Raw genomic sequence first — 57671 nt, 5'->3', positions numbered from 1 at the left:
GGTCCCAGATCATCGTCTTCCAGCGCCAGGGCTTCGCTGACTGCCTCGACAAGGGCCGGGCGCAGGCGCTCGACGAGACGCTGGGCACTCGTCTGCCCCAGGGGCAAGGCCTTGCAGGCCACCGTCAACTGGTTCTCCAGCCACGCCCAGGCGAAGCCCAGCATGGCATCTTCCCGGTTTACCCCACGTACCCGAGCGGCCAGCGCGAAGACCACCACGTAGCCCGGCGTCTCGGGCATGGCCGGCGCCACGGGCACCTGATCGAGGCTTCTCAGCAAGCGCACCAGCGTGCCGCCGAGTCGCTGCTCTTCCTCGAGCAGTTCGCGGGTTTCACGATTGGCCTGCAGCCAGTCATTCCAGTGCGCCAGGGCCTCGGCGTCATCGTGCGCCCAGGCACGATGGGCGCGCGCCAGCACCGGCAATTCGCAGCGGGTCAGCCCGTCGTCAAGCACGCCGGCTAGCCACTCGCCGAGGCTCGCTTCATCATCGACCCAGCCCAGCTCCAGCGCGCTCTCGAGCCCCTGCGACCAGGCGAAGGCACCGATCGGCAGCGCCGGACTGACCAATTGCATGAGCCCGGCCAGGGCCAGCGGATCGTGCTGCGACACCGGCTCAGTGGACATGTGCCGAGGCCTGATGGTGGTGATGATCGTGACCATGACCGTGGCCTTCCGCCTGGCCATAGGCGCCCGGCTCGGGATCGAACGGCGCCGCGTGATGCTCGAGCGTCGCGCCCAGCCGCTCGGCCAGTTCCTCGAGCACGTGATCCGGCGGGAAGCGTACCCAGCCACGCTGCGCGTCGCCCGCGATGGCCAGTTGCACGTGACGGTTGCCCAAGTGATAGCACAGCCGCGCCAGCGCTAGTGCGCCTTCGATCCGTGCCGTCACCACCGGCTCGTCGGCCGCCTGCACGCGTACCACTTCGCCGCTCTCGGCACGCAGCCCGTCGCCGTCGCGCAGCACCGGGCCACGATCGAGGAACAGGCCCAGCTCGCGGCCGGTATCGCTGACCGCCTTGAGCCGCCCGCGCATGCGCGCCTCGAATGGCAACGTCAGAGTCTCGCCGGCCTGCTCCGCCGCAATCGGCCCCAGACGTTCGATCAGTTTCAACATAATGGCTCCTTCAGTATTCATGGCGAGGCGCGAGGCGCCGCCCCAGGATGGCAAGCGAGGTCGGCTGCCCGTCGAGATCCGCAACCTCCGGCAGCAGTCCCCAGCGCTCGAACCCGCAACGCTGGAACAGGGCCAGGCTCGGAGCATTGTGGGCAAAGATGAACCCCAGCAGCGTCTGACGTCCGAGTGCCATGGCGGAGTCGATCAATCGTTCGACAAGCTGCTTGCCATACCCGCGCCCCTGGTGCTCACGCGCGACATAAAGGCTTGCCTCATTGGTTGCAGCATAAGCAGCCCGGCCATAGAAAGGCTGCAGGCTCGCCCATCCAACGATCTTCTCGTCCACCTCGAGGACCCATAGCGGATGGGCTTCATCATGAGCGTCGAACCATGCCTGACGCGCCTCGACCGTGACCGGCACCAGATCGGCCGTCGCCAGCCGCCCGGGTATGGATTGGTTGTAGATTTCCACGATGCGAGCCAGGTCGCGGGATTGCGCATGCCGAAACATAAGGGAGCTCTCTCAAAACAGATGATATCGCTGCGCCAGCGGCAATTCCGTCGCCGGCTCGCAGGTGAGGATGTCGCCATCGCAACGGACTTCGTAGGTCTGCGGATCCACCTCGAGATGGGGGCAAACCTCGTTGAGCTTCATGTCGGCCTTGCGCACGCCACGCACGTCCTTGCAGGCCACCAGATCGCTCTGCAGCCCCAGACGCTCGCGGATGCCGGCATTCAGCGCGGCCTGGCTGACGAAGGTCAGGCGCGTGCGGCTGGCTGCCCGCCCCAGGGCGCCGAACATGGTCCGGTAGTGCACCGGCTGCGGCGTGGGGATCGAGGCGTTGGGGTCGCCCATTGGCGCGGCAGCGATCATGCCGCCCTTGAGCATCATGGCCGGCTTGACGCCGAAGAAGGCCGGGTCCCAGAGCACCAGGTCGGCCAGCTTGCCAACCTCCACCGAGCCCACCTCATGCGCGATGCCGTGCGTGATCGCCGGATTGATGGTGTACTTGGCGATATACCGCTTGGCACGGTGGTTGTCCGCACCGCGTGCGGTGTCCTCCGGCAGCAGGCCACGCTGCACCTTCATCTTGTGGGCGGTCTGCCAGGTCCGGCAGATCACCTCGCCGACCCGTCCCATGGCCTGGGAGTCCGACGCGATCATCGAGATCACGCCCATGTCGTGAAGGATGTCCTCGGCGGCGATGGTCTCGCGGCGGATCCGCGAATCGGCGAAGGCGACGTCCTCGGGGATGTTGGGGTCGAGGTGGTGACACACCATCAGCATGTCGAGATGCTCATCGATGGTGTTCACCGTGTAGGGCCGCGTGGGATTGGTCGATGACGGCAGCACGTACGACTTGGCGCAGGCGGTGATGATGTCCGGGGCATGCCCGCCCCCGGCGCCTTCGGTGTGGTAGGTGTGAATGCAGCGTTCCTTGAAGGCCGCCAGGGTGTCCTCGACGAAGCCCGACTCGTTGAGCGTGTCGGTGTGGATGGCGATCTGCACGTCGTATTTCTCGGCCACGCTCAGGCAGTTGTCGATGGACGCCGGCGTTGTGCCCCAGTCCTCATGCAGCTTGAGGCCCATGGCGCCGGCCTCCAGTTGCGCCTCGAGCGCCTCGGGCAGGCTGGCGTTGCCCTTGCCCAGCAGGCCGATGTTCATCGGCATGTCATCGATGGCCTGCAGCATCTTGCCGAGATGCCACTCGCCCGGGGTGCAGGTCGTGGCGTTGGTGCCGGTAGCCGGGCCGGTGCCGCCACCCAGCATGGTGGTGATCCCGCTCATCAGCGCTTCTTCCACCAGCTGCGGGCATACGAAGTGGATATGCGCGTCCAGGCCACCCGCCGTCAGGATCTTGCCTTCGCCGGCGATCACTTCGGTGCCGGGGCCGATGACGATGTCGACGTCCGGTTGCGTATCCGGATTGCCGGCCTTGCCGATGCTCGCGATATGGCCCTGCTTGAGTCCCACGTCGGCCTTGACGATGCCCCACCAGTCGAGAATCAGGGCATTGGTGATGACGGTATCCATCACCGCCTCGTCGACGCGCTGGCTCTGTCCCATACCATCGCGAATCACCTTGCCGCCGCCGAATTTGACCTCGTCGCCGTAGTGGGTGAAATCCTGCTCGACCTCGATCCACAGCTCGGTATCGCCGAGCCGCACGCGATCGCCCACCGTCGGGCCGTACATGTCCGCATAGGCCTGGCGGTCGATGGTAGTCGGCTTCATGACGTCGCTCCTTTCTCATCCAAGGCACCCATGACCGCCTGGCGGAAGCCGTAGACATGCCGCCGGCCGACGAAGGGAATCAGGGTCACCTCGCGGCGCTGGCCGGGCTCGAAGCGAATCGCCGTGCCCGCCGCCACGTCGAGGCGATAACCGCGCGTCTTGTCGCGGTCGAAGATCAAGGCCGGGTTGGCCTCGGCAAAGTGGTAGTGCGACCCGATCTGGATGGGCCGGTCGCCGGTATTGGCGACCTCGACGGTGATCCGCTCGCGCCCTGCGCAGAGTTCGATCTCGCCGTCCTGCAACTGGTATTCACCGGGAATCATGGCGCCTCCTTACGAGGTTGCTGAAATGCGCGAGCGCAGCCATTGCGGACTCCGTCACACAATCGGGCTATGAACTGTGACCAACTTGGTGCCGTCCGGGAACGTCGCCTCGACCTGCACCTCATCGACCATCTCGGCCACGCCTTCCATGACGTCGTCGCGGGTCAGGATCTCGCGCCCGGCGCTCATCAGTTCGGCGACGCTCTTGCCGTCGCGCGCGCCTTCCAGGATCTCGAAGCTGATCAAGGCCACCGCCTCGGGGTAGTTGAGCTTGAGGCCACGGTCACGGCGTCGTTCGGCAAGTTGCGCGGCGGAAAACAGCAGCAGCTTGTCCTTGTCTCTCGGGGTCAATTCCATATCGGCAACTCTCTCTTGATGAATTCGGGCTTCGGGCCGTCGTCAGGTCATCCAGATCCGCGGCACGCTGGCCTGCCGTGACGACAGCCAGGGCCGCAGCACCTCCCAGGCCTGCTGACAAATCTCCCAAGCGGCATTGCGCTCATCGCCCAGGTAGCGCAGCAGGAGCACGTCGCGGCGCTGGGTGACGGCCCAGTGCCGCGATGCCGGCAAGCATTCCCTCAGGGCCTCCACCGCGGCCTGCGGCGCCGTCAGCCCCACTGCCCAGAGCGTCGCCTGCACCGTACTGCCGCCTTGTCCCCAATAGCCGTGGAACCGTGGATGCATGGGATCGAGCGGCTGACGTTCACGCCATAGCGGGCGTCCGTCGCGCGTCAACGCGAAGCGCTGCTCGACCCGCCCGCTGACGAACGGCAACTGGCTGGCGGGACGCCCTAGCGCCAGGACTTCCCAGCCCACGCAGCATCCATCGCCCTGCACATCCAACGTCGTGCTCTGCATGCCACGCGCGCCGTCGAAACACAGGGTTTCCTGCGGCAGCCATTCGAGCAGCGCGCCGGGCCGCACGGTCAGATGCGTGTGCTGCCCCCAGCACACGCCATGGCTATCGGCACGATACAGCTTGGTCGCCGCCGGCGTGGTCATCAGGGCATGGGCGCCGCGCTCGGCCTCGATGTCGATGCGCAGCTCGTCGCCGCTGACCAGTCCGCCCGGCGGGTGCAACAGATACACATGGCAAGGCTCCGCGTAGCGAGCGTCGGGAACATGGCCCGTTTCGGGATAGAACGGCCGTTGCACGCGCAGAGGACCGTGGTGGCGCGCACGCGTCATCCGCGTGCGCCCACCGCGGTCGCGAAAGCCCAGCGACAGGGAAGCCGCCCAGTGGCGCCGGGTGTCGAAGCGATGCCCCGAACCGCCGGACGGCGTCTGCCCCGCCCCTTCACCGGGCAGCGCCGCCTGGCCAGGAAACGACAAGTCCGTCATACCGTCAGGTGCCGTTTGATCAGGTCATCGTCGAGTTCGCCGATCTCGCCGCCGGCGACCGTCTGCCCCCGGTCCATGATCGTGAAGCGATCGGCGTACTTGCGCGCGAACGGCAGCTTCTGTTCGACCAGCAGTACGGTGAGCCCATCCTCCTGGTTGAGCCGGCGTATCACCTCGCCGATCTGCGCGACGATGTTGGGCTGGATGCCCTCGCCGGGTTCGTCGAGGATCAGTAGGCGCGGCTCGATCACCAGCGCTCGGCCGATGGCCAGTTGCTGCTGCTGGCCGCCGGACAGGTCGCCGCCACGCCGGTGACGCATTTCACGGAGCACCGGAAAGAGTTCGTAGATACGCTCGGGAATGCCCCGCTCCGCCGTACCTTGCACACGCTTGCGCCGTGCCGGCAGACCGATGCGCAGATTCTCCTCCACGCTCAGCGTGGCGAAGATCTGCCGCCCCTGGGGGACATAGCCGATGCCCAGATCGGCACGGCTTTCCGAACGCCGCTTGAGCAGGTTCTCGTCGGCGAAACGCACCTGGCCGTCACGCACCGCCACTTCGCCCATGATGGCCTTGAGCAGCGTGGTCTTGCCCACGCCGTTGCGGCCCATGACGCAGGTGCAGCGCCCCGTCGGCACCTCCAGCGAGAGATCGCGCAGGATATGGCTTTCGCCGTAATACTGATTGAGCTTGTCGACGCTGAGCATCAGGTTCCCTCCCGCACGTCGGACGATTCATCGCCGCCCAGATAGACGTCGATCACCCGCGGGTCGTTGGCGACCTCGTCCATGCTGCCCTCGGCGAGCACGCTGCCCTGGTGCAGCACGGTGACGGTACGGGCGATGGAGCGCACGAAACCCATGTCGTGCTCGACCACCACCACCGACTGCTGGCCGGCCAGGCGCGTCATCAACTCCGCCGTGCGATGCATTTCCGGCTCGGTCATGCCCGCCACGGGCTCGTCGACCAGCAGCAGGCGCGGGCGCTGCATCAGCAACATGCCGATCTCCAGCCATTGCTTCTGGCCATGCGAGAGCACGCCGGCCAGCCGGTCGCGTTCGCCGCTCAGGCCGATGGTCTCCATGACCTCGTCGATACGCTCGCGCCCCTCGTGGTCGAGCCGGGCCAGAAAGGTCTTCCACACGCGACGGTCGCCTGCCATCGCCAGCTCGAGGTTGGCACTCACCGACAGCGCCTCGAACACCGTGGGTTTCTGGAACTTGCGCCCGATCCCCAGGTTGGCGATCTGCGGTTCGTCCATCTGCAGCAGGTTGTGGCGGCTGCCGAACCAGGCCTGTCCGCGGTCGGGACGCGTCTTGCCGGTGATGATGTCCATCATGGTGGTCTTGCCGGCGCCGTTGGGGCCGATGATGCAGCGCAGCTCGCCGTCGTCGATGGTCAGGTTGAGATCGTCGATGGCCTTGAAGCCGTCGAAGCTCACGCTGACATCCTCGAGGTAGAGAATCGGTCCGTGACGCACGTCGACGGGGGAGTCCGCCGGTGCCATGAAGTCGAAGACGCGATCGGGGCGCGCGAACTCGCGCAGGCGTTGCATGCGCTGCGAATCCATCATGCTCATGCGGTCACCTCCCGGCGCCGACGCAGGTGCGCCATCAGGCCCGCCACGCCTTGCGGCAGGAACATGGTGACCACCACGAACAAGCCCCCGAGCAGAAACAGCCAGGCATCCGGCATCACCCCGGTCAGCACCGTCTTGAGATAATTGACGACCAGCGCGCCGAGCAGCGCGCCGTAAAGGGTGGCGCGGCCACCCAATGCGACCCAGACCACGACCTCGATGGAGAACAGCGGCGCGAAGGTGCTCGGGTTGATGATGCCGACCTGCGGCACATAGAGCGCCCCGGCGATGCCCGCGATCATCGCCGACAGCACGAACACCGCCAGCTTGACGTGTTCGACGCGATAGCCGATGAAGCGCACCCGTGCCTCGGCGTCCCGGGTGGCCATGCACACCCGCCCGAGCCGTGACCGGGTGACGGCCTTGCAGCCCCAGAACGCCAGCAGCACGGCCACGCCCGAGGCCACGAACAGCGCCACGGTCATGCCCTCGCCGGCCAGCGCGAAGCCCAGCAACTCATCGAATCGCGTCAGCCCGGTGCTGCCCCCCATGGCCATTTCGTTGCGGTTGAAGGCCAGCATCAGCGCGAAGGTCAGCGCCTGGGTGATGATCGAGAAGTACACGCCGGTAACCCGCGAGCGAAACGCCAGCCAGCCAAAGATCAGCGCCAGCAGCCCCGGCGCCAGGATCACGGCGAGCGCCGCCACGGGAAAGTGGGCCATGACAGCCTGCCAGGGCGCCAGCGGTGCCTGCTGGGCGGTCAGGTAGAGCCCCATGGCGTAGCCGCCCAGGGCGAAGAAGGCCCCGTGGCCCAGGCTCAGGATGCCCAGGTAACCCCAGATCAAGTCCACCGCCAGCGCCAGCAGCATGTAGGTCAGGTACTTGCCCAGCAGCGAGACGACGGAGCCGTTCAGGTGCCAGGCGTGATCCGGCGGCAAGGCATGGAGCACGACCACCGCCAGCATGCCGACGATCAGGACGACGCTGGTGATCCAGGTCGAGCGTTCATCGAGCAGGGAATTGCGTTTGAACATCGTGGCGAGACTCATGAGGTCCGCCCCTTGGGCGCGAAGAGGCCCTGCGGACGTTTCTGAATGAACAGGATGACGCCGACCAGCACGATCACCTTGGCCAGCACGGCCCCGACCCAGGGCTGCAGGACCTGATTGATCACGCCCAGCGACATGCCGGCGACCAGGGTGCCCCACAGGTTGCCGACGCCGCCGAAGACCACCACCAGGAAGGAGTCGACGATATAGCTCTGCCCCAGATTGGGCCCCACGTTAGTGATCTGGGACAGGGCGACGCCCGCCAGCCCGGCGACCCCGGCGCCCAGGCCGAAGGTGAGCATGTCCACCCGCGCGGCACGCACGCCCATCGAGCGTGCCATGGCACGATTCTGGGTCACCGCGCGCACCTCCAGCCCCAGCCGGGTGTAGCGCATCAGCGCCCACAACGCGGCGAACACCACCAGGCAGAAGAGCAGCACGCCCAGGCGGTTGAGGGTCAGCGACAAGGCCTCGTTGATCTGCCAGGCGCCCTGCAGCCAGTCCGGCGAATTCACGCGCCGGTTGAGCGGCGAAAATACCGTGCGCACCAGTTGCTGCAGGATCAGGCTGATGCCGAAGGTCGCCAGCAGCGTCTCGAGCGGACGCCCCTTGAGAAAGCGGATCACGCTGCGCTCGATGAGAATCCCGAACGCCGCCGCGACCAGGAAACCGCCGGGGATCGCCAGCAACAAGGCCAGCCCCGGCTGCCCGGGCAGCAACTGCTGAATCATCCAGGTGGTATAGGCGCCCAGCATGATCAGCTCGCCGTGCGCCATGTTGATTACCCCCATCACGCCGAAGGTAATCGCCAGGCCGATCGCCGCCAGCACCAGCACGGACCCGGCGCTCAAGCCGAAGAACAGCGTCTGCCCGCGCTCGTACCAGGCGCGCTTGCTCTCGATGCCGGCCAGCGTCTCGCCGGCCTCGGCAGCAATGGGAGCATCGCTGGCAGCGATGGTAGAGAGCGAATTGCGCACGCGGGTGTCGAGATTGCCGCGCAGGGTCGCCAGAGCCGAGGCATCGCCCTGCTCCACGCGATACAGCGCCAGCGCGGTGTCGATCTCGGCGCGTACCGCGGGACTCTCCTCGTCGTCGAGTTTCGCGGCGACCGCGTCGACGCTTTGCGCATCGACCTCACCGATCAGGCGCTTCGCGGCCTCGAGACGGGTCGCCTCGTCGCCTTCGTCAAGCGACAGCGAGGCGATCAGGCCCTGCAACTGGGTGCGCAGCGCGTTGTTGATGCGAAACGCATCGACGCTACGCCGGGAGCCGGTGCCGGCATCCTCGAAGGTGATGGCATCGATGATCGACCATTCGCGGCCGCTGTCATCGGTGATGATGTAAAAACGTTCGCCGCGACGCTCGCGCCCCAGACGGCCGTCGAGCAAGGCCTCGAGCCAGCGCGTTTTCTGGGCGGCGTCACTAGCGGCGATGGCCTGGGCGGCCTCGGCCTTGGCATCGAAGTCATCGGTATCCAGCGCCTGCAGCAAAGCTTGGGCGCGCTGCGGCGTTACCTCGGCCTGCACCGGCGAGACGATGGCGAGCCATGCCAGCAGGACGGCCACGACCGTCAGGCAATGCCGGAAACCGAAGCCGGCCTGCGATCCGGTCATGCCTTCTGGCCGAACATTCGTCGCGTGAGTTGGCGTCATCGAAGGGTTCCTTCTCGCGCCGCGACGGTCGCGGCGCACGATTCGGGAGCGCCCCGTCCTACAGGGCGTCATGACGTGAAGGAAACGGCGAGCGCCGGACGCTCGCCGTGGGCGTGTTACTCGGCGCCGGCGCCGTCCTCACAGGTCATGGTGTCGACGTTGAGCTTTCCGCAGCGCAGCGGCGCGCGCCAGTCGCTGATCAGGTTCTGCGATTCGGGGAGATAGTCGGACCAGGCGTCGCCAGCGACATTGCCCGAGGTTTCCCAGACCACGCTGAACTGACCGTCGTCCTGGATCTCGCCGATCATCACCGGCTTGGTGATGTGGTGGTTGGGCATCATCGCCGAGGAGCCGCCGGAAAGGTTGGGCACCGTGACCCCGATGATCGAATCCTTCACCGCGTCGACATCGGTGGTGCCGGCCTCGCGCACCGCCTCCAGCCACATGTTGAAGCCGATGTAGTGCGCTTCCATGGGATCGTTGGTCACGGCCATGTCGTCGCCGGTGTATTCGACCCAGTTGTCGATGAAGTCATAGTTGGCGTCGCTGTCGACGCTCATGAAGTAGTTCCACGCCGCCATGTGCCCCACCAGCGGTCCGGTATCGATGCCGGACAGCTCCTGCTCGCCCACCGAGAAGGCGACCACCGGAATGTCGGAGGCACTGATGCCCTGATTGGAAAGTTCGGTATAGAACGGCACGTTGGCATCGCCGTTGATGGTCGAGACCACGGCGGTCTTCTTGCCCTGGCTGCCGAAGTCCTTGACCTCGGAGACGATCGACTGCCAATTGCTGAACCCGAACGGCGTGTAATTGACCATGATGTCGTCGTCGGCGACGCCGTGATCCTTGAGATACGCCTCGAGAATCTTGTTGGTGGTGCGTGGGTAGACGTAGTCGGTACCCAGCAGCGCCCAGCGCTCCACGCCCTGGCTCATCAGGTAGTCGACCGCGGGAATCGCCTGCTGGTTGGGGGCCGCGCCGGTATAGAAGATGTTCTCGGACGACTCCTCGCCCTCATACTGCACCGGATAGAACAGCAGCCCGTTCTCTTCCTCGACCACCGGCAGAACCGCCTTGCGCGACGCCGACGTCCAGTTGCCGAAGATCACGTCGACCTTATCGTCCCCGGTGAGCATGTCACGCGCCTGCTCGGCGTAAAGCGACCAGTCCGAGGCCGGGTCCATCACCACGGGTTCGAGCTGCTTACCCAGCAACCCGCCTTTTTCGTTCTGCTCTTCGATGAGCATCAGCATTTCGTCTTTCAGCGTCGACTCGCTAATGGCCATGGTCCCGGAAAGAGAGTGCAGGATCCCGACCTTGATGGTGTCTTCCTGGGCCGCGGCCGGAAGCGCGATGCCCATCGAGAGTAAGAGTGCGGCGGTGGAGGTGATCTTGTTCACGAACGACTCCTTGCGGATCTGATTGTTGTTGCAGCGCCAATGCACGCTGTTGTCGTGATATCCAGCGACGACGCCCGATGACGTCTACACGACACCTCGCAAGTCATGTGCCAACTTCGTGCACCGCCCTTCAAACCGCATTAGGAACAAGAACTTATAGCGTATACAAAAAGCGCGAAGGCGAGCCGCCCGCACCTAAATGGCGCACGCCGGATCGGTGGGCGCACCAAAGGGGAAGAGGAATGGCGCCATGAGCACCAAAAAAGTGCACACACGCAAGACAAAGAGAGAGGACGCAAGTGACAAGGCGCCCGAGTCTCGAGAGCGGGCGCAAGCAGAAGGGAAAAGAGAGCGCCTGCTAAGCGCTCGAGGCATTGTCCAGTGGCGTGGGATGCTTGCCGTCGCGCCACCCCTGGGTGGACGAGGACGCCGGCTCGAACCACTCCAGCCGACCGTGCAGCGACACCACATCGCCGACCACGATCAGCGTCGGCGGTCGCACGTCTCCCGTGTCGATGGCGGCCAGCAGCCCTTCGGGAAGCGACGCCAGGGTGCCTACATGCACCCGCTGGCGCGCGGTGGTGCCCTGTTCGATCAAGGCCAGGGGCGTGTCGCCGGACATGCCATGCGCCTGCAGCTCATGGCGGATGGTGGCCAGCGAGCCCAGCCCCATGTAGAACACCAGCGTCTGCCCGGGACGCGCCAGCGTCGGCCATTCGAGGTCGCAGCCGCCGTTCTTGAGATGCCCGGTGACGAACCGCACCGACTGGGCATGATCGCGATGGGTCAAGGGAATGCCCGCGTAGGCGGCGCAGCCGCTGGCCGCAGTGATGCCCGGCACCACTTCGAACGCGACGCCCGCCTGGGCCAGGGTTTCCAGTTCTTCGCCGCCACGCCCGAAAATGAACGGATCGCCGCCCTTGAGCCGCACCACGCGATGCCCGGCACGCGCCCAGTCGACCAGTGCCTGGTTGATGCCTTCCTGAGGCACGCTGTGCGACGACCGCGCCTTGCCGACGTACAATCGCCGGGCCTCGGGGTTGGCCAACGCCACGATCTCCTCGCTGACCAGGCGATCGTGCAGCACCATGTCGGCTTCCTGCAGCAGGCGTAGCGCCTTGAGCGTCAGTAGCTCCGGATCACCGGGCCCCGCGCCGACCAGCGCCACATGGCCGTGGAGACGTCGGGGACGCGACGAGCGCGATGTCACATCATGCGAAGAAACAGGCATCGTTATTCCCGGTTCGACTTAAAAAACGAGGTCTTATAGCCAAAACGATAAGGTTCCTCGGCATTGCAGGGAAGGAACGTCTGGTTGGAAGGTTATAACCAAGTAGAGATCCATGCCATTGCCCGTGGCGAGCAATGGCATGGCGGACGCGGCGTCAGGCGTTGATCCGCTCGACGCCATCCATGTAGCCGCGCAGGACCTCGGGAATCACGATGCTGCCATCGGCTTGCTGACAATTCTCGAGCACCGCCAGCAGGCAGCGTCCCACCGCCAGGCCGGAGCCGTTGAGCGTATGCACCAGCTGCGGCTTCTTCTGATCGGGATGCCGCATGCGTGCCTGCATCCGCCGTGCCTGAAAGTCCTCGCAGTTGGAAATCGAGGAAATTTCGCGGTACGTCTCCTGGCTCGGCAGCCAGACTTCGAGATCGTAGGTCTTGGCGGCGCCGAAGCCCATGTCGCCGGCACACAGCGTGACGACGCGATAAGGCAGCTCGAGCGCCTGCAGGATCGCCTCAGCGTGGCCGCGCATGGACTCCAGGGCGTCATAGCTGGTTGCCGGATCGACGATCTGCACCATCTCGACCTTGTCGAACTGATGCTGGCGAATCATGCCGCGGGTGTCTCGCCCGTAGGCGCCCGCCTCGCTGCGGAAACACGGCGTATGAGCGGTCAGCTTCAGGGGCAGCTCGGCAGGCGTGAAGATCTGCTCCCGCGCGATGTTGGTCAACGGCACTTCGGCGGTGGGAATCAAGTAGAAGTCATGATCCCCCTCCAGCTTGAACAGGTCCTCGCCGAACTTGGGCAACTGCCCCGTGCCGGTGAGCGAGGCGTCGTTGACGATATAGGGAACGTAGCATTCCTCGTAGCCGTGCTCGCGCGTCTGCTTATCGAGCATGAACTGCGCCAGCGCGCGGTGCAGCCGCGCGATGGGACCACGCATCACGGCGAACCGCGACCCGGTCAGCTTGGCCGCCATCTCGAAATCGAGATAGCCGAACTTGGCGCCCAGATCGACATGATCGCGCACCTCGAAGTCGAAGGTGCCCGGTGTGCCCCAGCGATGCAGCTCCACGTTATCGGCCTCGTCGAGGCCCTGGGGCACGCTGTCATGCGGCAGGTTGGGCAGCGCCGCGACGCTCTCGTCCCACTCGGTCTGCACCTCGGCGAGACGCACCTTGGCGGCGTCGAGGCGCTCGCCCAGATCGCTGACTTCATCGAGCAGCGGCTGAATGTCCTCGCCCGATGCCTTGGCCTGGCCGATCGCCTTGGAGCGCGTGTTGCGCTCGTTCTGCAGGCGTTCGGTCTCGGTCTGCAGCTCACGGCGGCGCGATTCCAGCGCCTCGAGACGCGCCGTATCCAGGGTAAAGCCGCGACGGGCCAGTCGTTCGGCGACCAGAGGCAGGTCGCTGCGCAACAATTTAGGATCGAGCATGGATCTTATCCGTCGGAAAAAAAGATGAAGCAACGTGAATGGAGTCCCATTGTAGGGAAAAGCCGCGGCGTTAACCACGCTCGCCCGCTCCCATTCGGGATGCGCCACGCGGCGCGCTGAAGTAAAGTGGTCCCAGACACTGGCGTCCCGACGACGCCCTGGCACAGGCGGCCATAGAAACCGCCGCCCGACGCTGACCGATGGCTTGAGACTCCATGATCGCACCCCTGGACACCCCGGAACGCACCACCACGCCCTATCTGCGCTTTATCGAGGCGCTCGACGCCGCCGGCTTTCGCGGCGACATCGCCCCGGACTACGCCAACCGCACGGTGCTGGCCACCGACAACTCCATCTACCAGCGCCTGCCCCAGGCCGTGCTCTATCCCCGCGACGCCGAGGACCTCGCCCGCCTGGCCCGCCTCGCCGCGCGCGAGGAATTCCAGGCCATCGTGCTCACCCCGCGCGGCGGGGGCACCGGCACCAACGGGCAGTCGCTGACCGACGGCCTGGTGGTCGACGTCTCCCGGTACATGAACCGCATCCTCGAGATCGACGCCGAGAACCGCCGTGTGCGCGTCCAGGCCGGCGTGGTCAAGGATCAGCTCAACGCCGCCCTCAAGCCGTACGGCCTGTTCTTCGCGCCGGATCTGTCGACCTCCAACCGCGCGACCATCGGCGGCATGATCTCCACCGACGCCAGCGGCCAGGGCAGCTGCGAGTACGGCAAGACCCGCGATCACGTGCTGGCACTGGACATGCTGCTGCTCGGCGGCGAGCGTCTGCACTGCCAGCCCCTCGACGCCGACGCCCTCGACCAGGCCTGCGCACGCGATGACCGCATCGGCGACGCACACCGCACCGCGCGCGAGATCGCCGACACCCAGGGCGCCTTGATCGAGGCCACGTTCCCGCCTCTCAACCGCTGCCTGACGGGCTACGATCTGGCTCACCTGCGCCGCGCGGATGGTACCTTCGATCTCAACAGCGTGCTTTGCGGTTCGGAAGGAACGCTGGGCTTTCTCGCCGAGGCCACGCTCAACGTCCTGCCCATCCCCAAGCATTCGACCCTGGTCAACATTCGCTATCGCGGCTTCATGGATGCCCTGCGCGACGCCAAGGCGCTGATGAGCGGTGACAGTCGCCCGACCTCCATCGAGACGGTCGACGACAAGGTACTCACCCTGGCCATGGAGGATTTCGTCTGGGACAGCGTCGCCGAGTATTTCCCCGCCGAGGAGGCGGACATACACGGCATCAACCTGGTCGAATTCAACGACGACGATCCCGAGCGTCTGGCGGCGCGCGTCGAGGCCTTCTGCACGCATCTCGGTACCGACACGCAGGTCGAGCGTCTCGGCCATACCCTGGCCGAGGGCCGCGAGGCGATCACCCGCGTCTATGCCATGCGCAAGCGCGCGGTGGGCCTGCTCGGCAACGCCAAGGGCGAAAAGCGCCCGATTCCCTTCGTCGAGGATACCGCCGTACCGCCCGAACATCTGGCCGACTACATCGCCGAGTTTCGCGCCCTGCTCGATGCCCATGGACTGGCGTACGGCATGTTCGGCCACGTCGATGCGGGCGTACTGCACGTGCGACCGGCCATCGACATGAAGGACCCCGAGCAGGCCACGCTGATCCGCACCCTGTCCGACGAGGTCGCCGCGCTGACCCAGCGCTACCACGGGCTGCTGTGGGGCGAGCATGGCAAGGGCGTGCGCTCGGAATACGCGCCGCAGTTCTTCGGCGAGCTCTACCCCAGCCTGCAGCGCCTCAAGGCGGCGTTCGACCCGCACAATCAGCTCAACCCCGGCAAGATCGCCACGCCCGCCGCCCCTTTCTCCACGACTGATGAACCCGGCGCCTCCGAAAGCGCCGAGGCGGAACCGGTCAAATGGGTTGATCCGGGGCTCTTGACCATCGACGGCGTGCCGACCCGTGGGCAAAGCGACCGCCAGATCGACGAGCGCGTCTGGCAGCACCATGCCAGCGCCGTCTATTGCAACGGCAACGGCGCCTGCTACAACTACGACCCCAATGACGCCATGTGCCCGTCGTGGAAGGCCACCCGCGAGCGCGTCCACTCGCCCAAGGGACGCGCCAGCCTGATGCGGGAATGGCTGCGCCTGCAGGACCAGGCCGGCATCGACGTCATCGAGGAATCACGCCAGAAGCAAGCCGAAGGCCTCTGGGGCGCCACCAAGGCGTTCCCACGTCGCCTACGTAACACGCTGCGCAAGCGCCGCGGCCAGGCAGATGTCTCCCATGAGGTGTATGACGCCATGGCCGGCTGCCTGGCGTGCAAGTCCTGCGCCGGACAGTGCCCGATCAAGGTCAACGTCCCCGAGTTTCGCTCGCAGTTCCTGGAGCTCTATCACAACCGCTACCTGCGTCCGCCGCGCGACTACCTGATCGGCTCGCTGGAATTCTTCGTGCCCTATCTCAAGCCGGTGGCGCCTGCGTATAACGCGCTGCTGAACACACGCTTGGCAGAGCGCTTGCTCGCCGGGCCGCTAGGCATGGTCGATACCCCGCGCCTGTCTCGCGCGAGTCTCGCCAAGCAACTCAGGGCGTGGGGCATCGCCGAAGCCACGCCCACTGCGCTGGGCCTGTTGACCGAACGCCAGAAGACGCGCAGCGTGGTCATCGTTCAAGATGCGTTCACCAGCCACTTCGAAGCCAAGCTGGTGATGGATATCGTCGAGCTTCTCTCGCGGTTGGATATTCGCGTCTTCGTCGCGCCCTTCCACGCCAACGGCAAACCGCTGCACGTGCAGGGCTTTATGGGCGCGTTCGAAAAGACCGCTACCGCCCAGGCGAAGCGCCTCAAGACGCTCGCCGACTTCGGCGTGCCCTTGGTGGGCATCGACCCAGCCATGACGCTTGCCTACCGTCAGGAGTACGTCAAGGCGCTGGGGCCCGAGGCCGTGCCTGAGGTGCTACTGCTCCAGGAGTGGTTGCTATCTTTGGGTCGCGCCCTGCCACCCGCCGGCCTGCCGGCGATCGAGGACCCTGGCTACAAGCTGCTGACGCACTGCACCGAGAAGACCAATGCGCCGGGCGCGACCAAAGCGTGGCAGCAGGTGTTCGCAGCTTTTGGACTGGAGCTGGAAAGTGTCGCCACCGGATGTTGCGGCATGTCCGGCACCTACGGACACGAAGCCCGTAATCGCGAGACCTCCGAGAAAATATACGATCTCTCGTGGCGAACGCCGGTCGAAGACGACGCCAATGCCGGACGTCTGCTGGCCACCGGCTACTCATGCCGCAGCCAGGCCAAGCGCCTCTCCGATGCTGTACTGCCGCATCCGTTACAGGGCTTGCTGACGGCACTCAAACGCACCCGACCTTGAGGCGTCGACGATGTCTCGAACGCTTATTTTCATTGGCCTGGCCATCGTGGTCATCGGCTTGTTGTGGCCCTGGCTTTCCAAGCTACCGCTCGGGCATCTGCCCGGTGATATCGCGATCAAGCGCGAGGGCTTCGCCTTCTATTTTCCGATCACCAGCATGATCCTGGTAAGCGTGGTCATATCGGCCCTGTTGTGGCTGTTCAATCGCTGAGTCGATGTACACCAAGTCGGTGCAGCGAGACACGCCATAAGGGAGCATTCCAGTAGCGGTATAGACACATTCATCATTAACGCTTGCCGTGCATTGCAACTGGCGTGAGGCGACGCTAGGCTTCGCGCTTTCGTTCACCCCAAGGAGCGCGACCATGGAGCACGCTGCCGTCGACCTGACCTTGATCGGCCTGCTCGCGCTGATCTGCCAATGGCTGGCCTGGCGTCTCAAGTTGCCGGCGATCCTGCCGCTTTTGATCGTGGGTATCGTCATGGGCCCCGTGACCGGTCTGCTCCAGCCCGATGCGCTGCTCGGCGACCTGCTGTTCCCGCTCGTTTCGCTGGCGGTGGCGGTGATCTTGTTCGAGGGCAGCCTGACGCTCGACTTCGGCGATCTGCGCGGCCATGGCCACATCGTACGTCGGCTCGTCACCTGGGGAGCACTGGTCACCGGCATCATCGGCATCGTCGCGGCACGTTATACCCTGGGACTGTCGTGGGAAATGGCCAGCGTCCTGGGCGCCGTGCTGGTGGTGACGGGGCCGACAGTGGTGCTGCCCATGTTGCAGACGCTGCGTGCCCGCGAACACCTTTCGCAGATCCTGCGCTGGGAAGGCATCCTGATCGATCCGGTGGGCGCCATCGGCGCGGTGCTGGTGTACGAATTCGTCGCCCTGGGCGCATCCAACGGGGCTGCCACCTACACCCTGGTATTGTTCGCCAAGACGGCACTGATCGGTTTCGGGCTCGGCGGCCTGGGGGGCTATCTGTGGGGCTGTGTCCTGCGCCACCACTGGTTGCCGCAGCGCCTGCACAGCTTCGGCACGCTGATGGCCATGCTGTCGCTGTTCACGCTCTCCAACATGCTCTTTCACGAATCCGGGCTGTTGACCGTGACGGTGATGGGCGTGTGGCTGGCCAATATGCGCGGCGTCCCCACGCAGCAAATCATCGAGTTCAAGGAAACGCTCTCTTTGCTGTTGATCTCGGGGCTTTTCATCCTGCTCGCCGCACGCTTGACCGTCGATCAGTTGGCGCAGCTTTCTTGGCCTGCCTGGGCGTTCCTGCTCATCTTGGTGGGCGTGGCCCGTCCTCTGGCGGTATGGGTCTGCACCCTGGGCACTCGGCTCAACTGGCGAGAGAAAGCGTTGCTGGCATGGCTCTCGCCGCGCGGCATCGTCGCCGCCGCCGTGGCCTCGCTGTTCGCCCTCAAGCTCGAGAACCTGAACATGCCGGGCGCGGAAATGCTGGTGCCGGTCACCTTCCTGGTCATCATCAGCACCGTCGTAGTGCAAAGCTTGCTGTCGCGCCCCATTGCGCTGGCATTGAAGGTCAGCGAACCGCCGCCCGCCGGCTTTCTGATCATCGGCGCCAACCCGGTGGCCCGTACCATCGCCAAGGCGTTGGAAGAATCCGGCTTCACCGTGCGCCTGACCGACAACAGTTGGGACGCGGTGCAGGAAGCGCGCATGGCCGGTTTGCCTGTCTACTACGGCAACCCGCTCTCCGAGCATGCCACCCAGCATCTCGAACTGACCGGTATCGGCCACCTGCTACCGTTGTCGCCCTACCGCGAACTGAACAACCTGGCGATCCTGCATTTCGAGCATGTGCTAGGGCACGGCAAAGTCTTTCGTCTTGCGGCGGGCACCAGCAAGCACGCACAACGCCATCAAGAGCAGGCGTTGGATCATCTGCCCATGGTCTTCGGTGAAGACGTGACGTATGCCCAGCTCTCGAGCGTGGTCTACCGTGGCGGCGAGGTTCGCAAGACCAAGCTGAGTGCCAACTTCAACATCGAGAACTATCGCCAGGCGCACCAGAACCGCTTGTTGCCCCTATTCTGTATCGGCCCCAACGGCCGCATTCGGGTCGCCAACGACCGGGCACCGCTTACCCCTCGTGCCGGGGACACCCTGATCAGTTTGATCTACCCCGACTCCCCCGAATTCTGAACGCCCCAAAATTCTGAATACCCCAACGCCATCGGGCCGCACAAGGCGGCCCGATAGGGGACGGCATAAGAAACTGGCGAATGCGCGTCTAGAAAAACAGGCGACGCAAGGCACTGCCCGGGTCCGCCTCGCGCATGAAGGCCTCGCCGACCAGGAAGGCATTCACGTCGTGCTCACGCATGTGCTCGACATCGTCACGCGTGTGGATGCCCGATTCGGTAACGACCGTGACATGCTGTGGAATGCGCGGCAGCAGCTCGAAGGTCGTCGCCAATGAGGTCTCGAAGGTGCGCAAATCGCGATTGTTGATTCCTACCAGCGTCAAATCCAACGCCAGCGCGCGCTCAAGCTCATGGGCATCGTGGACTTCCACCAGCACGTCCATGCCCAGCTCATGCGCTTGTTGGTGAAAGGCTTTCAGGCGGGCGTCGTCGAGTGCCGCGACGATCAGCAGGATGCAGTCCGCGCCGATGGCCCGCGCCTCGCTGACCTGATAAGAGTCGACGATGAAATCCTTGCGGATCACCGGCAGTGCGCAGGCCTCGCGCGCCGCCTGCAGGTCACGCTCGTGGCCCTGGAAGAAGTCGGCATCGGTCAACACCGAGAGGCAACTGGCCCCTGCCTCGGCGTATGACTTGGCGATCTGGGCCGGCTGGAAGTCCTCGCGGATCACGCCCTTGGAGGGCGAAGCCTTCTTGACCTCGGCGATGACCGCCGGGTCACCCACCGCAATGCCGCGCTCGAGCGCGGCGACGAAGCCTCGCGGGGCGGCTTGCTGGCGCGCCTGTTCCAGAAGCTGCACTTCACTGATGCGCGCCCGCCGCTCGCGTATCTCGTCGTCCTTGCGCGCCAGAATCTTGGCCAGAATCGTCGGCAGGCCGGTGTCGTGGTCGTGGCTCATCAGCGGTCGTCCTTATGCGCCAGAATGCGCGTGAAATCCGCGAGTTCTTTCATCTTCTCCAACGGCAGCTTGGACCCTTGAGCATCCTGCGCCAAGATCACGCCCTCTTTCAACGTGTCCGCTACACCAGCAGCGTAAAGCGCGGCCCCTGCATTCAGCGCCACGATATCCGCCGCCGGCCCTTCGCCCACGAGTGCAGCCTTGACCAGCTTGAGACTATCCTCGGCGGTCACAACTTTCAGTGGCTCTAGCGACTGGCGTTCGATGCCGAAGTCCTCCGGCGCGATGGTGTATTCGCGAATCTCGCCGTCCTGCAACTCGGCCACGTGCGTCGGCGCGGCCAGGGAAATCTCGTCAAGACCGTCCTCGGCATTGACGACCAGCACATGGTCGCTGCCGAGTCGCTTCAAGGCTTCCGCCATGACCGTCAGCAACGCGGGATCGTAGACGCCCAGTAGCTGGTTCGGCGTATTGGCGGGATTGGTCAGTGGCCCGAGGATGTTGAACACGGTGCGCACCCCCATCTCACGACGCGGGCCGATGGCATGCCGCATGGCCTGGTGATGCATGGGTGCGAACATGAAGCCCACCCCGACTTCCTGGATGCAGCGCGCCACTTCATTCGGCGGCAGATCCAGCGAAATGCCCGCCACATCGAACAAGTCGGCGCTCCCGGAAGACGACGACACGCTACGATTGCCGTGTTTGGCGACGCGGCCACCGGCGGCGGCGACCACGAAGCTAGAGGCCGTGGAGACGTTGAACAGGTTGGCCCCGTCGCCGCCCGTGCCGACGATATCCACCAGGTGCGTACGGTCGACCTCGACGGGCAGCATCAATTCACGCATCACCTGCGCGGCCGCCGTGATCTCGTCGGCCGTCTCGCCCTTCATCGACAGGCCGATCAGAAAGCCGCCGATCTGGGCGTCGCTGGCCTCACCGGTCATGATCGCTTTCATCACCGAGTGGGTGTCATCGAAGCTCAAGTGGTGACGACGCATCACCGCGCCGATGGCTTCTCGCATCTGCATGTTTCGCTCCTCGTTACGCGCGGCGTTTCAGAAAGTTGGCCAAAAGCTCGTGGCCCTGACGGGTCATGATCGATTCGGGATGGAACTGCACGCCCTCGATATCCAGCGTCTTGTGGCGCATGCCCATGATCAAACCGGGGGTGACGTCATCGGCCACGACGCGCGCCGAGATCTCGAGACATTCCGGCAGTCCCTGCTCGGCCACCACCAGCGAGTGATAACGCGTCACCTCGAGCGGGTTGGCCAGGCCATCGAACACACCGCGACCATCGTGCTCGACCCGCGAGGTCTTGCCATGCATGACCTGTGGCGCCCGCACCACCTCGCCGCCAAAGACCTGCCCAATGGCCTGATGCCCTAGACAAATCCCCAAGATCGGCAGCTTGCCTGCGAAATAACGCACAGCCTCGAGCGAAATGCCCGCCTCATTGGGCGTGCACGGCCCCGGCGAGATCACCAAATGACTCGGCGCAAGGCGCTCGATCTCCTCGAGGGTGATGGCGTCGTTGCGGTAGGTGACGACGTCGGCCCCCAACTCCGCCAGATACTGCACGACGTTATAGGTAAAGCTGTCGTAATTATCGATCATCAGCACGGACATGGCGATAAAGTCCTGTTTCTCATTAAGTTCTTTGGCATGAGCTCTTGATAATGCAGATTGTGATTCACAATCTTACCCGAGTCGGTCTCTCCAGGTATGCCAGCCGTGCAGGGAGCGATAGACACAAAAATGCCGCCCTGACGGCGGCATTTCGTTCAGTCGCAAGCGTGCCGCCCCTCGCTCAGGAGCGCCACCACTTCATGGGACCGAATGTCAGATCTGGTATATTCATGCCTCAATAGTGCTCGCGCGTCACGGGCCATGTCAAGCGCTCGCCGCCGCCCTCGATGTCTGAAAACGCCAGACCGACGCCACACCCTTTTCACGCCCACACGACGCTTTATCTATCGCACCTATCACATGAACCTCTGCCGATCGTATCTACTCGCCCATGGCACGAACATTCCTGTGAGCGCATGACCTTCCAGCAGGAACATCCCTGAAAATAGCTGGTCACAAAGATGCTCCTACGTGCTGCGCAGGTAGGAGATCGCTCTTTACTGACATGGATACGACTGTATGGATACACGTTTTAAAAACTTCGCCCTCGCCGGTTTTCTAGGTCTCATGTCTATTGGGCAAGCGCAGGCTTTTTCTCTCGATAGCATGAAAGACGAGGCAGCAGACATGATGTCCGGCAGCGGAGGAGGAGGCAATGGAAGCGCCAGCCTGTTGAGCACGTTATCCAGCGGTTCCTTCAACCCCGGAAGCCTTACCAATCTCACGGGCGTGATCAGCTATTGCCAAGATAACGGCTATCTCGGTAGTACTGCCGACATCGCGAAGAATCAGGTCATGGAACAGTTGGGGGTCAATTCCGAACCCACCGATGACAGCGACTACCAGCAAGGCTTGAGCGGTATCCTTCAAGGCGAGGATCAGGAATTCAACCTGACGTCCCTCGGCGACAAGGTCGGCGAGAAAGCCTGTGGGATGGTTGCCGATCAGGCCACGTCTTTTGTTGGAGGCTAACTTCTCCAAACGGCCCTACTATTGGTACCACTGCGCGTAAGACGTACCGTGCCGAGTATTGACGGCACGATCACGGCTGGCACTTGATCTCGCCGCGCGACGACGCCATATCTATTTTAAAGACATGGCTTAGAGGCATTCCTCATCCGCAGGAGGCACCAATGAAACGCATGATAGGCGCAGCCATTGCCAACTGGTTCCGTAAGCCCGAGAACCGCGAAAAGGCAAAGCGAACGGCCAAGCAGATGGCCGATAAGTACCAGAATCGTCGCAAGAAATCATCCAACGACTCGTCTTCTCGCTAAGCGTGTCTTGCACGGCGCTACGTCATAACGCAGCGCCGTCCTCCCCGCATACGTGTGACCCTACAGCCACATCAACCGAGATTGTCGAGGCCCCGCTCGGCCATCGCCACCGCGCGAAACAATGCGCGGCCTTTATTGAGCGTTTCCTGCCACTCCTGCTCGGGCACCGAGTCGGCGACGATACCCGCGCCCGCCTGTACATGTAGCTGGCCGTCCTTGATGACCGCCGTGCGAATGGCGATGGCGGTATCCATGTTGCCGTGCCAGGAAAGATAACCGACCGCCCCGCCATATACGCCGCGTTTGACCGGCTCGAGTTCGTCGAGGATCTGCAAGGCGCGGAACTTGGGCGCGCCGGAAAGCGTGCCCGCCGGGAAGGTGGCGCGCAGCACATCGAGTGCCGACATGCCGGGCTTCAGCTTGCCGGTCACATGGGAAACGATATGCATGACGTGCGAGTAGCGCTCGATCGCCATGTTGTCGGTGACTTCTACCGAGCCGGTTTCGCTGATGCGCCCTATGTCGTTGCGGCCCAGATCGATCAGCATCAGGTGCTCGGCGATCTCCTTGGGGTCGGCAAGCAGTTCGGCCTCGAGCGCCTTGTCTTCCGCTTCATTTTGGCCTCGCACTCGCGTGCCGGCGATGGGACGCACGGTGACTTCGCCGTCTTCCAGGCGCGTGAGGATTTCCGGCGACGACCCGACCACATGATGATCGTCGAGGTTGAAGAAGAACATGTAAGGCGATGGATTGAGGCTACGTAGCGCGCGATACAGGTCCAGTGGCGCCGCGCGATAGGGGATCGTCATGCGTTGCGACGGCACGCATTGCATGACATCGCCAGCGAGCACGTATTCCTTGATTTGTTCGACCGCGTCCTTGAAGCCCGCCTCGGTAAACCCGGAAGTAAAGTGCCCCTCCTCCACCGCCGGCCCTCCGGTACCGGGGCTGACGGTATTGAGCGTGGCGCTACGCAGCTTCATTTCCAGCGCCTCGAGACGCTCCAAGGCCTGCGGATAGGCATCCGTCGCGTCGGGATCGGCGTGCGTCCACAGCGTCAGACGCCCGGAAAGGTTATCGAAAACCACCAACTCATCGCAGACCATCAGCAGGATGTCCGGCACCCCGATGGGATCAGGCTTTTCCACGCCCCGCAGGCGCGGTTCGATATAACGGATGGTGTCGTGACCGAAATACCCGACCAAACCGCCATCGAAACGCGGCTGATCGTCGACCTGCGGCACCTTGAAGCGCGCTTGAAACTGCTCGATCCACGCCAACGGGTCTTCGACCTCGGTGGCGCCGAGCACTTCGCCATCGGCGATATGCCGTACTACTTGGCCGCGCACTTCGATGCGCTCGCGACTCGGTAAGCCGATGATCGAGTAACGCCCCCATTTCTCGCCGCCCTGCACGGACTCGAGCAGGAAGGTCCAGGGCGCATCGGCCAACTTGAGATAGGTAGAGAGCGGCGTGTCGAGATCTGCGAGTACTTCGCGGGTCACGGGGATACGGTTATAGCCAGCCTGCGCCAGCTCGGTGAAGCGTTCGGGGGTCATCATGCCCTGCATTCCTTTGGTGAAAGTCTACGTCGTGACGAATTCGCACTTCCGCATGAGGCCGACACACAGACGGGTCGGCGAGCATCACCATCGCCAGCGTTTGACTGCGCGCATCAACGCATGGGCTCTACGGAATGAGGGGGCATCCAGATCCATGAAACGCTATCCGTTATAGCAGATGATTATCAAAGGCTTAGCGTATAGACACCAGCATCGAAAAACACTAAACGAGTTCCCCCAGCGATTCAACCATGACATCCGGCTCGCTCGCGGCCACCGGCTCGCCGTGATTGTACCCGTATGGCACCGCCAATGTGCGAAAACCCGCCCGCTTACCGGCTTCCACATCGTGCCGTGAATCCCCCACCATCAGGCATGCACTCGGCGCGACCTCAAGCCGGTCCGCCAGGTGCAATAGCGGGGCCGGGTCGGGTTTCCTGGTCGACAATGCATCTCCCCCCAGGGACAACGCAAAGTAATGTTCTAGGCCCAGGCATTTTAGAATAGGGGCGATGAACGCGGTCGGCTTGTTGGTAACCAACCCCAGCATCATATCGCGCGCGGCAAGCGCCTCGAGGGCATCGCGAACGCCGGGATAGACGTACGTCAATTGGCATGGCGCTTGCCGATAGTGGCGTAAGAAAGCTTCATGTGCGGCATCGAGCTCCACATCTTGCGCGCCGACGGCATGTAGCGCCCGCTCGACGAGCTTGCGAGACCCGTTGCCGACCCAGTCCCGCACTGCCGCCTCGCCCACCTCGGGCAGCGCCATGTCACGAAGCGCCCCATCGACCGCGGCAGCCAGGTCCGGCACGGAATCGATCAGAGTGCCGTCGAGATCGAAGACCACGAGCCGAATACCCTCAAGGGCGGGGTGTGTCGCGCTGAACGACATGATCGTCTCCTTGAATTAAAAAGCGCCACCATAATGCATGTAATATTACGCAAAAACGCGACGGCGCGCGTGCCTGCCGGTGTTCTTAGTACGTGAACAGCGTTATTCTATACACAGACGTCGCCGACACCAGGCGCCAGCGCTCCCTCGTCACGACGCACGGCCCAACCAGCGCGTGCGCCCGTGCCCTTGCCATTACGCTGCGATGCCCGACCCTGGCGACTTTTTTTCGAACCCTTTCAATGATTTTCTCCAGGAGTCAGTATGTCCACACCCCGCATCGTGGTGGTTGGTGGCGGCGCCGGCGGCCTCGAACTGGTTACCCGCCTGGGACGCAAGCTCGGCAAGCACCAACGTGCCGAGATCGTGCTCGTCGACCGCAACTCGACCCATATCTGGAAACCCTTGCTACACGAAGTAGCCACGGGCGTGCTCGACTCCAGCCTCGACGAAGTCTCCTATCAAGGTCACTCCAAGGCGCATGGTTACCGCTTCCAGCGCGGCACGCTGAGCAATCTCGATCGCGACAACCGCACCATCACCCTGGCGCCGATCATCGACGATGACGGCGTCGTGATCCTCCCCGCCCGCACGATCGACTACGATTATCTGGTCATGGCGCTAGGCAGCGTCTCCAACGACTTCGGCACCCCCGGCGTCGCCAAGCATTGCCACTTCATAGACAGCCCCGGGCAGGCCGAAAACTTCCGTCAGAACATGCTCAACACCTTCCTACGTTACAGCGATCCCGAACGCCGAACCCATCCCAAATTGAGCGTGGGGCTCGTAGGGGCCGGCGCCACCGGGGTCGAACTCGCCGCGGAGTTGATCGGTGCCTCGAAGATGCTGCACAGCTACGGCTTCACCGCCATGGATAGCGGCAAGCTGGAGATTCATCTGATCGAGGCGGCGCCACGCATTCTGCCAGCGCTCCCCGAACGCATCAGCCAGGCCGTGCATAAGGAACTGGAAAAGCTTGGCGTGCAGATCCACGTTGACACCCGCGTGACCTGCGCCGATGAACACGGCTTCATCACCGCCGACGAGACACGCATCGCCACCGACCTGAACGTCTGGGCAGCGGGGATTCGCGCACCGGCATTTCTATCCGAACTGGGCCTTGCTACCGAGCGCAACCATCAGCTCAAGGTAAACCAGACGCTGCAGAGCCTCGACGACGAGCGCATCTTCGCCTTCGGCGATTGCGCCTCTTGCCCGCAACCCGACGACACGCGCGTCCCACCGCGCGCACAAGCAGCCCACCAGCAGGCCACCTTGCTGTATCACAACCTGCGCGCCGCCATGGACGACAACCCCCTCAAGCCCTTCGTGTTTCGCGACCGTGGTTCGTTGATCTCGCTGGCCCACTTCGAAGCCGTGGGTAGTCTGATGCGAGGCGCCTCGGCGCGTAGCCTGTTCATCGAGGGTCGCCTGGCGAAGCTGTTCTACGCCTCGCTCTATCGCATGCATCAGATGGCCATTCATGGCGTGGTCAAAACCGGCATGACCGTCGTCGTCGATGGCTTGAACCGTTACTTGCGTCCACGCATGAAGTTGCACTGATCTAGCCGGGCCACCATGATCGAGACATCGCAACGCTCGATCATGGAGCCCGTTCATGCAACATTTTTTCAATGACACTTCACGCGTCGTCACAGACGTTCTCTACGCGGCCAGCCATCTTGCCCCCTTGCGTATTGCCGATCCCCAAAGCGGCGTACGGATTCTGATTCGTCGCGACTGGGAGCGCGATACGCTCGGCCAGCGACAAGTCGCGGTGCTATCCGGTGGCGGCGCAGGACACGAGCCCGCGCATGCGGGCTTCATCGGCCAGGGCATGCTGACTGGGGTGATTTCCGGCAGCCTATTCGCCTCGCCCAGCATGGACGCCGTACTCGCCGCCATTCGCGAAGTCTGTGGGCCGGCCGGCTGCCTACTGGTCGTCAAGAACTATACCGGGGACCGGCTCAATTTCGGACTGGCGGCCGAACATGCGCGTCGCGAAGGGCTCAAGGTCGCCATGGTCATCGTTGCCGACGATATCTCCCTGCCCGATACACCACAGCCGCGCGGCCTCGCCGGTACGCTGCTGATTCACAAGATCGCCGGCTATCACGCGCAGCAGCAAGACTCGCTGGACGATATTCAAGCCCTTGCTCAACACGCATGCGAGCGCATGGCCTCGATGGGCATGGCGCTCACGCCAGCCACCTTGCCAGGCCAAGCACGTCCCGACCGAAGCCCGGAACTGGGACTTGGCATTCACAACGAGCCGGGCGCCCGGCATATCGTGCCGGATAGCGCACGCGACGCCATGAGCCACGTCGTCACGCCCCTCGCGACCACCCTCGAGGCGCGTGGCCACACCGACAACTGGATCGCCCTGCTCAACAACCTGGGGAGTTGTTCGACACAAGAAATGGGCGTGCTGGCCGCCAGCTTGATCGATGGACTCGACCCAGCACGACTGACTCAGTTCATCGGCCCCGCGCCCTTGATGACCTCGTTGGACATGCACGGTTTCTCGGTGACGCTAATGGCCACCGACGACGCCATGCTGACCGCCTTGCGGGCGCCTACCGATGCCCCCGCCTGGCCAGGCGTCCAGGACGTGCGCCAGCCGGACACCTTCACACCCAACCTCGTCGCCCGCAACGGCGCACTGCAAGACAACGCACCCCAGGCGACGCACATTGCGGCGGCGCTCACTCAGGTGCTCAGTGTGTTACGCGGTGCACGTGACGATCTCGACGGGCTCGATGCCCAGAGCGGCGACGGCGATGCCGGCAGTAGCTTGGTGGAGGGCGCCGATGCCATCGAGCAAGCGTTAACGGCAGGCCGGTTGGATACCGCTCACCCCGAACGGTTATTCGCCGGCCTTGGACAATGCCTGGCCACCGGCATGGGCGGTTCGAGCGGGGTACTGCTATCGATCCTGATGACCGCCACGGCGACCGCCCTCGAGCATCGCAACCTGGTAGACAGCCTCTGGCAAGGAGTCGAACGCATGCAGACCTATGGCGGCGCCCGGCTCGGCGACCGCACCCTGCTTGATGCCTTGATCCCCGCGCTTCAAGCGCTCCAAAAGAATGCCACGCTCACCGAAGCGGCCCAAGCAGCACGTCAGGGTGCCGCGCATACGGCGACGCTCTCCCGCGCCCGGGCGGGACGTGCCGCCTATGTCCCCGACAGTGCGCTGGAAGGTGTCGTCGATCCCGGCGCAGAAGCGGTCGCACGCGTCTTCGAGACACTAGCGCGCTGCCTATGACAGCGGCCTAGGAAGACGGCGCCTCGCTCCCGCGTGCCGCCAACCAGGCACGCTTGGCGGCGGGGCTGAGCTTCTTGAGCGCCGCCTCCCGACGCAGCGCCTCGCCGTGGCTGCCCACGTATTCCGAATGACGCAAGGTCAATGGTCCCTTGCCGCGCAAGGCACGCGCGCCGCGCTTGCCATCGCGATGCTCGCGGAAACGACGCGCCACATCGGTGGTCACGCCGGTATATAGCGCCCCCGCCGCCGTTTCGACCAGGTACAGATACCAGGCCTGAGCGCGTGCAGCGGACTCATCATCGGCCATGCAGCACCCGACTCAACGCTGCGCCAAGGCGTCGCGGAAACCCCGCATGACACTTTCATAACGGTGCGGATCCGCCTCGTCGCGTGCCTTGAATATTGCCGACCCGGCGACGAACGTATCCGCGCCGGCACGTGCGATCTCGGCGATATTCTCGACCTTGACGCCACCGTCGACCTCCAGACGGATATCGCGACCGCTGGCATCGATGCGTTGGCGCACCTCGCGCAGCTTATCGAGCGTGCCAGGGATGAAGGATTGCCCCCCGAAGCCAGGGTTGACGCTCATCAGCAGCACCATGTCGAGCTTGTCCATGACGTAGTCGAGGTAGGAAAGCGGCGTGGCGGGATTGAAGACCAGGCCGGCCTTGCAGCCACCATCGCGGATCAACTGCAGGGATCGGTCGATGTGTTCGCTGGCCTCGGGATGAAAGGTGATGTAGCTCGCGCCCGCCTCGATGAAGTCTCCGATCAGGCGATCCACCGGTTTGACCATCAAATGCGCATCGATGGGCGCGGTAATGCCATGATCACGCAGAGCCTTGCACACCATCGGCCCAATGGTGAGATTGGGGACGTAATGATTGTCCATGACATCGAAGTGCACGATATCCGCGCCGGATGCCAATACGTCCTCCGTCTCCTGACCCAGACGAGCGAAATCGGCGGACAGGATCGAAGGCGCAATCTTGAAGTCGGGCATAAGCAATAAAGGTGCTTTCGGCTGGAAATGAAGGCTTCATTCTAGCGAATGCCGGGCGGAAAAACAGGCTCATGGACGAGCTCGATCACAGTTGCCGTGCATATTCAGGTGCGGTAATCGGTATCCGTTCAAACGACGGTATACGCCTGTTCCGCATGGTTGCGGTGACCACCGCCTGAGGGTAGCGTAGACATATTGGTTCATTCTCCAAACGGCCCGCCATCGCGCGGGATGCGTCTTGGACCGTATCGGTCCCGGAGGTTCCATGGTGTCGAATCCGCCGAGTGGAGATGACCAAGTACCGCTTCTCTCGCGTGCCGTCAATGTCAGTCGCAGCGAGTTGCCCGGCCTGCTAAGCGCTGCGGCTTATTTCTTCTGCCTGTTATGCAGCTACTACATCCTGCGACCAGTGCGCGACGAGATGGGCGTGCGCGGCGGCGTGGAGAACATGCAGTGGCTATTTACCGCCACGTTTTTTGCCATGCTTCTCGCCGTACCGGTGTTCGCCACCCTGGCCACACGCTTTCGTCGTACGCGCCTGATCCCCGCCGTCTATGGCTTTTTTATCGCCTGCATCGCCCTGTTTTGGCTGTGGTTGCGTGTCGACATGCAGATGGTCTGGGCGGCGCGTAGTTTTTTCGTCTGGCTGTCGGTGTTCAACCTGTTCGTCGTATCGGTCTTCTGGAGTTTCCTGACCGATGTGTTTACGAATCGCCAGGCGACGCGCCTGTTCGGTGCCATCGCCGCCGGCGGGAGCGCCGGTGCGATCGCCGGTCCTGCGATCACCGGCGTGCTGGCTCAGCAACTCGAGCCGGCAAGCCTATTGCCCATCGCCGCTGTTATCCTCGCCTGCACCCTGCCGTGCATGTGGGTACTCGAACGCTGGTCCAGCCGCAGTAGCGAGCATGGCACTACGAATCAGCCGCTCGGCGGTACGCTATTCGAGGGGGTGAAAGCAGTTCTACAGTCGCGTTATCTGCTCGGAATCTGCCTGTTCATCTGGCTATACACGACGCTGGCCACGTTCCTGTACTTCATCCAGGCCGATATCATCAGCAATGCCATCGACGACAGCGGCGACCGCACCTCGGTATTCGCGACCATCGACCTGCTTACCAACACGCTCACCGTCGGTATCCAACTATTTCTCACCGCCCGGGTCGTTCAGTACTTTGGCCTCGGCCGTGCGTTGTCATTCGTGCCGCTGCTCGTCGCCGCGGGCTTTGTGGTGCTGGTCGCGGCTCCCGTGCTACTCAGCATCGCTGCCGTCCAGGTGCTCCGGCGCGCCGGTAACTATGCGCTGGCGAAACCGGGCCGGGAGATGCTGTTCACGGTCGTGCCACGATTCGAGAAGTACAAGTCGAAGAACTTCATCGATACCGTGGTCTATCGCGGAAGTGACGCCATCGCGAGTTGGGTCTATACCGGATTGACGGGCCTCGGATTGGGTATCAGCGGCATCTCGGTCGTCGCCATTCCCGTGGCGCTGATTTGGGCGGTTATCGGCTATCGCCTCGGCATATCGCGTCAGGCAAGGGCCACCGACACTGCATCCCCCGTCTCGACGGCGGCAAGGAGAATCCGATGATCGACGACAATAATTTTCCCGGCAGGCGCGGTCCCCTATCGCGCCGCGCGTTCCTCCAGCTGTCCGCAGGCGCGGGCCTATTGGCCGCACTTGGCCCGACGGCACTATGCGCCGCATCGGACACGCTGAACGTCCGTGAAATCCCGGCTTCCGGACAGCGCATTCCGGTCATTGGGCTTGGCACCGCACGCACCTTCAATGTCGATCCCGATAACGCCGCTGCGATGCGGCCGCTGGAACAAGTCCTGCAGAATTTCTATGGCGGTGGCGGTCGGCTCGTCGACAGTTCACCGATGTACGGACAGGCTGAAACCGTTGTCGGCCAGCTCGCGGAGCGGCTCGATATCGCCGACGACCTGTTCATGGCCACCAAGGTATGGACACGTGGCAGGGAGGCCGGGATCGAGGAGTTGGAGGCCTCGCGTAAGCGCATGGGGGGCGGCCACCTCGACCTGGTCCAAGTTCATAACCTGGTCGATCTACAGACCCAGCTCGACACCCTCAAGGCCTGGCGGGACGAAGGCAGGGTCCGCTACATCGGCGTCACCCATTATACGGTGTCGAGTCACGAACGTCTGACCCGGATCGTCGAACGCGAGCCGATCGACTTCGTCCAGTTCAACTACAACATCGCGACCCGTCATGCAGAGAAGCGTCTACTACCGGCCGCGGCCCATAACGGTGTCGCGACCCTGATCAACGAGCCGTTCGAGAGAGGATCACTGTTCGGCCGGGTCAAAGGCGAGTCACTGCCCGAATGGACCAAGGAACTCGGCATCGAGAGCTGGGCGCAACTGTTCCTCAAGTTCATCGTCAGTCATCCGGCGGTGACCTGCGCCATACCGGCGACGAGCGACCCGGAGCACGCAACCGACAATATCGGTGCTGCCCATGGCCCGCTCCCGGATGCTGACCAACGCGAGCGCATGGCGTCACTGGTGCGCTCACTATGACCCGATGCCATACAGCATGGCATCCTGCTCGCCACCTTGAGAGGGGCCGCGCAATCCTTGCATATTCAGGCGACGCCTTCGATAGTAAAAGCAATCCCTCATAAAAATGCGGCGCCGTATCGCCGCCCCACTCTCGAGAGGCCTGGCATGATTCGACTTACCTTGCGCCATGGACGACGTCTGGCACTGTGCGCATTACTTACTACCCTGTCGCTTCCCGCCATCGCTCAACAGGCGATTCTCGAAGGCGAGCGCTTCCATCCCCAGGAAGGTCAACACGGCATGGCGGCCACCAGCCATTACCTGGCCTCGAAGATTGCCCGCGACGTCATGCAAGACGGCGGCAACGCCGTCGACGCGGCGGTCACCGCAGGGTTCGCACTGGCCGTCACACAACCCCGCTCCGGCAACATCGGCGGCGGCGGTTTCATGCTGATCTCCGATGAAGAAAGTGGTGACGTCATCGCCATCGATTATCGTGAAAAGGCGCCAGCGGCGGCCTATGAGACGATGTTCCAGAACGATCAAGGCGAGGCCGTCTCCGAGCTTTCCCGCTACACTCACAACGCCTCCGGCGTTCCGGGAACCGTTGCCGGTCTGGCGCTAGCGCTGGATAAGTACGGCACGCTCAGTCTTGCCGAGGCCCTGGCCCCTGCCATTCGACTCGCCGAAGAAGGCTTCGAGATACCGCCGCGTTTCGCGGAAGGACTCGAGCAGTCTCAAGATCGGCTCAAACAATGGGATTCGACGCGCGAGGTATTCTACAAGCCGGACGGCTCGCTATATAGCGCTGGTGAGCGTTTCCGTCAGCCGGATCTCGCGGCAACGCTCAAGCGCATCGCTGCCCATGGCCCGCGCGAGTTCTATGAGGGCAAGACCGCCGAACTCATCGCCCAGGAAATGGCAAAACACGACGGGCTCATGACCGCCGAGGACTTGGCTGCCTATCAGCCTACGCTTCGCGACCCCGTGCATGGGACCTATCGCGGCTACGACGTCTACGCCATGAGTCCGCCCTCCAGCGGTGGCGCGCATATCGTACAGATGCTCAACATCCTCGAGGGTTACGACATCGGCGAGATGGGCTTCAACTCGGCTCGCACCATCCACGTCATGTCTGAGGCGATGAAGCGCGCTTATGCCGACCGCGCCGAGTATTTGGGCGATACCGATTTCGTCGATGTTCCGCTCGAGGGCATCACCTCCAAGGCCTACGCCGACGAGCTGCGTGAGCAGATCGACATGGGGCGCGCCACGCCCAGCGATGCCATCGCGGCGGGTGACCCGCTGCCTTATGAGTCCAACGAAACTACGCACTTCTCGATCGCCGACGACAACGGGCTGGCCGTTTCCAATACCTATACGATCAACTTCAGCTACGGCTCGGGCATCGTCGTCGATGGCGCGGGTTTCTTGCTCAACAATGAAATGGACGACTTTTCCGCCAAACCGGGCACGCCCAATGCCTACGGGCTGATCGGCGGTGACGCCAACAAGATCGAGCCCAACAAGCGCATGCTGTCATCGATGACGCCGACCATCGTCAAGAAGGATGGCAAGAACTTCCTGATCACGGGCAGCCCCGGGGGCTCCCGGATCATCACTACGACGCTGCAAGTGGTCATGAACGTCATCGATCACGACATGAACGTGCAAAGCGCCGTGAGCGTGCCACGCATTCACCATCAATGGCTGCCCGACGAGATCCGCATCGAGGAAGGCATCAGCCCGGATACCATCGGCCTGCTCGAAGCCATGGGGCACACGGTCTCGCAACAAGACGCCATGGGAGCCGCACAGTCGGTGTTGATCGAGGACGGGCACTATTACGGCGGCGCCGACCCACGTCGCTCGACGTCTTCCGCATTGGGACTCTGAGTGCAGGAAGACGTCAAGCGCCCCGTCATGCCCATCGCCTGGATCGCCCTGGCCGAGCTGTTCGGCACCGCACTGTGGTTCACCCCCAATGCGGTGATCGAAGACCTGGAGCGTGAGTGGGCGCTCGCCGCCCATGATTTGGGTTGGCTGACCGGTGCCGTCCAGGTCGGCTTCCTCCTCGGCACGTTGATGATCGGCCTGAGCGGCATTGCCGACCGACGCGACGCAAGCCGCCTCTTCGCCACCTGCTGCCTGGTCGGCGCCCTCAGCAATGGCCTGCTTCCCTGGGTCGGCGGTCTATGGCCGGCGGTGGCGCTGCGCCTGATCACCGGCATGGCGCTGGCCGGCATCTATCCGGTGGGCATGAAACTCATGGTCGGCTGGGCACCGCAACGAGCCGGGCTGGGGCTGTCATGGCTGGTGGGCATGCTGGTCATTGGGACCGCGACGCCCCATCTTCTGGCTGGGCTATCACTAGGGGGAGATTGGCGCAGCGCCTTGTGGTGCGCGTCGCTGCTGGCCCTACTCGCAGGTGCCGTGATCTGGCGTCTAGGCGAGGCGCCCCACTTGCGCAAGATGGCCGGCAAGACATCGCACTGGTCGGGTCTCGGCGCTTTCCGAATCGAAGAATTTCGACACGCCGCCAGCGCCTACTTCGGACACATGTGGGAGCTTTATACGCTGTGGGCGCTAATCCCTCTTTTATTGGCCACGGCGCTGCCGTCCCTGACGACCACACAACTGGCGCTCGGTAGTTTCGTCCTTATCGCCATCGGCGGACCGGGATGCTGGCTAGGTGGTTGGCTGAGTCTACGCCTGGGCAGTCGTCGCATTGCTCAGTTGGGGTTGAGCGGCTCGGCCATCTGCTGTCTATCGTACCCTTGGCTCGGCAGCATGTCGGGGCTCTGGGCCGCACTGTTCCTGGCGCTGTGGAGCCTACTCGCGGTCATCGACTCGCCGCATTTCTCGGCGCTATCGGCACGCGCCTGTCCGGCGTCGCTGGTTGGCAGCGCCCTGACCCTGCAAAATGCCATCGGCTATGCGATATCGGCCGCCTCTCTGGCATGGCTGCTTCCCATCTGGACGACACTCGGTCCGTGGGTCGCATGGCTGATGTTGCCCGGCCCGATGGTCGGCCTGTGGGTACTGCGGTCACGCCAAAAGGACTTCGCTCACTCTTGAGCGGCCGCTATACTCGCAGCCAAGCTGCAAACTAACTTTTTTCATTTCAGGACACACGATGCGTATGCGCCGGCTAATTCCCGTCAGAACACGTTCCGCGTGCGCTCTCGTCGCGCTACTCATGACGCCACTGCTCATGACCGGCTGCGCCCAGAGCCCTCAGATTCTTCAGGTCAAGCCCGATATCGGGACGGATCTCCCTCACACGGGGAACGGGCAGGAAATTGCCCTCAGCGTGGTCGATGGACGGCGAAGCGATGTGCTGGGTACGCGCTCAGGCTCACCCGCGTCGACATCGACGATCCGTGTCCCCGCGCATGACGTCATCCCCAAGCTACAGACGCAGGCGGAACAGGCATTGCGCCGCATGGGCTTCTCACCCGTCGAGGAGGGTAGCGCCAACGCAACGTTAACGTTGACGCTCGCCGATCTCAGTTACGCCCCCGTCGAGGCCGATGCGCCGCTACTCGACGCCGCGCAGCTACAGGCGGTGCTGCGTGCCCAGGTCGCCAACGATGGCGGTACATATACCGGCACCTACACGGCCAAGCGCAAGCAGAGCTTCGCCATCAAGCCCGATTGGGACTCCAACAACCGCATGGTCAGCGACCTGTTGAGCAACGCCTTGCGACGCGCCTTCAGCGATCCCGAGCTTTCCCGCCAGCTCAAGAACTGATCCACGCCAGCGCCGCGACGGGCGGTCATGCCAGTCGCGGCCCACGCCGTATCAGCGACCACACGCTTTCCTGCTTGCCAGCGTCATCCGGTGGCCGCGTTTCCAGGTGTGTCAGTTCGAAATTCGCCGCGAACAAACGCTCGACTTCGTCATCGGCCACCGAATACGGCGGACCGCTCTCTGGCGAGTGCGTATCTATCAAGCTGATCAACAAGCCTCGCGCACCCGGCAACAATAATTGCGCCAAGTGAAAGGCATAGCGTTGCCGCGTGGCCTCGGGCAAGGCGATCAGCGCCGCGCGATCATAGAACGCCGACAACGCCTCGGCCTGCGCGGTATGGAAATGGAAGAAATCGCCACACCAGAGCTCAATGCTGCCCTGACGGCAGCACGAGAAAGCGTCTTGCGTGTAGCGTGATATCGGCGCCTCGCTTTCGGCCATGAACTGCTCGATGGCCAGCGACGAGAGTTCCAGGCCGAGCACGGGGTGTCCCTGCTCGGCCAGCCAGCGCATATCCAGGCTTTTGCCACACAGAGGCACCAGCACCTTGCCGCCGGGTTGCACTCCAAGTGACGACCAGTGGCGCATCAAAGCGTCATGCGGCGTCGACCGATGGAACCCGATCCTGCCTTCCTCCCAGCGCTCCAACCATTCATCCGTCGGCATAGGTCGTTAACGCCTCTCTTTCCATCTTGCCTCTTTCACACGTCTACGACACGCCATCAAAACCATCCACTACGGCGCTTACGCCGACGCGGTAGGTGCGGCACGATCAGGCCAACCAACAAGCCGGCTCCGGCCACGGCGGCACCGTAGGTGAAATAACGCATCAACAGATCCTGTTCCTGCGTATCGAGCCGCGCCTTGAGCTCGCGCGTGGTTTCCTGAGCGTCGCTGTACGCCGTATTCAACTCGTCATTGCGCGCTTCCAGGTCTTCGATACGTTGCGCCCGCTCGTTGAGCGTGGCTTTCATGTCATGGACACGTTGTTCCCATTCTTCATTGATACCGTCGAGCTTCGAGGTCAATTCATCCACACGCGTTTGCAACTCGGGCAAGCGCGAGCTGGCACTCGGCGAGTCCTGTAGATAACGGCTGGGAATCCAGACGACATCGCCCTCCTCGCTGCGAACACGACTGTAATCGTTCTGCTGCCCCAGCAGCGTCACGGGGTCGCCGCTCTCGAGTGTACCGACGATACGATAGCCCTCGGTGGGACCGCTACGTACATAGGTCGGCAACTTGTCCGAGACCCAGTACTGCCCATCGTCTTGTGCATGAGCGTTAAAAGCGCAGGCCCCGAGGACCAAGCTCAGCATCAGAGGTTTGATTCTAGACATAACGTGGCTTCTTCATGAATGACGAACGGCTCACGAGTACGTACTGCTCCACGCGTTGTATCGCCCAGCCGAGCGGACCTCCTGTCGCGACTCGGCGAGCGACCATCCACACATTCTGTGGATAAGTCTTGGGAAAACCTGACCTTGACGGCGGCGAGACCACCGCAATGTCTGTCATAGCGACAAATCGTGCAATTTTTAACCACTCATCGTCACGCTATAACCGACTCATCGAACACGAAAATTCCGCCATTCTGCGGTCGATGTTGCCTGTCCGCAGCGTACCTTCAAGAGGTACCTCACGCGAGAAACGCTAGCGTATCACAGCCTCGATATCATCGCGGACGATTCGACGCAGGCGCAAGGCTGGCCCACGATGCCGTCAATCCGTATAATGTGCCTTCTTATCCTGGACAAGCGGCTGGGCCACGCTTTACGGCCACGCTTTTACTTACTCCCAATCACGGACATATGTCGGGCGCTCGACGCACCGACCGGATCGGTATGGCGAAGAAACTCTTCATCAAGACCCACGGCTGCCAGATGAACGAGTATGACTCCGCGCGCATGGCGGATCTACTCGGCGAATCGCATGCACTCGAGCTGACCGACGACGAGCGGGAGGCCGATGTCATCCTGCTCAACACCTGCTCGATCCGTGAGAAGGCTCAGGAGAAGGTCTTCCACCAGCTCGGGCGCTGGAAGAAGCTCAAGGCCGCCAACCCCGACCTCGTGATCGGCGTCGGGGGCTGCGTGGCCAGCCAGGAAGGCGACAATATCCAGAAGCGTGCGCCGCATGTGGACATGGTCTTCGGGCCGCAGACCATGCACCGGCTGCCAACCATGCTCGACTCACGCCAAGGAGCGGAAACGGCGGAAACCATCTCCATGGTCGATGTCACGTTCCCCGAGATCGAGAAATTCGACCACCTGCCCAAGCCCACGGCAGATGGCGCCACCGCGTTCGTCTCGATCATGGAAGGCTGCTCGAAATACTGCACTTTCTGCGTGGTGCCCTACACCCGTGGCGAAGAAGTTTCGCGGCCCTTCGAGCCGGTGATGGAGGAAGTCATCCACCTCGCCGATCAGGGCGTGCGCGAGATCAACCTGCTGGGCCAGAACGTCAACGCCTATCGCGGCGAGAACCAGTTGGGCGATGAAATCGATCTCGCCGAGCTGATCGGCTGCGTCGCCGCCGTCGAAGGCATCGATCGCATTCGCTTCACCACCTCTCATCCAGTGGAGTTCTCCGACAGTCTGATCGAGGCCTACGGCGAGATTCCCGAGCTGGTCAGCCACCTGCACCTGCCCGTTCAGGCGGGGTCGGACCGTGTCCTGGCGGCCATGAAGCGCGGCCATACCGTCGAGGAATACGTCGACAAACTGGAACGCATTCGTGCGCTGCGTCCGGACATCAGCTTCTCCTCGGATTTCATCATCGGCTTCCCCGGTGAGACCGAAGAAGACTTCATGAATACCCTGGATCTGATCCAGCGCATCGGTTACGACGCCTCGTTCAGCTTCGTCTATTCCCCGCGCCCGGGCACGCCGGCCGCGAACCTGGAAGACGAAACGCCAGAAGCGACCAAGAAACAGCGCCTGGCGATCCTGCAAGAACGTCTCAATCAGCAGACCATGCAGATTTCACGGCGCATGGTCGGCCAAACCGAGCGCATCCTGGTCACCGGCTTCTCGCCCAAGGACCCCGGCCAGCTCTCCGGTCGCACCGAGAACAACCGGGTCGTCAACTTCCGCGCGCCCAATCCGACCGAGCTCATCGGTTACTTCGTCGACGTCGAGATCACCGAGGCGCTGCCCAATTCCCTGCGTGGCGATCTGGCCTCTCCGGCTCGCTATTGAGGCGCTGCTAGCGGTCTTTGACTGCTATCGCGACGAATCCTTGCGCAAGATCATTGCCCCGGCATTGTCCGGGGCGCTAAGCTGAATTCACACTTCCAACCCATGGATCTCCTCGAGTTGAGCCAGAACACTTCGCAGGCACATCGCATCCTCACGCTGACACTCGAACCCAACGACCCCATGCGCCTGGCCAGTCTATGCGGGCAGCAGGATGAACACCTCAAGCTCGTCGAGACCCGCTTGGGCGTGACGCTGCGCAATCGTGGCAACACCTTTCAGCTCGCAGGCCCCGGCCCTCACGTCAAGGCGGCCGCCAATGTCGTCGAGCATCTCTACCGTGAAACGGAAGCCAGCGAGCTAACGCCCGACACTGTGCATCTTTTCCTGCAGGAATCCGGCCTCGAGTCACTGGAAGAAGACGAGGAGACGCTCGACGAGGGCGGCGTGCTCATCCGCACGCCACGTGCCTTGATCAAGCCACGCGGTCACAACCAGCAGACCTACGTCGCCAGCATTCACGATCATGACATCAATTTCGGGGTCGGCCCGGCGGGCACCGGCAAGACCTATCTGGCGGTCGCCGCGGCGGTCGAGGCGCTCAACCAGCAACAGGTACGGCGGATCCTCCTAGTGCGCCCGGCGGTGGAAGCCGGCGAGCGCCTGGGCTTCCTTCCCGGCGATCTGGCACAGAAGATCGACCCTTACCTGCGCCCGCTCTACGATGCACTCTACGAAATGCTGGGCTTCGAACAGGTCGGCAAGCTGATCGAGCGGCAAGTGATCGAGGTTGCCCCGCTGGCCTACATGCGCGGGCGCACGCTCAACAATGCCTTCATCATTCTCGATGAGAGCCAGAACACCACGCGCGAACAGATGAAGATGTTCTTGACGCGCATCGGCTTCGGCTCCACCGCCGTGATCACCGGCGATATCACCCAGGTCGACCTGCCGCGCGGTAATCAATCGGGGCTAATTCAAGTCCTCGATGTGCTCAAGGGCACCGCAGGTATCGGCGTCACGCATTTCGTCGCCAAGGACGTAGTCCGCCATCCCCTCGTCCAGCGCATCATCGAAGCCTACGATGCCTTCGAGAGCGCAGAGGAAGAGCAGGAACGCGCCCGCCAAGAACGGCGTGCACAGGCCAAGCGCGAGAACAAAGACACGCGCCGCGATAACGACGAGCCGGCAGACGCATGAGCCCCGATATCGACCGTCAGGTCGCCATTGACACGGCCACCGCACTGCCCACCCAGGCCGATCTCGAAGCCTGGGTGGGGGCCGTGTTCGCTCGCCATCCCGATGAAGCGCGCACGGAAATGACCGTGCGTTTCGTGTCCCCTGAAGAGAGCCAGACGCTCAATCGTGACTATCGCGGCAAGGACAAGCCGACCAACGTGCTTTCCTTCCCTTTCGAAACGCCGCCCGGCGTTTCCTTACCACTGCTTGGCGACCTGGCGATCTGCCACGAGGTCGTCGTCACCGAGGCCACCGCACAGGACAAGCACCTGGCCCATCACTACACCCATATGGTAATCCACGGCACCTTGCATTTACTCGGCTACGATCATATAGATGAGCGTGAAGCCGAAGAGATGGAAGCGTTGGAGCGCGAGCTACTGGCAGGTTTCATGATCGGTGATCCCTATGCCGAGTGAACCCCCGCCTGGCACTCATCTCGACGCCCCGCGATGCCCGGCGCATGGCCGAGCACGCTCTTTTATCATCCCCGCGTTATCGTCCATGAGGAACGAGAGACCTATCGCATGAGCGAAGACCGATCGAGCAGCCAGGGTGGCAAATCCTGGCTGGATAAACTGCTGAACGCTTTTTCCAACGACTCCGATGAACCAAGTTCACGAGACGAGTTGCTCACCTTCCTGCGTGAGGCCGGTACACGACTGCGCCTCGACCAGGATGCGCTAACCATCATCGAAGGCGCGTTCCAGATCAGCGATCAGCAAACGCGCGAGGTGATGATCCCGCGCTCCCAGGTAACCGCCCTGCACGTCGATCAGCGCCCCGAGGACTGCCTGCCGATCATCCTCGAGACAGCGCACTCTCGTTACCCGATCATCGATGAAAACCTCGATGAGGTTCTGGGCATCGTTCTGGTCAAGGATCTCCTGCCGCTGCTCAAGCTCAGCGACGCCGAGCGTCAGCGCTTTCAGCTACGTGACATCCTGCGCCCGGCGATGTTCATTCCCGAGTCGAAGCGGCTCAACAGCCTGCTCAAGGAATTCCGCGACACTCATAACCATATGGCGGTGGTGGTCGACGAATACGGCGGTACGGCGGGCATCGTGACCATCGAAGATATCCTCGAGCAGATCGTCGGCGACATCGAGGACGAACACGACATCGATGACGAAGACGACATTCGCGACCTGGGCGACGGCACCTATGCGATTCGCGCCCTAACGCCCATCGAGGACTTCAACGAACGCTTCGAAACGGCCTTTCCCGACGAAGAATTCGATACCGTCGGCGGGCTGGTCATGCAACGCTTCGGGCATCTGCCACGACGCAACGAATACGCCGACCTGGGCACCTGGCGTTTCACGGTGCTCAATGCTGACAACCGCCGTATCCGCCTCTTGCAGGTCGCCCCCTGCCCCCAAGATGATGCCGAAGAACCCGGGGACGTCGACAAGCATTAAAACCGATCAGGCGCATGTACAGCATGGCCCACAGCGCCGCGCTCTGTTATAAGAGGCACCTTCGACAAGGAGTGCCTCATGCTGTCTTCTCGCACCTATCGCCCCTGGATGGGATACCTCGTCGCGCTGCTCGCCGGCGCGCTCACGACACTTACCTTCGCTCCCTTCGAATGGTGGTGGATCGGCCCCTTCGCCGTCGCTCTGACTTTCTACGGCCTCCACGACCTCACGCCCGGCCAGGCAGCGCTGCGCGGCTGGAGCTATGGCGTGGGGCTCTTCGGTGCCGGCACGTCATGGATCTATGTCTCGATCCATGACTACGGCTATACCGGCGTTCCCCTAGCGGTCTTTCTCACCGCGCTATTCGTGGTCACCTTAGCGCTGTTTTACGGTGTGGTGTTCGGTGTTTATCGGCGTTTCACGAGCCCGCGATGGTCCGTGATCACCTTCGCGGGCGTCTGGGTCCTCGGCGAGGCCTTGCGTACCTGGGCGTTCTCGGGCTTTCCGTGGCTGTTGCTCGGCAGTGCCCATGTCGAATCGCCGCTGGCGCCGTGGGCGCCCATCGGCGGCGTCTACCTGCTGTCGTTGATCGTCGCTCTCAGTGGCACCTTGCTGGTCGCGCTACTGAGGCGTCGCCTGTGGGCCCTGGTACCGCTCATCGCAATGTGGGGCCTTCCCCTGGTGCTGCCTACTCAATGGACCTCCCCGCAAGGCGATCCCAAGCAAGTCGCCCTGCTGCAAGGCAATCTCCCCCAGCTCTCGAAGTGGAGCCCCGAGGGACAACGCAAGGCCGCCAACACCTACGCCAAACTGACCCGCGACCAGGACGAGGACACCGACCTGATCGTGTGGCCGGAGACCGCCTTGCCGATGTTCGCGGCGCAAGCGCGCCCCGTGCTCGAGCGCGTACAGGCGACGCTTCCACCGGACACGGCTCTGCTGACCGGTATCGTTCAACGCGACGCTCAAGGTGATTACTACAATGCGATCATCGGGATGGGCAACAGCCAAGGAAGCTATCGCAAGGAACACCTGGTGCCGTTCGGTGAGTATTTACCGTTGGAAGGATTGTTGCGCGGTATCATCGCGTTCTTCGATCTGCCCATGTCGAGCTTCACCGCCGGCGCCTCCGATCAGGCCCCGATCCAGGCTGCGGGCATGCAGCTGGGCAGCGCGATCTGCTACGAGATCATCTATGCGGACCTGGTCGCCCAGCGAGCACGCAGCGCCGACGTGCTGCTGACCGTGTCCAACGACACCTGGTTCGGGGACTCCATCGGCCCGCTTCAGCACTTGCAGATGGCCCAGCTACGCGCCCTGGAGAACGGCCGCTACGTACTGCGCGCGACCAGTAACGGCGTCACCGCCATCATCGATGCTCAAGGGCATATCACGCAGCGCGCGCCACGTTTCGAAACCGCCAGCATCAGCGGCGAGATCCAGCCCATGCAAGGGATGACCCTGTTCACGCGCACCGGCAGTTGGCCGACGTGGGGGCTCGCCCTGTTGCTACTCATCCCCGGGCTGCGTTGGCAGCGCCGCGGATAACTTACGGCGATGGCACGACGCGGCGCGCAGGCGCCTATGCAACTGTGCGCCACGTCGTGCTCGAGGCGGAAACGTCGCTAGTCGACCGGTGACGCTTCCCCGGTAGCCGGCAATGCTGCGTCAGTCTTGCGATGACCGCTGGTGACGATATGGTGCAGGCTGCCGCACTCCACTAGCGGGTCGTTGCAGTTAATGACGATGTCCGAGCGGGCCAGCATATGGGCCTTGCCGGTGATGGTGTTTTCAGCCACCTGATGCGCTCCTTCTTGGCGCGAGCCGGTGAATTCGCCAATGAAGCCCGTACCACGCAGGGACACGGTCTCCAACTTGTCCCCCGGCTGGAGGGAGCCTTCGTAGTGCATCAAGGCCAAACGCGCCGAGGTGCCCGTGCCGGTCGTGCTGCGGCAGATCACGCCCGGGTGCACGTAGGTCGTCGAGCGCGAGCGGAAGAAGCCATCCGCGACATGCTCGACCGGCCCCATGAAATGCAGAAACGGTAGCGGCCCCACATCGCCCAGCGTGTAGTGCGAGAACCCTCGCTCGGCCTGGATCGCCTCGACGATGGCATGGGCGCACTCCGCCAGCCGTGCCTCTTCGTCCCGATTCAGCGAGAAGCCGAGTTCGGCGGCATCCACCATCGCGTAAAAGCCTCCGCTGTAGGCGACGCTGTAGGTCACGTCCCCGATCGAAGGCACATGGATGCTGGCCCGATAGGTGTCGATATAGCTGGGCAGGCCTTCGCAGGTGATGCCCTCCACGACGCCGTTCTCCACCCGCGCCTCGATGTGGACCAGACCCGCCGCGGATTCCAGTATGAAACGCTGGTACCCCTCGCGCTTGGGCACGAGACCGCTTTCCAGCACGGCCGTGGCGGTGCAGATGGTGTTGGATCCGGAATAGATGGGATAGCCCATCACCTCCATGATGATGTAGCCCACCTCGGCTTCCGGATCGCTGGCGGGGACCAGCAGGTCCACCGACATCTCGGGAATGCCATAAGGCTCGCTGAGCAGTAGTTGGCGCAGGCCATCGGCATCCTCGCGCAGATATTCCATCTTTTCGCGCACCGTGTTCCCCGGCAGCGGGTCGATGCCGCCGGTCACGATACGGCTGACATCACCGCCAGCGTGCAAGTCGATCAATTGCAGCGTTAGTTTGTCGCTCATTTGCTTTCCTTCAACGCGTAGGGTGCGCCATGTGCTTGCCACTGCGAGTCCGGGACGATCACGATTTTGCCCAAGTAATTGCTGTTGCGATTGACGAAATAACGTTCAGCGTCATGCAGCTCGGAAAGTTTGAACGCCGCGTGCAAGACCGGCTTCAGTTGCCCCGAGCGAATCCAGGCCACCAGTTGCTCGGCCTCATCGCGCGTGCCATGGGAAACACCGAATATCTGCACCTGATAGAGATAGATACGCGTCCACATGATCTCGCTGAGATTGCCGCCGCTCGCGCCGGCAATGCTCAAGCGTGGATAGGTGCTGCGGCGCTTCATGTCGAAGATCATGGTGTCGATGAAACGATCGGTCATCTCGCCGCCGACCAGGTCCATCACCGCGTCGATGGGCCGGTCCTGAGTCAGCACTCGAACTTTCTCGGTGAAATCCTGCATGTCCGAGCGGTCCAGCACGGCTTCCGCGCCCAGCGCTAGAAGTGCCTCTGCCTTGTCCGGTTGGCTCAGCGCGTAAGGCGTCGCCCCCATGATCCGACAGAGCCGAATCAGTGCCGTGCCCACGCCGCCACTGGCACCAGTCACCAGCACGTTTTCTCCGGCTTTGACGTTGGCCGCATTCAGCATATGCAACGCGGTCTGATAGGAACACATGCCCATCGCCGCGAGCTCGGCATCGGCCAGTTCCGGGTTGTCCACCGTGTGGAACTGCGCTGACGGCACGGCAATGTACTCGGCAAAGCCACCATCGGCGCCGTGCCCATAATAGTCGGGCGTCAGGTTGATATCGGGGCGTGCGTCGGCGTAGATATTGAAGTCCAACAGCCCACGCTGACCGATGCGCTCAGCGCTCACATCCTCGCCAACGGCCACGACGTGCCCGGCCACATCGGCGCCCTGAATGCGCGGAAAGGTCAGCGTCGGAGAACCACCGATCTGAAACGAAGTCGTATCCCCCTTATCCTTGGTCGGATAAAGCCCCTCACGCGCTTTACGGTCGGTATTGTTCTTCGCCGTCGCGGTCACCTGCACCAAGACCTCGCCTCTGGCGGGCCTGGGGACGGAAACGTCCTGTCGATACGCCAGCTTATCGATGTCCCCATGCCCAGTCAGCAGCATCGCCGCCATCGTGTCGGGTAGCGCCTCGCTCCGCATGCCTGCCTCCTTCTCGTGGTCGCTGCTTCGAGGTGTGACGATATCAAACTTTTTCCCATGCCAAAGGGGACCGCACGATCAATCGTACTTGCGTGCCATTGCCAAGGCCTGCTCGACACAGATAGTAACCATCCCGCGTCAAAGAAAAACGCCCGTACCAGCCTGATGGTACGGGCGCTCATTCTGCTCGCCGATTTGGCTCAGACGATGTGTTTTGCCATCGTCTTACTCACCGCGGGGATAGCGCTGAGCTTCTTCGACCTCGTTCAAGTCCATGTGGTTACGCATGTAACGCTCGGAAGCGTCCTGCAGCGGCTGGTAATCCCACGGATAGTAATGGCCATTGCGCAGTGCTTCGTAGACGAGCAAGCGTTGTGCCTGGGAGGCACGCACATCGGCGTCGAACCTGGCCATGTCCCAGCGTTCATGCACCTTGGTCTGGTATTCGGCCAACACGTCGGCATAGTCGGGATCTTCCGCCAGGTTGTGCTTCTCCAGCGGGTCGGCTTCCAGGTCGAACAGCTGCGGCGGATCGATCTCGCAATGATTGAATTTCCACTTGCCCTCGCGGATCGTCACGATCGGCGAATAGCTACCCTCGGCGGCGTATTCCATGTACACCGGGGCATCACGCTTCTCGCCCTTGGCCAGAGGCAGCAACGACTGACCATCGGTATAGGGCGCGATCGAAGACAGGTCGATCCCCACGAGGTCGGCGATGGTGGTGTTGACGTCGATGATCGACACCGGGTCCTCGACATTGCGCGGTTCAATCCCCGGTACGGAAAGCATCAGCGGCACGCGCGACGAGCCTTCATAGGGGCTCATCTTGAACCACAGACCCTTCTCGCCAAGCATGTCACCATGGTCCGCGCACACCACGATAATCGTATTGTCGAGCATACGAGTGCGCTCGAGTACATCCAGGATGCCGCCGATCTTGTCGTCGACATAGGAGATGTTGGCGAAATAGCCTTGACGCGCGTTACGCACATCTTGGGGCTTTATATCGAACTTGGTGTAGTCGTTGGCCTCGAAAACACGCTGGGAGTGCGGATCCAGCTTATCGAAGGGCACTGGGCCTTGCTGCGGCTCCAGATACTCACAGTCGTTATACAGATCCCAATACTGGCGACGCGCCACATAAGGATCGTGCGGATGGGTAAAGCTGACACACAACGCCCAAGGGCGCTCGTCATGACCGCGCGAAAGATCGTAAAGCTTCTGCTCGGCGTGGAAAGCGACCTCGTCATCGTACTCCATCTGATTGGAGATCTCGGCGACGCCGGCCCCGGTCACCGAGCCCAGGTTGTGGTACCACCAGTCGATACGCTCGCCTGGCTTGGTGTAGTCCGGTGTCCAACCGAAATCGGCGGGATAGACGTCGGTGGTCAAGCGCGTCTCGAAACCGTGAAGCTGATCGGGGCCGACGAAATGCATCTTGCCCGACAGACAGGTGGAGTAACCGGCGCGGCGTAGATGGTGCGCCCAGGTCGGCACGCTTGAAGGGAATTCTGCGGCGTTATCATATACCCCGGTGCGACTCGGCAACTGGCTCGACATGAAGGCAGCCCGTCCCGGTGCACACAAATAGCTCGGCGTATAGGCATTATTGAAGTTGACCGAGCGCTTGGCCAATTTCTTGAGGTTGGGTGCATGCAGGAAATCGGCAGGGCCATTCTCGAATAGCGTGCCGTTGAGTTGGTCGGCCATCAGGACCAATACGTTGGGTCGTGTCATGGGAAACCTCCCTGGCGAGTATTGTTAGCGTCGAAAGCAGCGTACGAGACCGCCTTCGACCTCCTTACCATGACGTGCCAAGAGCCGGCAGACCAGAGACTTATTTGCCCCCTAAGCCCCAACTCACATTAGTCTCCAAGAGGGCTGGCCATGAAGACTCATGCCAGCCACTCTGATGAAGCGTCAAAAGGCGTCGCATTGCTCTTACGCCTGTTATCCCCTTTTCCGCCTTACCCCCTAGTCCGCGCGAAATAGCGATGCCCGCACTGATGGCAAGGTTCGAGCCGGGTGATGGACTCGAGCACGACTTCCGTGTCGCAGTGCACGCAGCGCATGCGGCCGGGCACGGCCATCTCGCCTTCGACATAGTCAGCGCGCGCCGCTTCGAGATCGTCCTCGAAACGCGCCTGATCGACGGTGGTGCGGTCGGCGATGGAAAAAAGCGCCTCGGTGACGCGCCGCGAAATGGTGCCTAGATCGATTCCCAGCCAGGTGGCGATGCCTTCGCCACCCCGAGCCAAGAACCCTCGCAAGTCACGCATGTCGCGCTCGACCCAGGCACGCAGCAAGGCCAGCTCGTCCTTGGTGTAGGTCTCGAACTCCGCCTCGAACTCGATGGCGTCATCCATTTCGCGCTGCAACGACTCCCAGGACAGATCGCCAGCACCTTTTTCGAGACGCTCGAGAACCCGCTCATAGGCGTGGCTCAGGCGATGCTCTTGATCGTGACGTTCGCTCATAACGCTTCTCCTGATCTGTCGTCGACGCCATGCCCCCTACCTGTAGGCGCATGACTGGGGTATCCTGACGGCCTGTCGTAACACACGGACAACGTCCCGCCCAGCTCCGTTCTACCACATCGCGAGGCCGGGCGTTATCCGCTTCAAGCCAAGCCTAACGCAAGGTGCCAGATCAAACCGATGGACGCACAGTACACGCCGCACGCAACCGAATCCGCCGCCCAGACCTTCTGGGAAACCAACCAGTGCTTCAAGGCCGTCGAGGACGCGACCCGGGAGAAATTCTACTGCCTGTCGATGTTCCCCTACCCCAGCGGCAAATTGCACATGGGGCACGTGCGCAACTACACCATCGGTGATGTGGTCTCGCGTTTTCAACGTATGCAGGGCAAGAACGTCCTTCAGCCCATGGGCTGGGATGCCTTCGGCATGCCCGCCGAAAACGCCGCGATCAAGAACCGGGTCCCGCCCGGTGCGTGGACGTACGACAACATCGACGCCATGCGCCGTCAGCTCAAGGCGTTGGGCTTTGCCTACGACTGGAACCGTGAATTCGCCACCTGCGATGTCGACTACTACCGCTGGGAACAGTGGTTCTTCACCAAGCTGGTCGAACAAGGTCTGGTGTACAAGAAGATGTCGACCGTCAACTGGGATCCGGTAGATCAGACGGTGCTCGCCAACGAGCAAGTCATCGAAGGCTGCGGCTGGCGTAGCGGTGCGCCGGTCGAGCGCAAGGAAATCCCGCTGTGGTTCCTCAAGATCACCGACTATGCCGAGGAACTACTCGCCGATCTGGATGAGGTCGACTGGCCCGAACAGGTCAAGACCATGCAGCGCAACTGGATCGGCAAGTCCACCGGCGTCGAGCTGACCTTCGATGTCGCCGGCCAGGCCGACCCACTCGTGGTGTATACAACGCGTCCCGATACGCTTTATGGCGCCACTTACATGGCGCTGGCCGCCGGCCATCCGCTGGCCAAACAGGCGGCTGCCGACAATCCAGCGTTGGCCGATTTCCTGGTCGAGTGCCAACACGGCGGCAATTCCGAAGCCGAGCTGGCGACCATGGAAAAGAAAGGCATGGACACCGGCTACAAGGCACTTCACCCGCTGACCGGCCGTGAAGTGCCGATCTTCGTGGCCAACTTCGTGCTCATGGAATACGGTACCGGCGCGGTCATGGCCGTGCCCGCCCATGACCAGCGCGACTGGGAATTCGCCACCAAATACGACATCGCCATCGAACCGGTGATCGCCGATGCCGAGGGTAACGCCCCGGACTTGTCCCAGGGCGCACATGCCGAGCATGGTCCGCTGATCAACTCCGGCGAGTACGACGGGCTCGACTTCGAAGCGGCCTTCGACGCGATTGCCGCCAAGCTCGAAGCCAACGGACAAGGAACGCGGAAGACCAACTTCCGTCTGCGCGACTGGGGCGTGGCACGTCAGCGTTACTGGGGCGCGCCGATCCCTGTCAAATACGGGCCCGAAGGCCAGACCGTACCGCTCACCGATGACGAACTGCCGGTCGCCTTGCCGATGGAAGTCGAGGTCGACGCCTCCGGCTCGCCACTCAAGAAGATGCCAGACTTCTATGACCTCGGCGAAGGTTGGACGCGCGAGACCGACACCTTCGACACCTTCATGGAATCCTCCTGGTACTACGCGCGTTTTGCCAGTGCCGACAACATGGAAGCGATGCTCGACGAGCGCGCCAACTATTGGCTGCCGGTGGATCTCTACATCGGCGGGATCGAGCATGCGATTCTGCACCTGCTCTACGCACGCTTCTTCCACAAGCTGATGCGCGATTTCGGCCTGGTCGAGAGCGACGAGCCCTTCCAGCGCCTGCTTACCCAAGGCATGGTCATCGCCGAGACCTTCTATCGCCACAACGCCGATGGCAGCAAGGACTGGTTCAATCCTGCCGATGTCGACGTCAAGCGCGATGACAAGAGCCGCCCTGTCAGCGCCGTACTGCGCGAGGATGGCCAGCCCGTGGAAATGGGCGGCATCGAGAAGATGTCCAAGTCCAAGAACAACGGCGTCGACCCGCAGTCGATGATCGACCGTTTCGGCGCCGACACCGTGCGCCTATTCATGATGTTCGCCGCGCCGCCCGAGCAATCGCTGGAATGGTCGGACTCCGGCGTCGAGGGCGCGCACCGCTTCCTGAAGCGGCTTTGGAAACTCGTCGCCGATCATCTCGACGCCGGCACGCCCGCGGCCCTGGACGTCGCCGCCCTGGACGACGACCAGAAGACGCTGCGTCGCAAGACCCACGAGACCATCGCCAAGGCCAGCGACGACATCGGCCGCCGGACCACCTTCAACACCGCTATCGCCGCGGTCATGGAACTGGTCAACGCCGTCGGCCGCTTCGAGGACACCTCGCCACAAGGCCTGACGGTCACGCGCGAAGCGCTGGAAGCCTGCGTGCTGATCCTGGCGCCTATCGTGCCGCACGCCTGCCATGCGCTATGGCAAGCCCTGGGGCATGAGACACCGGTCATCGACGCCGACTGGCCAGTCGCCGACGAAGCGGCCATGGTCAAGGACAGCGTCGAACTCGCCGTGCAGGTCAACGGCAAGTTGCGGGCACGCCTCGAAGTCCCGGCGGCGGCCGACAAAGCCGCCGTCGAGGCTCAGGCGCTGGAGGCGGAGAACGTACGTCGCCATACCGAGGGCAAGACCGTGCGCAAGGTCATCGTCGTGCCCGGCAAGCTGGTCAATATCGTCGCCAACTGACTCGGCCCATACGCCCGCTCCTCGAGGAGCGGGCCCAAGCTCGCAAGGAGGCCTGCGTGAAGCGCCGCTCGCTCATCATCCGATCTCTGCTCTTACTGACCCTGACGACACTGCTCGCCGGGTGCGGTTTTCAACTGCGCGGACTCGACGCTGCCGCGCTCGACATTCCCGCGCTGACGCTGTCGTCCCCCGACGGACGCTTCGAAGACGCCGTGGAACAAGCGCTGAAAGGCACCGGCACCACGCTCGAGGATAACGCCCCGCTACGCGTCAATCTGAGCGAGGAGCAAGTCCGCGAGACACGCCTGACCCAAGGGGCCAGCGGAAATCAGGAACGCCGCCTGACCCTCAGCGTGCCGTTCTCGGTGCAACGCAGCGAGGACAACGCCTACCTGCTCGATCAGCAGACCCTCGAGGCCAGCACCACGCTGAGTGTCGACGACAACAACCTGCTGTCGCAGGACGAACTGCGTGACGAAGCGCTCGACTCATTGCGTCAGGAGGCGGCACGTCAACTCGTCGACCGCCTGCGCGCCCTAGAGATACCATGAAGGTCTTTCCCGACAAGCTCGACGAGGCGCTCGGCAAGCGCCTCCAACCGGTCTACATCGTCGCCGGCGACGAGCCGTTGATCCACATGGAAGCATGCGACGCCATCCGCGCCGCGGCCCGCCAGCGCGGCGTCGAGGAACGCGAGGTGCTGCACGTGGAAAACGGCTTTCAGTGGGGACGGCTCACGGAGTCGGCAGCCAGCATGTCGCTGTTCGCTTCGAGCAAGCTCATCGAGCTGCGCCTGGGTAGTCAGTCACCAGGGCAAGAAGGCGCCAAGGCCCTCGATGCCTACGCCCGCCAGGCCAAGGACAGCGACGACATCCTCCTGATCAGCAGCGCGCGCCTCGACCGGCGCGCGCAGTCCAGCGCCTGGTTCAAGGCACTGGATAAGATCGGTGTGTTCGTCCCGGTGTGGCCGGTGGATCACCAGCGCCTGCACTTCTGGGTGCGGGATCGCGCGTCGCGCCATGGGCTATCCCTGGACATGGATGCGGCACGCCTGCTCGGCGAGCGCACCGAAGGCAACCTGCTGGCCGCCGACCAGGAGCTGCAAAAGCTCGCGCTGCTCAATCCGCCCAATGCCCGGCTCGATACCCAAGCCATTGCCGGCGGCGTGGAGGACAACGCACGCTACGATGTTTTCACGCTGATCGACGCCTGCCTGCGTGGCGACCGCGTGCGCGTCTCGCGCATCGTCAGCGGACTGCGCGGCGAAGGCATCGAGGCCCCGGTGGTGCTATGGGCATTGACGCGGGAGTTGCGCATCTTCTTATCGCTGGCGCAGCATCTCGATCAGGGGCAAAGTCTCGATCACGCCTGCAAGGCACAGCGTCCGCCGATTCCCGACAAGCGCCGTCCGCTTTACCAGCAGGCCTTGAAGCGGATGCCGCTCAAGCGACTACACAAGCTATTATTGTTTGCACAACGCCTCGACTTGGCCATCAAGGGCGCCGCGACGTTACCCGTCTGGGAAGGGCTTCACGACCTATCGCTCACCCTGGCCGGCGGGCGCGGCCCTCTGGCCGAGATGGCGTATTCCTATCGTATCGCCTAGATCGATATAGGCTTAGATTGCATCTGGCGAAAGGCACGTATCTGGCCAAGGAGAGCTGGAATGTCGTATACGATCGCACTCAAACGTATCTATCAGGCCGCCGAGGAAAGCGATGGTGCACGCGTTCTCGTCGATCGCCTATGGCCCCGAGGCAAGCGGCGCGAGTCGCTGCAACTGACTGACTGGTACCGCGACGCCTCGCCCTCCAACGCCTTGCGCCGCGCCTGGCACCAGGGAGAGCTCAACGACACCGTGTTCAGCCATCGCTACCGCTGGGAAGTCGAGGATGATCCCGACGTCTTGCTGCCCCTCATGCGCTGGGCGCGCGAAGGCACGCTCACCTTGCTGACCGCTTCCCGGGAACCGCAGCGCTCGCACCTTCCGTATTTGCGCGACATGCTGCTCAAGGCATTGGAAACCGAAGATCGCGAAGCGGACGACCGTACGCCCGTCTCGTCGCCCTGCTACGCCGATCAGGCAACGCCGCCTGATTCCGACGACAACGCCTCCCCGGAGACGCCGACTTCCCGCGACTGACCGTTCTCCGAGGACCCGCGGCGGCGCGACTCCAGGTCGCCCGCAGCGGGCAATACTGGCGCTATGGCATCGAGCATAAGCTGACCAGGCCCTTCCAACCTTGGACTAACATTTACTACCTTATACCCAATAGTGGGGCCACTCCTTGTCACGGCCGACATTGTTAATGAACAAAGCGATTACCACGAGGACTACCGACCCTGCGAGTACCGGCGTGATCAAAAATTCCCAGTTATGTACGCCAGCCATCAGTACCACCAGAGGGTTAGCACCAGCTGGAGGATGTACCACTCTAAGCGTCTGCATGAGCGCGATTGCCGCACCTACGCCCACCGCCATCTGCCACATCCCATTTCCAAATGTCGCCATCATTGCCAGGCCTACTGCAGTTGCCACCACGTGGCCACCGATCACATTCCGCGGCTGTGCAAGTGGCGCTTGGGAGGCGGCGAACAATAGAACACATGTCGCTCCAAAAGGCGCCATCAACAAAGGGACGCCCGCCAGTTGGGCAAGCAGAGACGTGGCCCCGATTCCGGCGATTCCACCGATCAGCCCAGTTAGTATTTGGAACGTGTCAGGACGCGCAGGAGCAATACCTTTGCCTTTCATTTTGTGAAACATTCTAGACCTCTGTGCTAATATGTACAGACAGGTCTGTACACTAAGCGGCTTTGGCCAGAACGGCAACACTCATGAGGCTATGAGGAAATCTAATAAAATAGGTTTTGACTATGAATAAACGTGATGACGTCCTGAATGCCGCGCTTAGACTCTTTAACGAGCATGGCTATCATGCTGTTGGAGTGGATTGGATTCGTGATGAAGCTCAAGTTTCAAAGATGACCCTCTATAAGTACTTTCCAAACAAAGACAATTTGGTCGAAGAGGTTCTTAAACTGAGACACAACCAGTTCAAAGATTCACTTGAAAGCGAGGTTTTTAGGCACTCCGAACCGTTAGAAAGGCTAAACGCGTTTATCAACTGGCATGTCGCCTGGTTTTTCTCACAAGACTTTCATGGATGCATGTTTATAAAGGCTACGGGGGAGTTCCATGGTATTGACGACTTTCTGAAGGTTTCGCAAGCACACAAAGATTGGGTGGCCAGCTTGCTCACCGACCTTCTGAGCGATGCCGGAGTAGACTACCCTAGCTCCCTCTCCCAGCTTTTTGTCATCACAATCGATGGCATGATCGTAAACGCCAGTATTTTCCACTCTCTTGAGCGTATCGAGTCGGCATGGAATCAACTTTGTAAAGCGGCGTCGCTGCCCAGCCTACCACTGAAAACGCCATCAAGATCATTTGTTATGTGACCTTTGCCTCCTCTCCTAATGTCGCTCATGCCACCATCTGTTGGCATTTGAAATCGCAGGCATCACGGATCTTCATCAATCACGGCAGCGGGGTAGGTTACTCTGGAAAACGACGAAAATAGCAACCCGATAACACGCTATAACAACGGAGGTATGTCGCTGTCATGAAACACCCCATTACGGCACTGCTAACTACGCTGGGACTGAGCCTTTCCGCCGTCGCCACGACGGCACATGCGCAAGACGACCCCATCGTGGTCGGTGGGCTCAACTACACCGAGCACCTGATCCTCACCTCGGCCACCTACCAGTTGCTCGAGGCCAACGGCTACAACGTCGACAAGCGCGACGGGCTGGGCACCTCGGTGCTGCGCCAGGCGCAGGAGAACGGCCAGGTCGATCTCTACTGGGAATACACCGGTAACTCGGTGATCCTGTTCAACGACCAGCCGCAGCCGGACAACGCCGCCGAGACCTATGCCACCGCCAAGCGCCTGGACGCCGAGAAAGGCCTGATCTGGCTGGATCCCTCGGACACCAACAACACCTACGCACTCGCCATGCGCGAGGCCGATGCCGAAGAACGTGATATTCACACCCTCTCGGACCTGGCCGAGGCCATGAACGACGGCGCCGATCTGACGCTCGCCTCCAATGCCGAATTCTATGCCCGCGACGACGGCCTGCGGCCGCTGCAGGAAGCCTACGGGTTCGAATTCCCGCGCTCCAACGTCAAGCGCATGGATTCGGGGCTGACCTACAGCGCGTTGCGCGAAGGCGAGGTCGACGTGGCGTTGGTGTTCGCCACCGATGGCCGCAACGGCGCCTTCGACTTCGAGGTGCTCGACGACGACCAGCAGTTCTTCCCGGTCTACCAGTTGGCGCCGGTGGTCCGCGAGGAAACGCTCGACGCGCATCCCGACCTCAAGCCCCTGCTCAACGAGATGTCCGCCGCGTTGAACGACGAGACGCTGATCGACCTCAACCGCCGCGTGGATGTCGACGATCAGAACATCGAACGGGTCGCCAAGGACTTCCTGACCGAAAACGACCTCATGTGATCGTCCGCTTCTGCAGACGTTTCCGGTCTTCAGCTATTTCCCGTCTTTCATCTCAGTCTTTCACCTACGGGGTGATGCATGCATCGCCCCGTTCCGACGACAGGACGCCCCATGTTTCCGAGTGGAAGCCAACCCGATGCCCGGGAAGTGCGTGACTTCCCGTACTCAATCGTCGAGGAACCGGCACTGTTCATTCCGCTGCCCGACGGCAGCCGACTCGCGGCACGAATGTGGCGGCCGGTGGACGCCGAGACCCATCCCGTTCCCGCGATCATCGAGTGCATCCCCTACCGCAAGCGGGATGCCACCAGTGCCGACGACGAGCGCATGCACCCCTACTTCGCCGGCCACGGCTATGCAGCGCTGCGCATCGACCTGCGCGGCAGCGGTGACTCGGACGGCGTGCTCGAGGACGAATACCTGGCCAGCGAACAGGACGACATCGTCGCCGTGATCGCCTGGCTCGCCGAGCAGCCCTGGTGCAGCGGCCGGGTCGGCATGCTGGGCATTTCCTGGGGTGGCTTCAATTCGCTGCAGGTGGCCTCGCGCCAGCCGCCAGCGCTCGGCGCGATCATCGCCGTCGGCGCCACCGTCGATCGCTATCACGACGACGTCCACTACAAGGGCGGCTGCGTGCTCAACGAGAACTTCGGCTGGGCGGCCTCGTCGCTGTCCTTCATGTCGCGACCGCCGGACCCCGCCTTGCGCGACGACTGGCGCGAACTCTGGCAGCACCGGCTCGCCCATCAACCCTTCGTCGCCGAGAACTGGTTCGATCACCAGACGCGCGATGCCTACTGGCGCCACGGCTCGGTATGCGAGGATTATTCGCGCCTGACGACGCCGACCCTGGCCGTCACCGGCTGGGCCGACGCCTACGTCAACTTCGTCGCCGAGATTCTCGAGCACGCGCCCTGCCCCCGGCGCGGCATCGTCGGCCCCTGGCCGCATGCCTACCCGCACCTGGCGATGCCGGGGCCGACCATCGGCTTTCTCCAGGAAGCACTGCGCTGGTGGGATTACTGGCTGAAGGATCGCGACACCGGCATCATGGAAGAGCCGCTGTACCGCGTGTTCTGCCCGTCCTTTTCCGAGGCCGATCCGCAACGGCTCGACGTGCCCGGCGAATGGCTCGCCGAGACTCAGTGGCCGAGCCCGCACATCGCTTCCCGCGAGCTGGCGCTGGGCAACGGCGGACTGCAGGCCGCGGAAAACGGAGCCGCCCGCCCGAGGGTGGTCAGACTGCGCGCGCCGGCCGACAACGGCCTGCAATGCGGCGAGTACATCCCCCACAGCAGCGGCCCCGAGATCGCCGGCGACCAGCGTGGCGACGACGCCCACTCGCTGACCTACGACACCGATCCGCTGGATGCCGACACGGTGATTCTGGGGCGCCCCACGCTCTCGCTGCGGGTCAGCGTCGATCAGCCGCGCGCCAACCTGATCGTGCGCGTGTGCGACGTCTCGCCCGAGGGTGTTTCGCAACGCGTCTCCTACGGCGTGCTCAACCTCTGCCACCGCGACAGTCACGTCACGCCTTCCGAGGTGCCGTGCGATACGCCGCTCGACGTGACCGTGTCACTGAACCAGACCTGCTATCGCTTCATTGCCGGGCATCGGCTGCGCGTCTCGGTGACCACCGCCTACTGGCCGCTGGTCTGGCCGAGTCCTTATCCGGTGACGCTGACCATGCATGAAGCCGAATCGCGGCTCACACTGCCTCAGCGTGCCTCGCACGACACGCCGCCCGTGCAGTTCGAACCGGCGGTGTTTTCCGGGCCCATGCAACATCGGATCGTACGCGCCGGAGAACAGTCCCGGGACGTCACCCACTCGCTGACCGACGGCTGGACCCGGCATGCCATCATCGACGACTTCGGCGAGATCGCCTACGACCACGGCCTGACCAACATCGCCTCGGCGGACGAGCGCTACGCCATCCACCCCGAGGCCCCGGCCACCGCGACCATGAGCAAGAGCTGGCGTCAGGCCTTTCAGCGCGACGACTGGCAGGTACACACCGAGACCTGGGCGGAGTTGAGCTGCGACGCCGAGTGGTTCTACCTGGAAGCGCGCCTGCAAGCCTTCGAGGGCAACGAGCGCTTCATCGACCGGCACTGGAAAACGCGACGCCGTCGCCGCTGGGTGTAATGTCAGGGGATGCCCGGTCCATGAAACGGGATGACGATTAATAGCGTCAGAACGCCCGAGGCGCTGCCTCGGGCGTTTTATGTTCAATAGTGATACCTGCAGGATATGATCGTTATCGCGGCATCATCCACGGCATATACCAGACGGTTGGTCTCATCGATACGGCGTGACCAGAACCCCGTCATGTTTTCCTTGAGAGGTTCTGGTTTACCAATACCCTCAAACGGGGAGCGCTTCACGTCAGAAATTAGCTTGTTAATTCTTTTGAGGGTTTTTTTATCCTGACTTTGCCAGTGGAGGTAGTCTTTCCATGACTCGTCCGTCCAGCAGAGCAAGCGA

The 57671-nt window shown here is 62.7% G+C and carries 53 protein-coding genes (2 of these 53 cut by a window edge); 24 read left to right on the top strand and 29 right to left on the bottom strand.

Going from position 1 to position 57671, the window contains the following annotated elements:
• From KZO83_RS13410 to serS, 14 genes are all read right to left on the bottom strand, one after another.
• On the bottom strand, positions 1-623 hold the 5' portion of the coding sequence (locus tag KZO83_RS13410; RefSeq protein ID WP_247621169.1) for an urease accessory protein UreF. It extends 70 nt beyond the left edge of the window; only the first 623 of its 693 coding nucleotides appear in the window; it begins with the start codon at positions 621-623; its stop codon lies off the left edge, out of view.
• Entirely contained in the window at positions 613-1113 is a 501-nt protein-coding gene (gene ureE / locus KZO83_RS13405; protein ID WP_247621168.1) for an urease accessory protein UreE, read from the bottom strand. Before ureE ends, KZO83_RS13410 begins: the two co-directional genes overlap by 11 nt.
• A 10-nt stretch (positions 1114-1123) precedes the next feature.
• A complete protein-coding gene (locus KZO83_RS13400) occupies positions 1124-1624 on the bottom strand; it encodes a GNAT family N-acetyltransferase (RefSeq protein WP_247621167.1) in 501 nt (166 codons plus the stop codon).
• 12 nt (positions 1625-1636) lie between these two features.
• A complete protein-coding gene (gene ureC, locus KZO83_RS13395; RefSeq protein WP_247621166.1) occupies positions 1637-3349 on the bottom strand; it encodes an urease subunit alpha in 1713 nt (570 codons plus the stop codon).
• Positions 3346-3672 (bottom strand): urease subunit beta, encoded by a 327-nt coding sequence (locus KZO83_RS13390; protein WP_011507602.1) that lies wholly within the window; start codon positions 3670-3672, stop codon positions 3346-3348. Before KZO83_RS13390 ends, ureC begins: the two co-directional genes overlap by 4 nt.
• A gap of 54 nt (positions 3673-3726) precedes the next feature.
• Positions 3727-4029, bottom strand: coding sequence for an urease subunit gamma (locus KZO83_RS13385; protein WP_097023022.1), 303 nt, complete (start codon positions 4027-4029; stop codon positions 3727-3729).
• Positions 4030-4071: 42 nt separating this feature from the next.
• Positions 4072-5013 (bottom strand): urease accessory protein UreD, encoded by a 942-nt coding sequence (locus KZO83_RS13380; protein ID WP_247621165.1) that lies wholly within the window; start codon positions 5011-5013, stop codon positions 4072-4074.
• Positions 5010-5720 (bottom strand): urea ABC transporter ATP-binding subunit UrtE, encoded by a 711-nt coding sequence (urtE, locus tag KZO83_RS13375; RefSeq protein ID WP_247621164.1) that lies wholly within the window; start codon positions 5718-5720, stop codon positions 5010-5012. Before urtE ends, KZO83_RS13380 begins: the two co-directional genes overlap by 4 nt.
• Positions 5720-6592 (bottom strand): urea ABC transporter ATP-binding protein UrtD, encoded by an 873-nt coding sequence (gene urtD, locus KZO83_RS13370; protein WP_247621163.1) that lies wholly within the window; start codon positions 6590-6592, stop codon positions 5720-5722. The genes urtE and urtD overlap by 1 nt, the downstream gene beginning before the upstream one ends.
• Positions 6589-7641, bottom strand: coding sequence for an urea ABC transporter permease subunit UrtC (urtC, locus tag KZO83_RS13365; RefSeq protein ID WP_247621162.1), 1053 nt, complete (start codon positions 7639-7641; stop codon positions 6589-6591). Before urtC ends, urtD begins: the two co-directional genes overlap by 4 nt.
• On the bottom strand, positions 7638-9293 hold the full coding sequence (urtB, locus tag KZO83_RS13360; protein WP_247621161.1) for an urea ABC transporter permease subunit UrtB: 1656 nt from the start codon (positions 9291-9293) through the stop codon (positions 7638-7640). The genes urtC and urtB overlap by 4 nt, the downstream gene beginning before the upstream one ends.
• A gap of 116 nt (positions 9294-9409) precedes the next feature.
• Positions 9410-10657, bottom strand: coding sequence for an urea ABC transporter substrate-binding protein (urtA, locus tag KZO83_RS13355; RefSeq protein ID WP_247621419.1), 1248 nt, complete (start codon positions 10655-10657; stop codon positions 9410-9412).
• A 397-nt stretch (positions 10658-11054) separates the two neighbouring features.
• Positions 11055-11927 (bottom strand): uroporphyrinogen-III C-methyltransferase, encoded by an 873-nt coding sequence (gene cobA / locus KZO83_RS13350; RefSeq protein WP_040241954.1) that lies wholly within the window; start codon positions 11925-11927, stop codon positions 11055-11057.
• 154 nt (positions 11928-12081) lie between these two features.
• Positions 12082-13359 (bottom strand): serine--tRNA ligase, encoded by a 1278-nt coding sequence (serS, locus tag KZO83_RS13345; protein WP_247621160.1) that lies wholly within the window; start codon positions 13357-13359, stop codon positions 12082-12084.
• A gap of 215 nt (positions 13360-13574) precedes the next feature.
• Between serS and ydiJ the strand changes: the two genes are divergently transcribed.
• The 3 genes from ydiJ to KZO83_RS13330 all read left to right on the top strand — a co-directional run bounded on the left by ydiJ (position 13575) and on the right by KZO83_RS13330 (position 18877).
• On the top strand, positions 13575-16712 hold the full coding sequence (ydiJ, locus tag KZO83_RS13340) for a D-2-hydroxyglutarate dehydrogenase YdiJ (protein WP_247621159.1): 3138 nt from the start codon (positions 13575-13577) through the stop codon (positions 16710-16712).
• 10 nt (positions 16713-16722) lie between these two features.
• Positions 16723-16923, top strand: coding sequence for a DUF2905 domain-containing protein (locus KZO83_RS13335; RefSeq protein ID WP_075369877.1), 201 nt, complete (start codon positions 16723-16725; stop codon positions 16921-16923).
• Positions 16924-17077: 154 nt separating this feature from the next.
• A complete protein-coding gene (locus tag KZO83_RS13330; protein ID WP_247621158.1) occupies positions 17078-18877 on the top strand; it encodes a cation:proton antiporter in 1800 nt (599 codons plus the stop codon).
• A gap of 88 nt (positions 18878-18965) precedes the next feature.
• On the opposite strand, the gene trpC is transcribed toward KZO83_RS13330, so the two are convergent.
• Genes trpC through KZO83_RS13315 form a run of 3 tightly spaced genes read right to left on the bottom strand, consistent with a single transcriptional unit; the run spans position 18966 to position 21410 of the window.
• Positions 18966-19778 carry an indole-3-glycerol phosphate synthase TrpC gene (gene trpC, locus KZO83_RS13325; protein ID WP_247621157.1) on the bottom strand — a complete coding sequence of 271 codons (813 nt, stop codon included), beginning with the start codon at positions 19776-19778 and terminating at the stop codon, positions 18966-18968.
• Positions 19778-20809, bottom strand: a complete 1032-nt coding sequence (gene trpD, locus KZO83_RS13320; RefSeq protein ID WP_075369880.1) for an anthranilate phosphoribosyltransferase — start codon at positions 20807-20809, stop codon at positions 19778-19780. Before trpD ends, trpC begins: the two co-directional genes overlap by 1 nt.
• Before the next feature lie 13 nt (positions 20810-20822).
• On the bottom strand, positions 20823-21410 hold the full coding sequence (locus KZO83_RS13315) for an anthranilate synthase component II (protein WP_075369881.1): 588 nt from the start codon (positions 21408-21410) through the stop codon (positions 20823-20825).
• A 519-nt stretch (positions 21411-21929) separates the two neighbouring features.
• Between KZO83_RS13315 and KZO83_RS13310 the strand changes: the two genes are divergently transcribed.
• Both KZO83_RS13310 and KZO83_RS13305 read left to right on the top strand, forming a co-directional pair.
• Positions 21930-22382, top strand: coding sequence for a DUF2501 domain-containing protein (locus KZO83_RS13310; RefSeq protein ID WP_247621156.1), 453 nt, complete (start codon positions 21930-21932; stop codon positions 22380-22382).
• Between the two features lie 161 nt (positions 22383-22543).
• Complete coding sequence (locus KZO83_RS13305; protein WP_166638284.1) at positions 22544-22687, top strand: hypothetical protein; 144 nt, start codon at positions 22544-22546, stop codon at positions 22685-22687.
• Positions 22688-22758: 71 nt separating this feature from the next.
• On the opposite strand, the gene trpE is transcribed toward KZO83_RS13305, so the two are convergent.
• On the bottom strand, positions 22759-24246 hold the full coding sequence (gene trpE, locus KZO83_RS13300) for an anthranilate synthase component I (protein WP_246895360.1): 1488 nt from the start codon (positions 24244-24246) through the stop codon (positions 22759-22761).
• 226 nt (positions 24247-24472) lie between these two features.
• Positions 24473-25144: a phosphoglycolate phosphatase gene (locus KZO83_RS13295; RefSeq protein WP_247621155.1), complete on the bottom strand. Its 672-nt coding sequence runs from the start codon at positions 25142-25144 to the stop codon at positions 24473-24475.
• Positions 25145-25408: 264 nt separating this feature from the next.
• On the opposite strand from KZO83_RS13295, the gene KZO83_RS13290 reads away from it, so the two are divergent.
• The gene (locus tag KZO83_RS13290) at positions 25409-26707 is read left to right on the top strand and encodes an NAD(P)/FAD-dependent oxidoreductase (RefSeq protein WP_247621154.1); all 1299 of its coding nucleotides are present in this window, start codon (positions 25409-25411) and stop codon (positions 26705-26707) included.
• Between the two features lie 55 nt (positions 26708-26762).
• Positions 26763-28412: a dihydroxyacetone kinase subunit DhaK gene (locus KZO83_RS13285; RefSeq protein ID WP_247621153.1), complete on the top strand. Its 1650-nt coding sequence runs from the start codon at positions 26763-26765 to the stop codon at positions 28410-28412.
• 7 nt (positions 28413-28419) lie between these two features.
• Here KZO83_RS13285 and KZO83_RS13280 read toward each other — a convergent pair whose 3' ends face one another.
• A complete protein-coding gene (locus KZO83_RS13280; protein WP_247621152.1) occupies positions 28420-28719 on the bottom strand; it encodes a GIY-YIG nuclease family protein in 300 nt (99 codons plus the stop codon).
• Between the two features lie 12 nt (positions 28720-28731).
• Complete coding sequence (rpe, locus tag KZO83_RS13275; protein ID WP_247621151.1) at positions 28732-29418, bottom strand: ribulose-phosphate 3-epimerase; 687 nt, start codon at positions 29416-29418, stop codon at positions 28732-28734.
• Between the two features lie 265 nt (positions 29419-29683).
• Here rpe and KZO83_RS13270 point away from each other — a divergent pair, with 265 nt between their 5' ends.
• The 5 genes from KZO83_RS13270 to KZO83_RS13250 all read left to right on the top strand — a co-directional run bounded on the left by KZO83_RS13270 (position 29684) and on the right by KZO83_RS13250 (position 35695).
• Positions 29684-31006 (top strand): NTP/NDP exchange transporter, encoded by a 1323-nt coding sequence (locus KZO83_RS13270; RefSeq protein WP_247621150.1) that lies wholly within the window; start codon positions 29684-29686, stop codon positions 31004-31006.
• Positions 31003-31959 carry an aldo/keto reductase gene (locus KZO83_RS13265; protein ID WP_247621149.1) on the top strand — a complete coding sequence of 319 codons (957 nt, stop codon included), beginning with the start codon at positions 31003-31005 and terminating at the stop codon, positions 31957-31959. Before KZO83_RS13270 ends, KZO83_RS13265 begins: the two co-directional genes overlap by 4 nt.
• A gap of 147 nt (positions 31960-32106) precedes the next feature.
• The gene (gene ggt / locus KZO83_RS13260; RefSeq protein WP_247621148.1) at positions 32107-33837 is read left to right on the top strand and encodes a gamma-glutamyltransferase; all 1731 of its coding nucleotides are present in this window, start codon (positions 32107-32109) and stop codon (positions 33835-33837) included.
• The gene (locus KZO83_RS13255) at positions 33838-35019 is read left to right on the top strand and encodes an MFS transporter (protein ID WP_247621147.1); all 1182 of its coding nucleotides are present in this window, start codon (positions 33838-33840) and stop codon (positions 35017-35019) included.
• Positions 35020-35140: 121 nt separating this feature from the next.
• Positions 35141-35695 carry a YajG family lipoprotein gene (locus tag KZO83_RS13250; protein ID WP_247621146.1) on the top strand — a complete coding sequence of 185 codons (555 nt, stop codon included), beginning with the start codon at positions 35141-35143 and terminating at the stop codon, positions 35693-35695.
• Between the two features lie 25 nt (positions 35696-35720).
• Here the strand turns inward: KZO83_RS13250 and tmpT are convergent, their stop codons facing one another.
• Both tmpT and KZO83_RS13240 read right to left on the bottom strand, forming a co-directional pair.
• Complete coding sequence (gene tmpT / locus KZO83_RS13245; protein WP_247621145.1) at positions 35721-36362, bottom strand: thiopurine S-methyltransferase; 642 nt, start codon at positions 36360-36362, stop codon at positions 35721-35723.
• A 56-nt stretch (positions 36363-36418) separates the two neighbouring features.
• A complete protein-coding gene (locus KZO83_RS13240; RefSeq protein ID WP_179000024.1) occupies positions 36419-37036 on the bottom strand; it encodes a TIGR04211 family SH3 domain-containing protein in 618 nt (205 codons plus the stop codon).
• 504 nt (positions 37037-37540) lie between these two features.
• On the opposite strand from KZO83_RS13240, the gene miaB reads away from it, so the two are divergent.
• The 5 genes from miaB (at position 37541) to lnt (ending at position 43101) form a co-directional block, all read left to right on the top strand.
• Positions 37541-38896 (top strand): tRNA (N6-isopentenyl adenosine(37)-C2)-methylthiotransferase MiaB, encoded by a 1356-nt coding sequence (gene miaB, locus KZO83_RS13235; protein ID WP_247621144.1) that lies wholly within the window; start codon positions 37541-37543, stop codon positions 38894-38896.
• A gap of 117 nt (positions 38897-39013) precedes the next feature.
• The gene (locus tag KZO83_RS13230; protein ID WP_040242194.1) at positions 39014-40093 is read left to right on the top strand and encodes a PhoH family protein; all 1080 of its coding nucleotides are present in this window, start codon (positions 39014-39016) and stop codon (positions 40091-40093) included.
• A complete protein-coding gene (ybeY, locus tag KZO83_RS13225; protein WP_179000023.1) occupies positions 40090-40551 on the top strand; it encodes an rRNA maturation RNase YbeY in 462 nt (153 codons plus the stop codon). The genes KZO83_RS13230 and ybeY overlap by 4 nt, the downstream gene beginning before the upstream one ends.
• Before the next feature lie 108 nt (positions 40552-40659).
• Positions 40660-41553 (top strand): HlyC/CorC family transporter, encoded by an 894-nt coding sequence (locus KZO83_RS13220; protein ID WP_179000022.1) that lies wholly within the window; start codon positions 40660-40662, stop codon positions 41551-41553.
• Between the two features lie 78 nt (positions 41554-41631).
• The gene (lnt, locus tag KZO83_RS13215) at positions 41632-43101 is read left to right on the top strand and encodes an apolipoprotein N-acyltransferase (RefSeq protein ID WP_247621143.1); all 1470 of its coding nucleotides are present in this window, start codon (positions 41632-41634) and stop codon (positions 43099-43101) included.
• A gap of 77 nt (positions 43102-43178) precedes the next feature.
• On the opposite strand, the gene KZO83_RS13210 is transcribed toward lnt, so the two are convergent.
• The 4 genes from KZO83_RS13210 to KZO83_RS13195 form a co-directional block, all read right to left on the bottom strand.
• Complete coding sequence (locus tag KZO83_RS13210; protein ID WP_247621142.1) at positions 43179-44267, bottom strand: proline racemase family protein; 1089 nt, start codon at positions 44265-44267, stop codon at positions 43179-43181.
• Positions 44264-45427 carry a zinc-binding dehydrogenase gene (locus KZO83_RS13205; RefSeq protein ID WP_247621141.1) on the bottom strand — a complete coding sequence of 388 codons (1164 nt, stop codon included), beginning with the start codon at positions 45425-45427 and terminating at the stop codon, positions 44264-44266. Before KZO83_RS13205 ends, KZO83_RS13210 begins: the two co-directional genes overlap by 4 nt.
• 225 nt (positions 45428-45652) lie before the next feature.
• Positions 45653-47167: a choline-sulfatase gene (gene betC, locus KZO83_RS13200; protein WP_179000018.1), complete on the bottom strand. Its 1515-nt coding sequence runs from the start codon at positions 47165-47167 to the stop codon at positions 45653-45655.
• A 230-nt stretch (positions 47168-47397) separates the two neighbouring features.
• Entirely contained in the window at positions 47398-47907 is a 510-nt protein-coding gene (locus KZO83_RS13195) for a zinc ribbon-containing protein (RefSeq protein WP_247621140.1), read from the bottom strand.
• Positions 47908-48087: 180 nt separating this feature from the next.
• On the opposite strand from KZO83_RS13195, the gene leuS reads away from it, so the two are divergent.
• Genes leuS through KZO83_RS13175 form a run of 4 tightly spaced genes read left to right on the top strand, consistent with a single transcriptional unit; the run spans position 48088 to position 52801 of the window.
• Entirely contained in the window at positions 48088-50658 is a 2571-nt protein-coding gene (leuS, locus tag KZO83_RS13190) for a leucine--tRNA ligase (RefSeq protein WP_247621139.1), read from the top strand.
• Positions 50659-50714: 56 nt separating this feature from the next.
• The gene (locus KZO83_RS13185; RefSeq protein WP_247621138.1) at positions 50715-51209 is read left to right on the top strand and encodes an LPS-assembly lipoprotein LptE; all 495 of its coding nucleotides are present in this window, start codon (positions 50715-50717) and stop codon (positions 51207-51209) included.
• On the top strand, positions 51206-52264 hold the full coding sequence (gene holA / locus KZO83_RS13180; RefSeq protein ID WP_247621137.1) for a DNA polymerase III subunit delta: 1059 nt from the start codon (positions 51206-51208) through the stop codon (positions 52262-52264). The genes KZO83_RS13185 and holA overlap by 4 nt, the downstream gene beginning before the upstream one ends.
• Positions 52265-52324: 60 nt before the next feature.
• Complete coding sequence (locus KZO83_RS13175) at positions 52325-52801, top strand: DUF488 family protein, N3 subclade (protein WP_247621136.1); 477 nt, start codon at positions 52325-52327, stop codon at positions 52799-52801.
• A gap of 120 nt (positions 52802-52921) precedes the next feature.
• Here the strand turns inward: KZO83_RS13175 and KZO83_RS13170 are convergent, their stop codons facing one another.
• Positions 52922-53425, bottom strand: coding sequence for an HPP family protein (locus tag KZO83_RS13170; protein WP_247621135.1), 504 nt, complete (start codon positions 53423-53425; stop codon positions 52922-52924).
• Between the two features lie 110 nt (positions 53426-53535).
• Between KZO83_RS13170 and KZO83_RS13165 the strand changes: the two genes are divergently transcribed.
• From KZO83_RS13165 to KZO83_RS13155, 3 genes are all read left to right on the top strand, one after another.
• The gene (locus KZO83_RS13165) at positions 53536-54120 is read left to right on the top strand and encodes a TetR/AcrR family transcriptional regulator (protein ID WP_247621134.1); all 585 of its coding nucleotides are present in this window, start codon (positions 53536-53538) and stop codon (positions 54118-54120) included.
• A 164-nt stretch (positions 54121-54284) separates the two neighbouring features.
• Entirely contained in the window at positions 54285-55181 is an 897-nt protein-coding gene (locus KZO83_RS13160) for a glycine betaine ABC transporter substrate-binding protein (RefSeq protein ID WP_179000008.1), read from the top strand.
• Between the two features lie 111 nt (positions 55182-55292).
• Complete coding sequence (locus KZO83_RS13155; RefSeq protein WP_247621133.1) at positions 55293-57332, top strand: CocE/NonD family hydrolase; 2040 nt, start codon at positions 55293-55295, stop codon at positions 57330-57332.
• Positions 57333-57415: 83 nt separating this feature from the next.
• Here KZO83_RS13155 and KZO83_RS13150 read toward each other — a convergent pair whose 3' ends face one another.
• Positions 57416-57671: the 3' portion of a Txe/YoeB family addiction module toxin gene (locus KZO83_RS13150; RefSeq protein ID WP_040239129.1), read on the bottom strand. The gene runs 8 nt beyond the window's last position; 256 of the gene's 264 nt are visible here — the last part of the coding sequence; its start codon lies off the right edge, out of view; its stop codon occupies positions 57416-57418.

The sequence above is a fragment of the Chromohalobacter moromii genome, assembly GCF_023091865.1.
Classification (GTDB): Bacteria; Pseudomonadota; Gammaproteobacteria; order Pseudomonadales; family Halomonadaceae; genus Chromohalobacter; species Chromohalobacter moromii.
The sequence above is the reverse complement of the archived record's forward strand: the minus strand, read 5'-3'. Positions and strand labels throughout refer to the sequence as shown.

What these genes read in the sequence shown, in the direction of transcription:
- KZO83_RS13330 (WP_247621158.1), top strand. Translation starts at nt 17,078, where the DNA reads ATGGAGCACGCTGCCGTCGACCTGACCTTGATCGGCCTGCTCGCGCTG.
- KZO83_RS13310 (WP_247621156.1), top strand. Translation starts at nt 21,930, where the DNA reads ATGGATACACGTTTTAAAAACTTCGCCCTCGCCGGTTTTCTAGGTCTC.
- KZO83_RS13380 (WP_247621165.1), bottom strand. Translation starts at nt 5,013, where the DNA reads ATGACGGACTTGTCGTTTCCTGGCCAGGCGGCGCTGCCCGGTGAAGGG.
- trpC (WP_247621157.1), bottom strand. Translation starts at nt 19,778, where the DNA reads ATGAGCCACGACCACGACACCGGCCTGCCGACGATTCTGGCCAAGATT.
- ybeY (WP_179000023.1), top strand. Translation starts at nt 40,090, where the DNA reads ATGAGCCCCGATATCGACCGTCAGGTCGCCATTGACACGGCCACCGCA.
- cobA (WP_040241954.1), bottom strand. Translation starts at nt 11,927, where the DNA reads ATGCCTGTTTCTTCGCATGATGTGACATCGCGCTCGTCGCGTCCCCGA.
- KZO83_RS13385 (WP_097023022.1), bottom strand. Translation starts at nt 4,029, where the DNA reads ATGGAATTGACCCCGAGAGACAAGGACAAGCTGCTGCTGTTTTCCGCC.
- urtA (WP_247621419.1), bottom strand. Translation starts at nt 10,657, where the DNA reads ATGGGCATCGCGCTTCCGGCCGCGGCCCAGGAAGACACCATCAAGGTC.
- KZO83_RS13390 (WP_011507602.1), bottom strand. Translation starts at nt 3,672, where the DNA reads ATGATTCCCGGTGAATACCAGTTGCAGGACGGCGAGATCGAACTCTGC.
- leuS (WP_247621139.1), top strand. Translation starts at nt 48,088, where the DNA reads ATGGACGCACAGTACACGCCGCACGCAACCGAATCCGCCGCCCAGACC.
- lnt (WP_247621143.1), top strand. Translation starts at nt 41,632, where the DNA reads ATGCTGTCTTCTCGCACCTATCGCCCCTGGATGGGATACCTCGTCGCG.
- KZO83_RS13220 (WP_179000022.1), top strand. Translation starts at nt 40,660, where the DNA reads ATGAGCGAAGACCGATCGAGCAGCCAGGGTGGCAAATCCTGGCTGGAT.
- KZO83_RS13250 (WP_247621146.1), top strand. Translation starts at nt 35,141, where the DNA reads ATGACGCCACTGCTCATGACCGGCTGCGCCCAGAGCCCTCAGATTCTT.
- KZO83_RS13175 (WP_247621136.1), top strand. Translation starts at nt 52,325, where the DNA reads ATGTCGTATACGATCGCACTCAAACGTATCTATCAGGCCGCCGAGGAA.
- KZO83_RS13155 (WP_247621133.1), top strand. Translation starts at nt 55,293, where the DNA reads ATGTTTCCGAGTGGAAGCCAACCCGATGCCCGGGAAGTGCGTGACTTC.
- trpD (WP_075369880.1), bottom strand. Translation starts at nt 20,809, where the DNA reads ATGCAGATGCGAGAAGCCATCGGCGCGGTGATGCGTCGTCACCACTTG.
- KZO83_RS13280 (WP_247621152.1), bottom strand. Translation starts at nt 28,719, where the DNA reads ATGGCCGATGATGAGTCCGCTGCACGCGCTCAGGCCTGGTATCTGTAC.
- KZO83_RS13285 (WP_247621153.1), top strand. Translation starts at nt 26,763, where the DNA reads ATGCAACATTTTTTCAATGACACTTCACGCGTCGTCACAGACGTTCTC.
- tmpT (WP_247621145.1), bottom strand. Translation starts at nt 36,362, where the DNA reads ATGCCGACGGATGAATGGTTGGAGCGCTGGGAGGAAGGCAGGATCGGG.
- KZO83_RS13290 (WP_247621154.1), top strand. Translation starts at nt 25,409, where the DNA reads ATGTCCACACCCCGCATCGTGGTGGTTGGTGGCGGCGCCGGCGGCCTC.
- KZO83_RS13265 (WP_247621149.1), top strand. Translation starts at nt 31,003, where the DNA reads ATGATCGACGACAATAATTTTCCCGGCAGGCGCGGTCCCCTATCGCGC.
- holA (WP_247621137.1), top strand. Translation starts at nt 51,206, where the DNA reads ATGAAGGTCTTTCCCGACAAGCTCGACGAGGCGCTCGGCAAGCGCCTC.
- KZO83_RS13160 (WP_179000008.1), top strand. Translation starts at nt 54,285, where the DNA reads ATGAAACACCCCATTACGGCACTGCTAACTACGCTGGGACTGAGCCTT.
- KZO83_RS13305 (WP_166638284.1), top strand. Translation starts at nt 22,544, where the DNA reads ATGAAACGCATGATAGGCGCAGCCATTGCCAACTGGTTCCGTAAGCCC.
- serS (WP_247621160.1), bottom strand. Translation starts at nt 13,359, where the DNA reads ATGCTCGATCCTAAATTGTTGCGCAGCGACCTGCCTCTGGTCGCCGAA.
- ureC (WP_247621166.1), bottom strand. Translation starts at nt 3,349, where the DNA reads ATGAAGCCGACTACCATCGACCGCCAGGCCTATGCGGACATGTACGGC.
- KZO83_RS13335 (WP_075369877.1), top strand. Translation starts at nt 16,723, where the DNA reads ATGTCTCGAACGCTTATTTTCATTGGCCTGGCCATCGTGGTCATCGGC.
- KZO83_RS13165 (WP_247621134.1), top strand. Translation starts at nt 53,536, where the DNA reads ATGAATAAACGTGATGACGTCCTGAATGCCGCGCTTAGACTCTTTAAC.
- KZO83_RS13170 (WP_247621135.1), bottom strand. Translation starts at nt 53,425, where the DNA reads ATGTTTCACAAAATGAAAGGCAAAGGTATTGCTCCTGCGCGTCCTGAC.
- KZO83_RS13205 (WP_247621141.1), bottom strand. Translation starts at nt 45,427, where the DNA reads ATGCGGAGCGAGGCGCTACCCGACACGATGGCGGCGATGCTGCTGACT.
- urtC (WP_247621162.1), bottom strand. Translation starts at nt 7,641, where the DNA reads ATGAGTCTCGCCACGATGTTCAAACGCAATTCCCTGCTCGATGAACGC.
- KZO83_RS13210 (WP_247621142.1), bottom strand. Translation starts at nt 44,267, where the DNA reads ATGAGCGACAAACTAACGCTGCAATTGATCGACTTGCACGCTGGCGGT.
- miaB (WP_247621144.1), top strand. Translation starts at nt 37,541, where the DNA reads ATGGCGAAGAAACTCTTCATCAAGACCCACGGCTGCCAGATGAACGAG.
- urtB (WP_247621161.1), bottom strand. Translation starts at nt 9,293, where the DNA reads ATGACGCCAACTCACGCGACGAATGTTCGGCCAGAAGGCATGACCGGA.
- KZO83_RS13295 (WP_247621155.1), bottom strand. Translation starts at nt 25,144, where the DNA reads ATGTCGTTCAGCGCGACACACCCCGCCCTTGAGGGTATTCGGCTCGTG.
- KZO83_RS13195 (WP_247621140.1), bottom strand. Translation starts at nt 47,907, where the DNA reads ATGAGCGAACGTCACGATCAAGAGCATCGCCTGAGCCACGCCTATGAG.
- betC (WP_179000018.1), bottom strand. Translation starts at nt 47,167, where the DNA reads ATGACACGACCCAACGTATTGGTCCTGATGGCCGACCAACTCAACGGC.
- KZO83_RS13270 (WP_247621150.1), top strand. Translation starts at nt 29,684, where the DNA reads ATGGTGTCGAATCCGCCGAGTGGAGATGACCAAGTACCGCTTCTCTCG.
- KZO83_RS13240 (WP_179000024.1), bottom strand. Translation starts at nt 37,036, where the DNA reads ATGTCTAGAATCAAACCTCTGATGCTGAGCTTGGTCCTCGGGGCCTGC.
- urtD (WP_247621163.1), bottom strand. Translation starts at nt 6,592, where the DNA reads ATGAGCATGATGGATTCGCAGCGCATGCAACGCCTGCGCGAGTTCGCG.
- trpE (WP_246895360.1), bottom strand. Translation starts at nt 24,246, where the DNA reads ATGACCCCCGAACGCTTCACCGAGCTGGCGCAGGCTGGCTATAACCGT.
- KZO83_RS13315 (WP_075369881.1), bottom strand. Translation starts at nt 21,410, where the DNA reads ATGTCCGTGCTGATGATCGATAATTACGACAGCTTTACCTATAACGTC.
- KZO83_RS13400 (WP_247621167.1), bottom strand. Translation starts at nt 1,624, where the DNA reads ATGTTTCGGCATGCGCAATCCCGCGACCTGGCTCGCATCGTGGAAATC.
- ydiJ (WP_247621159.1), top strand. Translation starts at nt 13,575, where the DNA reads ATGATCGCACCCCTGGACACCCCGGAACGCACCACCACGCCCTATCTG.
- ureE (WP_247621168.1), bottom strand. Translation starts at nt 1,113, where the DNA reads ATGTTGAAACTGATCGAACGTCTGGGGCCGATTGCGGCGGAGCAGGCC.
- rpe (WP_247621151.1), bottom strand. Translation starts at nt 29,418, where the DNA reads ATGCCCGACTTCAAGATTGCGCCTTCGATCCTGTCCGCCGATTTCGCT.
- urtE (WP_247621164.1), bottom strand. Translation starts at nt 5,720, where the DNA reads ATGCTCAGCGTCGACAAGCTCAATCAGTATTACGGCGAAAGCCATATC.
- ggt (WP_247621148.1), top strand. Translation starts at nt 32,107, where the DNA reads ATGATTCGACTTACCTTGCGCCATGGACGACGTCTGGCACTGTGCGCA.